53 protein-coding genes and 12 pseudogenes (2 of these 65 running past the window's edge) are annotated in these 55,902 nt (G+C 58.7%); 48 read left to right on the top strand and 17 right to left on the bottom strand.

What is annotated here, in order from left to right:
- The 5 genes and pseudogenes from L1889_RS12350 to L1889_RS12330 form a co-directional block, all read left to right on the top strand.
- Positions 1-186, top strand: the 3' end of a protein-coding gene (locus L1889_RS12350) for a DUF2857 domain-containing protein (protein WP_238665367.1). Its footprint begins 375 nt before the window's first position; the window shows 186 of its 561 coding nt (coding positions 376-561); its start codon lies beyond the left edge, outside the window; its stop codon occupies positions 184-186.
- A 3-nt stretch (positions 187-189) separates the two neighbouring features.
- Positions 190-1,364 (top strand): annotated as a pseudogene (locus tag L1889_RS12345) (STY4528 family pathogenicity island replication protein).
- Between the two features lie 229 nt (positions 1,365-1,593).
- Positions 1,594-2,394, top strand: coding sequence for a PFL_4669 family integrating conjugative element protein (locus L1889_RS12340; RefSeq protein WP_238665366.1), 801 nt, complete (start codon positions 1,594-1,596; stop codon positions 2,392-2,394).
- Positions 2,391-2,923 (top strand): annotated as a pseudogene (locus tag L1889_RS12335) (DUF3158 family protein). The gene L1889_RS12340 and the pseudogene L1889_RS12335 overlap by 4 nt, the downstream one beginning before the upstream one ends.
- A 51-nt stretch (positions 2,924-2,974) precedes the next feature.
- On the top strand, positions 2,975-3,376 hold the full coding sequence (locus L1889_RS12330) for a single-stranded DNA-binding protein (RefSeq protein ID WP_238665365.1): 402 nt from the start codon (positions 2,975-2,977) through the stop codon (positions 3,374-3,376).
- 65 nt (positions 3,377-3,441) lie between these two features.
- Here L1889_RS12330 and L1889_RS12325 read toward each other — a convergent pair whose 3' ends face one another.
- Positions 3,442-3,621 (bottom strand): hypothetical protein, encoded by a 180-nt coding sequence (locus tag L1889_RS12325; protein ID WP_238665364.1) that lies wholly within the window; start codon positions 3,619-3,621, stop codon positions 3,442-3,444.
- Between the two features lie 43 nt (positions 3,622-3,664).
- Between L1889_RS12325 and L1889_RS12320 the strand changes: the two are divergent.
- The 21 genes and pseudogenes from L1889_RS12320 (at position 3,665) to L1889_RS12225 (ending at position 25,362) form a co-directional block, all read left to right on the top strand.
- Positions 3,665-5,679, top strand: a pseudogene (locus L1889_RS12320) (DNA topoisomerase III).
- A 548-nt stretch (positions 5,680-6,227) separates the two neighbouring features.
- Positions 6,228-7,700, top strand: coding sequence for a DNA cytosine methyltransferase (locus L1889_RS12315; RefSeq protein ID WP_238665363.1), 1,473 nt, complete (start codon positions 6,228-6,230; stop codon positions 7,698-7,700).
- 268 nt (positions 7,701-7,968) lie between these two features.
- Positions 7,969-8,532 (top strand): hypothetical protein, encoded by a 564-nt coding sequence (locus tag L1889_RS12310; protein ID WP_238665362.1) that lies wholly within the window; start codon positions 7,969-7,971, stop codon positions 8,530-8,532.
- 201 nt (positions 8,533-8,733) lie between these two features.
- Positions 8,734-9,449, top strand: a pseudogene (locus L1889_RS12305) (DUF5983 family protein).
- Positions 9,450-9,734: 285 nt separating this feature from the next.
- Positions 9,735-10,547 carry a GTPase gene (locus L1889_RS12300; RefSeq protein WP_238665361.1) on the top strand — a complete coding sequence of 271 codons (813 nt, stop codon included), beginning with the start codon at positions 9,735-9,737 and terminating at the stop codon, positions 10,545-10,547.
- A 363-nt stretch (positions 10,548-10,910) separates the two neighbouring features.
- Positions 10,911-11,279 carry a DUF3577 domain-containing protein gene (locus L1889_RS19385; RefSeq protein WP_444329667.1) on the top strand — a complete coding sequence of 123 codons (369 nt, stop codon included), beginning with the start codon at positions 10,911-10,913 and terminating at the stop codon, positions 11,277-11,279.
- 127 nt (positions 11,280-11,406) lie between these two features.
- A complete protein-coding gene (locus L1889_RS19380) occupies positions 11,407-11,823 on the top strand; it encodes a DUF3577 domain-containing protein (RefSeq protein ID WP_444329666.1) in 417 nt (138 codons plus the stop codon).
- Between the two features lie 109 nt (positions 11,824-11,932).
- Positions 11,933-12,604 carry a DUF3275 family protein gene (locus tag L1889_RS12290; protein WP_238665931.1) on the top strand — a complete coding sequence of 224 codons (672 nt, stop codon included), beginning with the start codon at positions 11,933-11,935 and terminating at the stop codon, positions 12,602-12,604.
- Positions 12,605-12,700: 96 nt separating this feature from the next.
- On the top strand, positions 12,701-13,048 hold the full coding sequence (locus tag L1889_RS12285) for a hypothetical protein (RefSeq protein ID WP_238665360.1): 348 nt from the start codon (positions 12,701-12,703) through the stop codon (positions 13,046-13,048).
- Between the two features lie 109 nt (positions 13,049-13,157).
- Positions 13,158-13,499, top strand: coding sequence for a hypothetical protein (locus L1889_RS12280; RefSeq protein ID WP_238665359.1), 342 nt, complete (start codon positions 13,158-13,160; stop codon positions 13,497-13,499).
- 166 nt (positions 13,500-13,665) lie between these two features.
- Positions 13,666-14,324 (top strand): annotated as a pseudogene (locus tag L1889_RS12275) (hypothetical protein).
- Between the two features lie 73 nt (positions 14,325-14,397).
- Positions 14,398-15,507: a DUF6094 domain-containing protein gene (locus L1889_RS12270; RefSeq protein WP_238665358.1), complete on the top strand. Its 1,110-nt coding sequence runs from the start codon at positions 14,398-14,400 to the stop codon at positions 15,505-15,507.
- A 144-nt stretch (positions 15,508-15,651) separates the two neighbouring features.
- Positions 15,652-15,963, top strand: a complete 312-nt coding sequence (locus L1889_RS12265) for a hypothetical protein (protein ID WP_238665357.1) — start codon at positions 15,652-15,654, stop codon at positions 15,961-15,963.
- 103 nt (positions 15,964-16,066) lie between these two features.
- A pseudogene (locus L1889_RS12260) lies at positions 16,067-18,341 on the top strand (DEAD/DEAH box helicase family protein).
- A gap of 999 nt (positions 18,342-19,340) precedes the next feature.
- Positions 19,341-19,919 carry a PFGI-1 class ICE element type IV pilus protein PilL2 gene (gene pilL2 / locus L1889_RS12255; protein WP_238665356.1) on the top strand — a complete coding sequence of 193 codons (579 nt, stop codon included), beginning with the start codon at positions 19,341-19,343 and terminating at the stop codon, positions 19,917-19,919.
- On the top strand, positions 19,916-20,566 hold the full coding sequence (locus tag L1889_RS12250) for a hypothetical protein (RefSeq protein WP_238665355.1): 651 nt from the start codon (positions 19,916-19,918) through the stop codon (positions 20,564-20,566). Before pilL2 ends, L1889_RS12250 begins: the two co-directional genes overlap by 4 nt.
- A 14-nt stretch (positions 20,567-20,580) precedes the next feature.
- Positions 20,581-21,309 carry a TIGR03759 family integrating conjugative element protein gene (locus tag L1889_RS12245; protein WP_238665354.1) on the top strand — a complete coding sequence of 243 codons (729 nt, stop codon included), beginning with the start codon at positions 20,581-20,583 and terminating at the stop codon, positions 21,307-21,309.
- Positions 21,291-21,880: pseudogene (locus L1889_RS12240) on the top strand (transglycosylase SLT domain-containing protein). The gene L1889_RS12245 and the pseudogene L1889_RS12240 overlap by 19 nt, the downstream one beginning before the upstream one ends.
- Positions 21,877-22,437 (top strand): integrating conjugative element protein, encoded by a 561-nt coding sequence (locus L1889_RS12235; protein WP_238665353.1) that lies wholly within the window; start codon positions 21,877-21,879, stop codon positions 22,435-22,437. The pseudogene L1889_RS12240 and the gene L1889_RS12235 overlap by 4 nt, the downstream one beginning before the upstream one ends.
- Positions 22,438-22,441: 4 nt before the next feature.
- The gene (traD, locus tag L1889_RS12230) at positions 22,442-24,616 is read left to right on the top strand and encodes a type IV conjugative transfer system coupling protein TraD (protein WP_238665352.1); all 2,175 of its coding nucleotides are present in this window, start codon (positions 22,442-22,444) and stop codon (positions 24,614-24,616) included.
- Entirely contained in the window at positions 24,613-25,362 is a 750-nt protein-coding gene (locus tag L1889_RS12225; RefSeq protein ID WP_238665351.1) for a TIGR03747 family integrating conjugative element membrane protein, read from the top strand. Before traD ends, L1889_RS12225 begins: the two co-directional genes overlap by 4 nt.
- A gap of 22 nt (positions 25,363-25,384) precedes the next feature.
- Here the strand turns inward: L1889_RS12225 and L1889_RS12220 are convergent, their stop codons facing one another.
- From L1889_RS12220 to L1889_RS12210, 3 genes are read right to left on the bottom strand one after another with little or no spacing between them, the layout of a single operon-like run.
- On the bottom strand, positions 25,385-26,434 hold the full coding sequence (locus L1889_RS12220) for a DUF3800 domain-containing protein (RefSeq protein WP_238665350.1): 1,050 nt from the start codon (positions 26,432-26,434) through the stop codon (positions 25,385-25,387).
- Positions 26,383-27,120, bottom strand: a complete 738-nt coding sequence (locus tag L1889_RS12215) for an RES family NAD+ phosphorylase (protein ID WP_238665349.1) — start codon at positions 27,118-27,120, stop codon at positions 26,383-26,385. The genes L1889_RS12220 and L1889_RS12215 overlap by 52 nt, the downstream gene beginning before the upstream one ends.
- Positions 27,113-27,505 (bottom strand): hypothetical protein, encoded by a 393-nt coding sequence (locus L1889_RS12210; RefSeq protein WP_238665348.1) that lies wholly within the window; start codon positions 27,503-27,505, stop codon positions 27,113-27,115. Before L1889_RS12210 ends, L1889_RS12215 begins: the two co-directional genes overlap by 8 nt.
- A 392-nt stretch (positions 27,506-27,897) precedes the next feature.
- Between L1889_RS12210 and L1889_RS12205 the strand changes: the two genes are divergently transcribed.
- The 10 genes and pseudogenes from L1889_RS12205 to L1889_RS12160 all read left to right on the top strand — a co-directional run bounded on the left by L1889_RS12205 (position 27,898) and on the right by L1889_RS12160 (position 36,586).
- Positions 27,898-28,800 carry a bacteriophage abortive infection AbiH family protein gene (locus L1889_RS12205; RefSeq protein WP_238665347.1) on the top strand — a complete coding sequence of 301 codons (903 nt, stop codon included), beginning with the start codon at positions 27,898-27,900 and terminating at the stop codon, positions 28,798-28,800.
- Positions 28,801-28,938: 138 nt separating this feature from the next.
- Entirely contained in the window at positions 28,939-29,310 is a 372-nt protein-coding gene (locus L1889_RS12200) for an integrative conjugative element protein, RAQPRD family (RefSeq protein WP_238665346.1), read from the top strand.
- A pseudogene (locus tag L1889_RS12195) lies at positions 29,307-29,525 on the top strand (TIGR03758 family integrating conjugative element protein); the annotation flags it as partial. The gene L1889_RS12200 and the pseudogene L1889_RS12195, both read left to right, overlap by 4 nt.
- 31 nt (positions 29,526-29,556) lie before the next feature.
- Positions 29,557-29,913, top strand: coding sequence for a TIGR03745 family integrating conjugative element membrane protein (locus L1889_RS12190; protein WP_238665345.1), 357 nt, complete (start codon positions 29,557-29,559; stop codon positions 29,911-29,913).
- An 11-nt stretch (positions 29,914-29,924) separates the two neighbouring features.
- On the top strand, positions 29,925-30,323 hold the full coding sequence (locus L1889_RS12185) for a TIGR03750 family conjugal transfer protein (RefSeq protein WP_238665930.1): 399 nt from the start codon (positions 29,925-29,927) through the stop codon (positions 30,321-30,323).
- A complete protein-coding gene (locus L1889_RS12180) occupies positions 30,320-31,000 on the top strand; it encodes a PFL_4703 family integrating conjugative element protein (RefSeq protein WP_372871761.1) in 681 nt (226 codons plus the stop codon). The genes L1889_RS12185 and L1889_RS12180 overlap by 4 nt, the downstream gene beginning before the upstream one ends.
- On the top strand, positions 30,997-31,905 hold the full coding sequence (locus tag L1889_RS12175) for a TIGR03749 family integrating conjugative element protein (RefSeq protein WP_372871540.1): 909 nt from the start codon (positions 30,997-30,999) through the stop codon (positions 31,903-31,905). The genes L1889_RS12180 and L1889_RS12175 overlap by 4 nt, the downstream gene beginning before the upstream one ends.
- Positions 31,895-33,280 (top strand): TIGR03752 family integrating conjugative element protein, encoded by a 1,386-nt coding sequence (locus L1889_RS12170; protein WP_238665344.1) that lies wholly within the window; start codon positions 31,895-31,897, stop codon positions 33,278-33,280. Before L1889_RS12175 ends, L1889_RS12170 begins: the two co-directional genes overlap by 11 nt.
- The gene (locus tag L1889_RS12165; RefSeq protein ID WP_238665343.1) at positions 33,261-33,695 is read left to right on the top strand and encodes a TIGR03751 family conjugal transfer lipoprotein; all 435 of its coding nucleotides are present in this window, start codon (positions 33,261-33,263) and stop codon (positions 33,693-33,695) included. The genes L1889_RS12170 and L1889_RS12165 overlap by 20 nt, the downstream gene beginning before the upstream one ends.
- The gene (locus L1889_RS12160; protein ID WP_238665342.1) at positions 33,695-36,586 is read left to right on the top strand and encodes a conjugative transfer ATPase; all 2,892 of its coding nucleotides are present in this window, start codon (positions 33,695-33,697) and stop codon (positions 36,584-36,586) included. Before L1889_RS12165 ends, L1889_RS12160 begins: the two co-directional genes overlap by 1 nt.
- 197 nt (positions 36,587-36,783) lie before the next feature.
- Here the strand turns inward: L1889_RS12160 and L1889_RS12155 are convergent, their stop codons facing one another.
- Both L1889_RS12155 and L1889_RS12150 read right to left on the bottom strand, forming a co-directional pair.
- Positions 36,784-36,960 carry a hypothetical protein gene (locus tag L1889_RS12155; RefSeq protein ID WP_238665341.1) on the bottom strand — a complete coding sequence of 59 codons (177 nt, stop codon included), beginning with the start codon at positions 36,958-36,960 and terminating at the stop codon, positions 36,784-36,786.
- A 132-nt stretch (positions 36,961-37,092) separates the two neighbouring features.
- The gene (locus tag L1889_RS12150; protein WP_238665340.1) at positions 37,093-39,672 is read right to left on the bottom strand and encodes an AAA family ATPase; all 2,580 of its coding nucleotides are present in this window, start codon (positions 39,670-39,672) and stop codon (positions 37,093-37,095) included.
- Positions 39,673-40,524: 852 nt separating this feature from the next.
- Here L1889_RS12150 and L1889_RS12145 point away from each other — a divergent pair.
- The 3 genes from L1889_RS12145 (at position 40,525) to L1889_RS12135 (ending at position 42,674) form a co-directional block, all read left to right on the top strand.
- Positions 40,525-41,277 carry a DsbA family protein gene (locus tag L1889_RS12145; protein WP_238665339.1) on the top strand — a complete coding sequence of 251 codons (753 nt, stop codon included), beginning with the start codon at positions 40,525-40,527 and terminating at the stop codon, positions 41,275-41,277.
- A 196-nt stretch (positions 41,278-41,473) separates the two neighbouring features.
- A complete protein-coding gene (gene radC, locus L1889_RS12140) occupies positions 41,474-41,977 on the top strand; it encodes a RadC family protein (protein ID WP_238665338.1) in 504 nt (167 codons plus the stop codon).
- A 127-nt stretch (positions 41,978-42,104) separates the two neighbouring features.
- A complete protein-coding gene (locus L1889_RS12135; RefSeq protein ID WP_238665337.1) occupies positions 42,105-42,674 on the top strand; it encodes a hypothetical protein in 570 nt (189 codons plus the stop codon).
- 271 nt (positions 42,675-42,945) lie between these two features.
- On the opposite strand, the pseudogene L1889_RS12125 reads toward L1889_RS12135, so the two are convergent.
- From L1889_RS12125 to merT, 4 genes and pseudogenes are all read right to left on the bottom strand, one after another.
- Positions 42,946-43,089, bottom strand: a pseudogene (locus L1889_RS12125) (transcriptional regulator MerD); the annotation flags it as partial.
- A 17-nt stretch (positions 43,090-43,106) separates the two neighbouring features.
- Positions 43,107-44,791 (bottom strand): annotated as a pseudogene (gene merA, locus L1889_RS12120) (mercury(II) reductase).
- Positions 44,792-44,947: 156 nt separating this feature from the next.
- Complete coding sequence (gene merP, locus L1889_RS12115) at positions 44,948-45,223, bottom strand: mercury resistance system periplasmic binding protein MerP (protein ID WP_238665336.1); 276 nt, start codon at positions 45,221-45,223, stop codon at positions 44,948-44,950.
- A gap of 13 nt (positions 45,224-45,236) precedes the next feature.
- The gene (gene merT, locus L1889_RS12110; protein ID WP_238665335.1) at positions 45,237-45,587 is read right to left on the bottom strand and encodes a mercuric ion transporter MerT; all 351 of its coding nucleotides are present in this window, start codon (positions 45,585-45,587) and stop codon (positions 45,237-45,239) included.
- 71 nt (positions 45,588-45,658) lie between these two features.
- Here merT and merR point away from each other — a divergent pair, with 71 nt between their 5' ends.
- The 7 genes from merR to L1889_RS12075 all read left to right on the top strand — a co-directional run bounded on the left by merR (position 45,659) and on the right by L1889_RS12075 (position 51,613).
- Entirely contained in the window at positions 45,659-46,093 is a 435-nt protein-coding gene (gene merR, locus L1889_RS12105; protein WP_238665334.1) for a mercury resistance transcriptional regulator MerR, read from the top strand.
- 376 nt (positions 46,094-46,469) lie between these two features.
- A complete protein-coding gene (locus tag L1889_RS12100) occupies positions 46,470-47,135 on the top strand; it encodes a MerR family transcriptional regulator (protein ID WP_238665333.1) in 666 nt (221 codons plus the stop codon).
- Complete coding sequence (locus tag L1889_RS12095) at positions 47,023-47,388, top strand: TIGR03757 family integrating conjugative element protein (RefSeq protein WP_238665927.1); 366 nt, start codon at positions 47,023-47,025, stop codon at positions 47,386-47,388. The genes L1889_RS12100 and L1889_RS12095 overlap by 113 nt, the downstream gene beginning before the upstream one ends.
- Complete coding sequence (locus tag L1889_RS12090) at positions 47,385-48,317, top strand: TIGR03756 family integrating conjugative element protein (protein WP_238665332.1); 933 nt, start codon at positions 47,385-47,387, stop codon at positions 48,315-48,317. The genes L1889_RS12095 and L1889_RS12090 overlap by 4 nt, the downstream gene beginning before the upstream one ends.
- 33 nt (positions 48,318-48,350) lie before the next feature.
- Positions 48,351-49,733: an integrating conjugative element protein gene (locus tag L1889_RS12085; protein ID WP_238665926.1), complete on the top strand. Its 1,383-nt coding sequence runs from the start codon at positions 48,351-48,353 to the stop codon at positions 49,731-49,733.
- Positions 49,730-50,080, top strand: a complete 351-nt coding sequence (locus L1889_RS12080) for a hypothetical protein (RefSeq protein WP_238665331.1) — start codon at positions 49,730-49,732, stop codon at positions 50,078-50,080. The genes L1889_RS12085 and L1889_RS12080 overlap by 4 nt, the downstream gene beginning before the upstream one ends.
- A 15-nt stretch (positions 50,081-50,095) precedes the next feature.
- Entirely contained in the window at positions 50,096-51,613 is a 1,518-nt protein-coding gene (locus tag L1889_RS12075) for a conjugal transfer protein TraG N-terminal domain-containing protein (protein WP_238665330.1), read from the top strand.
- Positions 51,614-51,630: 17 nt separating this feature from the next.
- Here the strand turns inward: L1889_RS12075 and L1889_RS12070 are convergent, their stop codons facing one another.
- The 6 genes from L1889_RS12070 to L1889_RS18840 all read right to left on the bottom strand — a co-directional run bounded on the left by L1889_RS12070 (position 51,631) and on the right by L1889_RS18840 (position 53,911).
- Positions 51,631-52,002 carry a DUF3742 family protein gene (locus L1889_RS12070; protein ID WP_238665329.1) on the bottom strand — a complete coding sequence of 124 codons (372 nt, stop codon included), beginning with the start codon at positions 52,000-52,002 and terminating at the stop codon, positions 51,631-51,633.
- 44 nt (positions 52,003-52,046) lie between these two features.
- Positions 52,047-52,457 carry a type II toxin-antitoxin system VapC family toxin gene (locus L1889_RS12065; protein ID WP_238665328.1) on the bottom strand — a complete coding sequence of 137 codons (411 nt, stop codon included), beginning with the start codon at positions 52,455-52,457 and terminating at the stop codon, positions 52,047-52,049.
- A complete protein-coding gene (locus tag L1889_RS12060) occupies positions 52,454-52,723 on the bottom strand; it encodes a type II toxin-antitoxin system Phd/YefM family antitoxin (protein ID WP_238665327.1) in 270 nt (89 codons plus the stop codon). The genes L1889_RS12065 and L1889_RS12060 overlap by 4 nt, the downstream gene beginning before the upstream one ends.
- 162 nt (positions 52,724-52,885) lie before the next feature.
- Positions 52,886-53,302 (bottom strand): PIN domain-containing protein, encoded by a 417-nt coding sequence (locus L1889_RS12055; RefSeq protein WP_238665326.1) that lies wholly within the window; start codon positions 53,300-53,302, stop codon positions 52,886-52,888.
- Entirely contained in the window at positions 53,289-53,522 is a 234-nt protein-coding gene (locus L1889_RS12050) for an AbrB/MazE/SpoVT family DNA-binding domain-containing protein (RefSeq protein WP_238665325.1), read from the bottom strand. Before L1889_RS12050 ends, L1889_RS12055 begins: the two co-directional genes overlap by 14 nt.
- 254 nt (positions 53,523-53,776) lie before the next feature.
- Positions 53,777-53,911, bottom strand: a complete 135-nt coding sequence (locus L1889_RS18840; RefSeq protein WP_308217690.1) for a hypothetical protein — start codon at positions 53,909-53,911, stop codon at positions 53,777-53,779.
- Here L1889_RS18840 and mobH point away from each other — a divergent pair.
- Positions 53,847-54,938: pseudogene (mobH, locus tag L1889_RS19435) on the top strand (MobH family relaxase); the annotation flags it as partial. The gene L1889_RS18840 and the pseudogene mobH sit on opposite strands and share 65 nt — an antisense overlap.
- Before the next feature lie 326 nt (positions 54,939-55,264).
- Positions 55,265-55,651: pseudogene (locus tag L1889_RS19430) on the top strand (conjugal transfer nickase/helicase domain-containing protein); the annotation flags it as partial.
- Positions 55,652-55,697: 46 nt separating this feature from the next.
- Here L1889_RS19430 and cueR read toward each other — a convergent pair.
- On the bottom strand, positions 55,698-55,902 hold the 3' portion of the coding sequence (gene cueR / locus L1889_RS12040) for a Cu(I)-responsive transcriptional regulator (protein ID WP_238665324.1). It continues 203 nt past the right edge of the window; the window shows 205 of its 408 coding nt (coding positions 204-408); its start codon lies off the right edge, out of view; it ends in the stop codon at positions 55,698-55,700.

Below are 55,902 nucleotides of genomic sequence, written 5' to 3'. Positions count from 1 at the left end.
CTGGATGAAGAGCAGGATACGGCGCTCTGGAAGCAGTGGAGGGCGCTGGCGGAAGCCAGAAGCATTGCGCGTGATGATGACGCCGCCATGTTGGAGGCCGCCATGGACTTGGCCGAAGACATGGCGCTGCCACTATCCGTGGTCTGGTCAGCAATCAAGGGCTGGGTTGACCAAGGGTTGGGTTAGATCGTGGCGGCCCATGACGCGAGTCGGCACGATGGCCCCGTCTTGCTTTCCAACCTGTTGGACGGTGCGCTGACGGATCTTTCATCCGAGCAGGAACAGAACCCGACGAGTGACGGGTTTCTCTATAGCGGTAACCGGCACGAGAGCGTTCCGCGCCGGCTTTTTCTCGATAGACGATTGACACCGCTGGAGCGCAACGCCTGGCAAGTCTTCCGGATGCTGCTCAATGATGACGGCGTCACGGCGTTTCCCACCTATGAGCAATTGCGACCCTGGCTCGCCTCGATGCCGTGCGGGGCTCAGGCCTCGCATGAGACCGTGGCGCGCGCACTGACCTTGTTGCGTCTGACGCGCTGGCTCAGTCTGGTGCGCCGTCGGCGCGACCCCAAAACGGGTCGTATTCTGGGCAATCTCTATGTGCTGCACGACGAACCGTTGACGCCGTTTGAAGCCATGCAGCTTGATCCGGACTATTTGGAGCTGGTCAGTCAGTCTCTGAGCCACTCGGCCAAGGCCGTTCAGATCGTCGGCCTGAACACGTTGCAGGAAATTGCCGATGACCCCTTGTTGCAGGGACGCACTTTACCCTCACGTTTGTACGTGCTCGCGCAACGCCTGCAGCAGGACGCTCCAGCCAAGAGTTATCCACAGGAGGGGATCGCCACGAATCCGAAGAAGGCGGCTCGGGCTTACTTCGGAATGTCGAAGCTCCGTCTTCGGAATCCGAACCAGGGGTGAAACCCGCGTCAAACGGCACTCTTCCGAATCCGAAGCGGGGCCGTACAGTACGTGAGGTAAGTATTAAAGAAGTACGTACGGCTGAGCCCGTTCGCGGGGCACAGAACTTACGCTTGCCCCAACGTTTTGGGCAATTAAAGCAAGGGCAGCAGGCGGGCACCTTGGTCGCGCTACGCCAGGTGGATGAGTCCCTACGCCAGGCGGTGCTCGACGAGTGGGCGGCGCGTTGCCATAACCAGGTGGTGCGTAATCCTGCCGGCTATCTGTTTGGCATCATTCAACGCGCGATCAGTGGGGACTTCAAGCCTTGGGCAGGAAAGTCGAAAGGCCCGGCACCCACTACAGCACCTACAACTGAATCAACGCCGCACGAAGTGGTGCCGCCCGAAGTCGCTATGGAACATCTCAATCGATTGCGCGAATTGGTGGGCAAGGACTGATTCCGGCCAGTAGGGTGGGGGAGCAGCCATGGCCTGCGTTCCATGTGAAAAGCCATCGCGTGTTGAGGATCGGAACACCATGGACGTTCTTGGAGCTATCCCCTGGGGATAATTCGCTGGCCAGTGCGACTACGGCGAAACTGGGATAAGCGCGTATCCATTTCTTGACTGACTGCCTTCTGGCTCATGCCGATGATGGTGCCTTACCCATTCACGACGAGTCGTCACTATGTCCAACGAACGAAATTCCTCCGAGTCCTTGCAGTTGAACCTCGGGTCTCTGCGCAGCGCCATGTCGCTCACGCTGCACACGCACCACGCCTCACGCATCTGGCACGGGCGTGCACCTGCCGAAGGTAAGCCGGCGATCGTCGGCCTAAACGGTTTTGTGTCGATTATGAACAAGCTCAAACGTGGCGCGGAGCAAGACGATCCGTATTCCGACTGGTGGATGCTGCGCATTGAAGACAAGCTCGAGCAAACCAAGACCACGCTTCAAACCCTGGGCGAGCAGGTCGATCAGGCCCTGACCAACGTGCCATCGGCGCTGAGCATTGGCGAGAACCTGAACGTACAGCCCGTTAAGCTGCCGCTCTTCGTTAACGCCCAATTGGGGTTTGCCGCCGTCTATCTACTGGCCGATTACGATGAGATCGCGCGCAAACTTATCCTGGCGCATCACACAGCACTGATCGATCGCCGCACACTGGAGCGCTGGCTCAATGAGGGTGCGCACGCACTGCGAAGCCTGTTCAGTCTGGCGCAGCAATACCGCTACTCGGGTACGCAGCGCGACGATTTCGCCGCGAAGAATGCCGCCGCGCGAGCCGCCATCGAGAAGTTCGGCGAATTGCCCGAGGATGTGCTGGAAGGTACGAGGCGCTCACGCTTTGCGCCACCGATCGTGCGCCGGGGCCAGCCGCTGAGTAGCCATGTCGAGCCCGATGCGAGCGATACGCCGTCTGTCGCGTCCGATGCTTCGCCCGACACGTTTGAGCCTGTTGCCACCGACGAGGACGAATCGGCATGAGCGATCACCACGACAGCGCACGCCGCCACTTCCAGGCGTTGCAACAGACGGACTTCCTGCGGCTGGAACACGCGGCCTATCTAAAAGGCCTTTTAAAACCTTTTAAAGGTAAGGGGGCTTTGGAGGATTGGGCCAACCAGTGCTTTGCACTACGCGACGACATGATAGGCCTGGCGCAGCGGCGGGTTCTGCCACAGACGAGCGGCTACCCCTTTCACCTGCTGGATGTGGAACTGGCCCAACAAAACACTGGCGCAGGCACGACCTTTTGCGCTGGCGCAAGCATGACCGTTCGGTCATGGGCGTGGCATTGTGGCAGGCGCTGATGGCCAGCGCCACCACGCCGGTCACGATGCTCGATGACCTGCACGCCATTGAGCAGCAGCGCATTGTGCTGAATATGCAGATCAGTCTTTTGCACACGCTTGGGCGCCAGGCTCGGGAATGCGCCAGCAAGTTGGCTCAGGCCGAAGACGTTTATGTGCGCCGGTTGCGATCTATGTCTGAGACAGACCGCGATCAGCGGTAATCCCAACCGCCTGCGCCAGAGCAGGCACCCCAAGCATCAGGAGATTGATCTATGAGTACGCATTTTTTCGGTGAAGGCAACATCGGTTCAGCCCCGGAGTATCGTGAGTTTCCCAACGGCAACGACGAACCTAGTCGCCTGCTGCGCCTTAACGTTTATTTTGACAATCCGGTGCCAAAGAAGGATGGCACCTTTGAGGACCGCGGTGGTTTCTGGGCTCCTGTCGAGCTGTGGCATCGCGATGCCGAGAGCTGGGCCAGCCTGTACCAGAAGGGCATGCGTGTGTTGGTGGAGGGGCGTACTGTTCGGGACGAATGGGAGGACGCCCAGGAAAACGAGCGCGTGACTTTCAAAATCGAAGCGCGGCGCGTGGGCATTTTGCCGTTTCGGCTGGAGGCGATCAAAGTCAGCGCCAAGCCAGCCAGTACTGAATCGGCTTCTGAGGACGAATAACTTCCGTTGTGTGGAGCAGCGGCATGTCGAGGTTGCTGCTCCTTTTTTAACGTCATGCGATGCAATTATCCCCAGGGGATAGCTCCACTGACGTCCACTGTGTTCCACGCGGCCTCCCAATCTGGACGCAACTGTTCCAGACCCTCCCGATTCGGCCTGATCCTTTCGCGCGTCGGTGAGCGCGCCGTTAAAGCGCTTGCACCATGTCCAACTTGTTTACTGCCCGAATCTGACGCTGCGTCCATGCTGTCTCCATTGGCAGTATCAACGAGATCCGGATGGAACAGCATGAGGCTATTTTTGTGCGAGAAGCCCTCCCAGGGCAAAGATATTGGCAAAGTGCTCGGTGCCACGCAGCGCGACAACGGTTGCCTCAAAGGCCCAGGCGTCATCGTGACCTGGTGCATTGGCCATTTGGTCGAGGCGGCACCGCCCGAAGCCTATGACGAGCAGCTTAAACGCTGGTCGATTGAGCAGTTGCCCATTATTCCCCAGCATTGGCGTGTCGAAGTCAAACCCAAGACCGCCACGCAATTCAAAGTCGTCAAGCAGTTGCTGGCACAAGCTACCGAGTTGGTGATCGCGACTGACGCCGATCGCGAAGGCGAAATGATCGCCCGCGAGATTATTGAACTGTGTGACTATCGCGGTCCGATCCAACGCCTTTGGCTGTCGGCCTTGAACGATGCGTCCATCCGCAAGGCATTGGCTGCGCTGAAGTCCTCGCCCGAAACATTGCCGATGTATCACTCGGCCTTGGCGCGCTCCCGTGCCGACTGGCTGGTGGGTATGAATCTGAGCCGACTTTTCACCCTGTTGGGCCGGAACGCTGGCTACGATGGTGTGCTGTCGGTGGGTCGGGTGCAAACGCCAACGTTAAAGCTGGTTGTCGATCGCGACCGGGAAATTTTCCGGTTTGTTTCCATCCCGTTCTGGGCCATCGATGTGGAGCTCTCTGCTACAGGGCAATCTTTCATCGCGCAGTGGCTGGCCCCGAAGCCTGCACCGACGAGGCGGGCAGATGTTTGCGGGAGTCCGTGGCTCAGCAGGCGGCGCAGCAATTACGTGCAAACGGTGCCGCCCAGGTCGTGTCCGTCGAAACCGAACGGATGCGCGAAGGTCCGCCACTGCCGTTTGATCTGGGCACACTACAGGAAATCTGTTCCAAGCAATTGGGCTTGGATGTGCAGGAAACCCTGGATATCGCTCAGGCGCTATACGAAACACATAAGGCCACTACCTATCCACGCTCGGATTCGGGCTACCTGCCCGAGAGCATGCTGACCGATGTGCCTGCCGTGCTCGACAGTTTGCTCAAAACCGACCCTGCGCTGCAGCCTGTCATGGGGCAGCTTGATCGCACACAGCGCTCGCGTGCCTGGAACGATAGCAAGGTAACGGCCCACCATGGCATCATCCCCACGCTGGAACCCACGAACCTCTCGGCCATGAGCGAGAAGGAGCTGTCTGTTTATCGCCTGATCCGTGCGCACTACCTGGCGCAGTTTCTACCCCATCACGAGTTTGACCGCACCATTGCGCGGTTTTCATGCGCAGGCCAACATCTTCAAGCCGTAGGCAAACAGATCGTCATCCCTGGATGGCGGCTGGTGCTGGCCGAGCAGCAACCGGAGGATGCCGACGATGACACCGCCACGCGCAGTCAAGTGCTGCCCGCACTGAAGCAAGGTTTGTCCTGCCAGGTGACCGGTGTCGATCTCAAAGTGCTCAAGACATTGCCTCCCCGGCCCTTCACCCAAGGTGAATTGGTCAAGGCCATGAAAAGTGTCGCGAAGCTTGTGTCCGATCCACGCCTGAAGCAGAAACTGAAGGACACGGTGGGTATCGGCACCGAGGCGACTCGCGCCAACATTATTAACGGCCTGCTGACACGTGGCTATCTGCTCAAGAAAGGCCGGGCAGTCCGCGCATCGGAGGCGGCCGGCAGACTCATTGATGCCGTGCCTACAGCGATTGTCGATCCCGGCACCACGGCGGTTTGGGAGCAAGCGCTGGATATGATCGAGGCGGGCCAGCTTACCCATGAGGTCTTCATCGACAAGCAGTCGGCCTGGATTGCGCAGATCATCGCCCAATACCAGGGCACCGCCTTATCAATCAAGGTGCCCCAAGGCCCGCCGTGCCCGCTGTGTACGTCGGCCATGCGCCAACGCTCAGGCAAGAATGGCCCTTTCTGGTCATGTTCGCGCTATCCCGATTGCAAAGGCACGTTGCCGGTTGAATCGACCAACGCCAAGCGCAGCGCGCCGCGTAAGCGCCGCAGCGCACCCAAGGCATCCTAAGATGCCCAATACCCCCTGTGCCATGCAGGCCGATCCGGTTGTATGGCATTAACCCCGCAGCTTTGCGGGATTCCCAGTGCGCCACTCCTTCTATGACCGTGTGCGTGCCTCGCCACGCCGAAGACGGCTGCCGAGGCCAGAAGGGTGCTTTTACTTGAAACGCTTCCATGCGCTTTCCCTTGATCGTTGATCGTCCCGTCGGCACCGATGGGTCCCCTGGTACTTTGCCGTCGCGTCACCCTGCGAGGCACCAGGAGACCTTTCAGGGTTAACGGTAATCGGTGCCGGTGCCCGCCGGTGAAACACCGGGCTCCCTTTGTGCGCGGATGTGCGCCAGACAATGCCGGCCCCAACCACGACATGGGCCGGGTGTGATTGCTGTGACAGCGGACGGTTCTAGCGACAACCGTGAGCCTGGATCAGCCCACGGGTGGTGACTTCCTCCCGCGCCGAAGGCTTATGGGTCTTCGGCACCTTTCTCCTGCTTTACCACTACCTTCCGGCCCGGCCGATGTCGGTTATGGCCCCTACGAACAGGAGAGACCCCAATGCACCCTCAGCCTACCCACACAATATTGCAATACGGCAGCGTCTGCAGCGGTATTGAAGCCGTGAGTCTCGCGTGGCAACCCCAAGGTCTGCAAGCCGCGTGGTTTTCAGAGATTGAACCGTTCCCGCGCGCTGTACTCGCTCATCACTACCCCGACGTGCCCAACCTGGGCGATATGACACAGATCGCCACGCAGGTACGGGACGGTCAGGTCGTCGCGCCAGACATTCTCGTGGGCGGTACCCCTTGCCAATCGTTCAGCATCGCCGGTGCACGCCAGGGGATGTCCGACCCACGCGGCGCCTTAACCCTCAAATATGTGGAGCTTGCCAATGTCATCGACCAAACCCGCCAACAAAATCAACGCCCACCCGCCACGATCATCTGGGAAAACGTCCCGGGCGTCCTTAGCGACCGTTCCAACGCCTTTGGCTGCCTGTTGGGCGCACTGGCCGGCGAAAGCCGTGCGCTCGAACCGCCAGGGGAGAAATGGACGCACGCAGGTTACGTGTCTGGCCCCCAACGCCGTCTCGCCTGGCGTGTGCTTGACGCTCAACATTTCGGTCTCGCCCAACGCCGCAAGCGCGTGTTTCTTGTGGCAAGTGGTCGAGATGACGTCGATCCCGCCGAAGTACTATTTGAGCGCGACGGCTTGTACGGGGATTCTTCGCAGGGCTTTGCGCCGTGGCAAGACCTTGCCTGCACTGCTGGAGCAAGCACTGCATCACCAAGCGACTATGCCGGACTGAACCCGGCGCATGGCAAGGTCCAGGTTACGTTTGGCTTTGGCGGTGGCAACACCTCAGGGCCGATTGGTGTTGCCGCCTGCCTGACCGCCGCACCTGGTGCCAAGAACGACTTTGAAGTCGAAACCTTCGTGGTGCAGTCTGTGGCTGGCAATATTAGCCACACGTTGGGTACGTCCACGGGCAACAGCGAGGACGGCACGGGCAGGGGCGTGCCCATTATCACCTCCGGTGCGCCGAAGGCATTGGCTTTCGCACAGAACTCTCGCGGCGAGTTACGCCTGGAGTCCGGTCACGGGCAGATCGCCGGTGCGCTTTCTACGGGTGGTGGTAAACCTGGACAGGGATTGCCCGTGGTGTTCAGCGTGGCGTTACGCGGTCGCGAACACGGTATTGCCGCCGAATTGGGCGGTCCCCTCGCACCGGCGCTGCGTGCCAGCACTGGCGGCGGTGACAAAAGCCACGTACTGACCCCCGACTATGAAGCCTGCTTCCAATACACAGGAAGAAAACCAAGTCTCAGCGACTGGTCTCAGTGGCGGGTGCGACGGCTGATGCCGGTCGAGTGTGAGCGGTTGCAAGGCATGCCGGATGACTACACCCAAGTGCCTTATCGCGGCAAGCTCGCAGCCGACGCCCCGCGTTACAAAGCGATCGGAAATTCCATGGCCGTACCGTGTGTCACGTGGTTGGGGCAGCGCCTGATCCAGCTCCTAAATAAATAAAGAGGAGACGCCTGCCGCGTATTGATGCGCGACTTACTGGCCCGGTAAGGTCACGCTCTAGTCCTGACTTGTTGAAACTTCAGCAACGCCAGCAGCCAGGGTTTGCAGGCTGCCGTGGGACTTCCCCACGCAACCCGCCAGTTCGCACTCGCATCGCACCGGCGAACGTTGCCCACGCGGGCATTGATGCCTCTTTCTCCAACCTACTGAGTAAGTGTCTCTTCTCACCAGGGGCGTGCCATCACTCGACCCCATCATAGGAATCTCCATGGAAACCATCATTAAGCAAGACCGTATTGCATTGAAAAACCTCAAAGTGGCGCAGTTCGCCAGCGAAGAGACGCTGTGCTTCACCGCCACCGTGCTGTTCGACGGTGTCGCCATTGCCCAAGCACGCAACGACGGGCGTGGGGGTTCGACCTTCCTGCATGCCCTGGAAGGCAAGGCCGCGCAATTGACTGAAGCCCGACAATTTGCCAAAGGTCTGCCAGCGGCCCGGTTCGAAGGAGGTATCACCGGTCAGGACGACGCTCCCCTCATCATCGACATGACGCTGGATTTTCTCGTCGACCAGCTGGCCGAGACCCAGCATACCGATCGCAAGCTGCGCACTGCGTTCACCCGCGACATCGGCAACAAGGTGTTGTTCATCAAGAACGATAGGCTGCTCTTTTTGAAGGGCGTCAAGCTCAAGACAATCGTAGACCGACCTGCTTATTTCAAAGCCCTGCGCACACGGCAGTCTCTGCCCATCATCATCCTCGCTGAATTGCCGCCAGCCGAGGCATTCGCTTTATGGAAGCGCTATGCCTTGGGCGATCACCCGTCCTAACCCCCTTGCAGCATGCACTGCGCAACCATCGCGTGCGTAACCGCATGTAGGGTGGTGTAGCGAGGCGAAGGGCGACACCACCGACTTTCGCGATTGATTAATTCACGACGCGACCTGAGCCGTCGCTATTTATGTTTCACCTACCGGGGTTCAATTCCCGGCAGGGGATTGGCCTCGCCTATCCTCTGCTGGAGAAATCCCATGTCCATGATCGAGAACCCTTTCATGCGCGGCTATCAGAACCTGCGCATTATCCGAACGTTGCTCATCACCTACGAGGAAGACTGCCCCCAGTTTGGCGGCCGTTGCATGCCAGTCAGGCGCATCTTCCCGATGATGAGGTCGCCTTGTTTCCTTGCCTGATTGGCCAGGATTTCGCGCTCATCACCGAGGGCCAGGAAGTGCCCGAAGAGCTGGAAGCACCGTGCCAGGCCGAAGGCATCGTACGCACGGTAGTCTACGCCATCGTCGCAGACGATTTCGATGGCCAGCCAGTGCAGGTGGGCGACATCTACTCTGAAGAAGCCGCCCGCGAGGTGGTGCGCCGCCTGAAATTCGAGACCGGCGTCTACAGCCGCGCCTGGGAAATCAGCACAGCCCACATCACAGAAGAGTCGGGACGTTACTTGCGTGATTTGGCCGATATTGCCACGCCGACCGGCTTCATGTTCATCGCTTTTCGGGTGCCGTACAGCCCGGCCATAGGCGTCAAGCTGATCGCCACCCCGTGGACGGATGCGCATCTGCAGAATCTCGACGGCATTACCGCCGAGCAACTGCGCCAGGAGCATCTGTCCAAAGGCATGCCAGAAGATCTGATGCGGGTGCTGCATTTGGCGGCCAGCGCCGACGTACGTATCCTAATTATTGACGCTGACGCGCCGGAACTGGACGGTCTCCCAATCTATGAAATGTAGGTTTTCCCAATCGCCCCTTACCCAGGGGCTTCTTTTTCTTGCATTGCTGGAAAACGGATAAACACCACATCTGTTTCATGGCAGACGGTATGGCGTCACTGCGCCATCCTCGGAGCATGTTCGCTGGCGTAGCCGGCAGCATCCCAGGCAGTCCAGGCCGTCAAGACTGCGGCGAATCCATCGTTCGCTGGCTGACCTCATCTCTGGACGATCATCGTCCATTCCACCCCCACGGGATCTTTCATCCCTATGGGGAGGAGGGGTTCCGTTTTCTCGGAGTCCATCATGGATCATCAAACCATTCGTCAAAAAATGCCTTCCCTGGTTGCCGGCCATGTGCCAAGCAACGCACGATCCTTTCAGTTCAACATCTTCGACGGGACACCGAAGGAGAACATGCTGGGCTTTCGCATTGACCCGTCGCCCTTTGAGGGCAAAGTCATCGCTACCACTGAGAACGCCGTCGTCATCAAGATCGGACGAACGAAGTTTGCCGTTCTGGATCGCACGCTCATCACCGAAGTTCCCGTAGAGGGTGCCAAGGTCGAGGTCATATCGTATGCGCGCCGTCGCTTCGACGGTCAACGTGCCGATACGCCTGAAGAGATCATCGAACAAACCGCAGACGGTACTCCCTACACGGTAAAGCGCATGATTCTCGGCGCAGCGCCGGCCAAACTTCCTGTTGCGCCGCCGCAGTGTCTGGAATTGCAACAACTTATCGAGCAACTAGAGGAAATGCCTGCCCCTGACGGGCATCGGCGCATCGCTCATATGCTGGTGGACGCTCAGGCGCGTGACTTCGAACTCGTTGATCCCACGCCTGCAGACATCATCCGGACACCGCCCACAGTAAGCTTCACGGTCGAAACCGCGAAGTTCTCGGGGCGTGTCAGCGTGATCTATCTGCGTGCCGACGATGCGTATGCGGTGGCGCTGCATCGCGACGATGAGCAGGTCGAGCGCCGAGACGACGTTTATTTCGACATGCTGGGGGAGACCTTGGTCGATCTGATTGATGACGGTACCTGGCGCCGCATTCGTGTTCATACCTTGCAAAATCCAGCCCGCAGCAAGAAAGCGCTTTCCTCTACCTAACTAACCTAGTCCCATCTCAGCCCCCGACCGACCATCGGGGGCTTGTTTTTGGTGATTCCATTTGTTGTGGCTTATACGGTCCGGTGCGATCACCCATTGTTGGTGGCGTATCAGCAGGCATGGTGCAACCCTTGACCCATGATTGCTGACGTTGTCAGCGACATGCCAAGCAACCATTGGCCTTTAAGGTTGCGGCGCGACACCTGTCGCGTGGCCACACCAGTTCGCACCGCATCCTTGCGCGAACGACTGCCCGTTTTTTCTGGCGGTGATGCAACTGCCTTTCTCAACCCATCGCGGGGTTACGCACCTGCCGCTTTGGGCATGGTGTGTCTTCCGCTTCTTATCCAATGGAGATTCACCATGAACCAAGCTTCTTCCAATACGAAGTCCTACTTTGATCTGCATACCTCTGGTATTGGTTATCTACAGCGCGTCCGGATGGTACCGGTGCGAGGCGGGCGTCGTGCCGAGTCTTTCCTTGCATGTACCGTCGCCGCGCTGGTCGGTCCTGCCAAGGACTCGACGCTGCGCTATTTCGACCTCAAAGTCTCTGGCGCTGATGCCAAGACACTGGTGCAGCGTTACGTCGGTGTCGATGATCCGAAACAGCGGCCCCTGATCCGCTTTCGGATCGGCGACCTCTGGGGCGACCCCTATATTCGTCCCAGCGGCGAACGCAAGGGGAGCCTGCCGGAAGCCTTAAAGGCCGACTGCTCAAAGTCGAGCTGATTGATCGTGCCGAACTGGCTCAAATCGAACAGCATGAACTGATCACCCGTGGTATCGGTTATCTCAACAGGCCCAAGGACGTCTCCCCAAGAATGGCGACCCATTCCTTTCATGCTCCATTGGCGCCTTGGCTGGGCCGGTCGATGAACCCGAATACCGGTACATCGATACCATCGTCACCAACGCCGATGCCCAGCACCTGGTGCGTCGCTGCGTAGAGGCTGTTCAGGCCGAACGCAAAGTACTGGTTGCCTTCCGTCTTAACGACATGAAGACCGATCCGTACCTTCGTACCAAGGGCGATCGCGCAGGCGAAGTCGCCTTGTCCTTGAAGTCCAACCTGATTCACATCAGCCTGATCAAGGTCGATGGTCAGCAGGTTTATCCGGCTGCGGACCAGGTGCCCGTATCCGACGACGCTTCGGCGGCAGAGGACACCGGCCCTGCACGTGGCAGCGACGACTCAACACCCTCTGAACTCGCTCAATTCGATAGGGAGCAGCCGCCTCAGACCGACGAGCCAGCAATGGCAACGTCGTTCTGACCTGACTCACTCGGCCCCACCCCAGGGATTTGTTCATTCTTCCCCTATGGCCCGCAACCGCCCCGTGTGGTTGTGGGCATTTGCACATTCATCACTCAGGAGGTGCCTCATGGCTCCCACGGCAGCACACTCATCCACATCGCCCATCATCGTTTCAGGCCAGCTCACGCTACGCACGATCCGGGGCCGCAACGGCCCATTTACGGTCGGTCGCCTCACTACACACCTTGGTGTGTTTGAGGTCAAAGACGCGGAACTGGAACAGTACCCCGAAGGTAAATACGATGGGGAGTTCGTCATCAGATACATCTACCCGAGGGCCTACCCAACAGGTGGCGGGATGCGTTTTGAGATCCGCGCCAACCTGGACGGAATGACGCTTTCAGGGCTGGACAAACTGAGCCGCGACGATGCCACGGGCTTCGCCGCACAGGAAGTTGATCCGCTCGACGAGGAGCTGGGCACGCCATTGACAGCATCACCAGCCTCTACGTCTAAAGCGGTAGACGCTGCCGTACAGGCATCGGCAGACCCATTGATCGATACCACGCCGTTTGGCGTGGACACGCCATCGGCGGCTATTGCTGCTGCGGGTGGTCCTGACAGCGACGATGCGGCCCTGTTCGGTCTGTTGTGGCCGCTGGAGGATTCCATCAAATTGGATTCGACCATTGACCGGCGCACGCTACGTGCACAGATTGCACGGCTGGGTGCGCTGGGCTATGCGCTGGACTTCAAGGCGCAGGAGTGGAGCCGCGAGGCAGAACTGCAACCTGCGTAATCATAGGCGCCGCAGCCGCGGTGTGAGTTCTTCACCCGCCAGGGTTCTTTCCTCCGCGTGGGCGAGGGCTCCGGTTTTTTTCTGGAGGTTTCCATCATGTCAACAATCGCTTGCGATACCCCTTCACAACCCATCGGGGATACCCGCTCTGCGCTGGATGAGCCAGCGTGGCGGACTATCTGCAAGGCGATCGCTACAGACGCCATGAAGGGTTGCGGACTGTCTCATGAATACTACGTTGAACGCCTCAGTTCGGCGATCGATACACAAGTTCCTCAATTGCCCGAGTCCCACCGCGTGCGGGCTCTGCAAATAGCACAGGAATGGGACTACGCAACACCTGCCCAGAGGCAGGAAACCCAGGACTGGAATGCTGAACACGGCTATTGCACGCATGGGATCGAGTTGGGTTATTGCCCGGCCGGTTGCGATACGGACCACTAATACTAAGAGCTGGCACTTCACTTCATCGCCGCTCACACGGCTTTTTAACTACCCGCCGGGGCGATCCCGATGGGGAGGCTCCCGGCCATTTCAATCGAGGAGCTTCATCATGAGTCGGCACTACTTCGACACATTTCACAAGGGATTTCCCATCACCGTCCTACTCGGCTGGGACCGGCCAATGGATTACTTCTTCTTGGTCGTCGAGAAGCCAGCTGAGTTGATCGATAACACCATGAAGGTCGAGAGCGACGACTTCTTGTATAGCAATCTGCACGAAAGCGACCCGTTCAACCATGGCCTGGACTACTACCGTGGAGTTCTGCGTCATTTTCAGATTCTCGTGCCCGAGAGCATGTTCATTCAGGTCCAACGTGACCGCGAAAGCTATACCGGTAACCGCGTCGCCAAGCATCAGGCTGACGGTTCGTTTACCGAACGAGAGCTCTGAATTTGTATGTGGATCGATCATTTATACCGGTTCGTCTTCCCGGCGATGCGCTGTAATTCGACTAGCGGCTAGGAAGCTCAATCCGAGTAAACCGCGTTTATTCATCCCTTATGGGGCAGTTACTGCCCTTGGGGGCGGTGCTGTCTCCTTTCTTGAGGACACCACTATGCTCCCATCCTCTCATCAAACTCCCGTGCTGTACCGCATCGACGAATGCAGCGACCTGATGGCCGATGCGTGCGTTTGCAACGAGCAAGGCGAGTTTATTTTTCTTTCCGTCTGGGCACGCGATACCGCGATCCAGCAATTCATCGCTCGCCTGACCCTGGGCCGCGCCGAAGATGGGCTGGATCAATTCCATCTTATCACCGACCAAGGGGCTCTGTCCCGGTCTCGGTCGGCGCCGTTGATCGTCTGGAAAAGCGTCTCACCCGGGCTTATCGTCGCACGTTGTTCGGTTCAATGACCAACCTTTGGTTGTTCGACCGACGATGCACCCAACCTGAGAAGAGTACGGCCAGCGCTCTCGCGTTGCTACCACGCTCAGCCAACGATCCCACCGCTCGACTGTGGCGCTTGGTCAAAGACACGTGCCCGCTGCCCCTTCTGGAGCACTGGCAAGCACCCGTGCTGGCGCTGCTACGCGATCGGGAAATGCTCAAGGCATTGCCAATGGCGCTCGGACCGTTGCAGGGCTTTCGTTTGGGGTTGGACGTACCACTTCTCACCGACGCACTGGGCGAACTCATACGCCAGGACGTGCTCACCGCCTATTCGGCGCCGCTATCGGCAGCGACCGATCTGCCACTGGAAGCGGTGGCCTGACGCTTTTACCCGCGGATGCGCGCTGTTCGCGCGTATCCGCATTCACTCATCCCCGCCACACAGGAGCTTTCTTATGGCCCTCATGTTCCCCCGGCTCGCTCGGAATTTTGCCAAAAACGGCTACTACCCGACCGATGAAGCCACGCTTGAACGAACTCTCAACGCCCTCGCGCCCAGTGATGGACCGATGTGCATTCTTGATCCTTGCGCTGGCGAAGGCGTCGCCATCGCCGAAGCGGCGCATGCCCTCGGGCGTGAGCACGTCACCGCCTACGCGGTCGAGTACGACCAGGAACGGGCAGACCATGCTCGCCGACTGGTTGATCGCTGCATTCATGGCGATCTGCTGGACACTCTGATCGCACGCCAGAGCTTCGGTTTGCTGTGGCTCAATCCTCCGTACGGTGATCTCGCCCGGGACGCCAATGGCAACATGGGCTATGAAGGCCGAGGCCGCACACGGCTCGAGAAGTTGTTCTATCAAAAAACACTGCCGCAGTTGCAATACGGCGGTGTTCTGGTTTTCATCATCCCGTTCTACGTCCTCGATCAGGAAATGGTTGGATGGCTGACACGACACTTTACCGATCTGAGCGTCTACCGTGCGGTGGACACACAGTTCAAACAGGTCGTCGTGTTCGGGCGTCGCGTTCGTCAGCGTCAGCTGGCGGGTGATGACGTCAAGTCCATCCGTGCCCGGCTGCTACAGGTCGGCCAAGCTGAAATCGAAGCGCAGGAGCTGCCTGCTGTGTGGACTGCGCTGCCCTACAGCATCCCAGCCGCACAGGCCGAGCCGGCGCATTTTTACCGGATCAGCATGGAACCGGCGCAGTTTGCCGAGGAAGTGCAGCGGTTGCAGGGGCTATGGCCATCGAGCGAGACCCATTTGGGCACCGCCCAACAATCCATGCGGCCTCCGGCACGCGGTTTATCTCACTGGCATTTGGCACTGGCCCTGGCGGCCGGCGCCATCTCAGGTGTTGTGCAGTCCAAAAGTGGTCGCACCCTGGCCGTCAAGGGCGACACCTACAAGCAGAAGGCTACGGCCACCGAGTATCGCGAACGCGATGATGGTTCCGTGGCCGAGACGCGCATCCTCACCGACAAGTTTGTGCCAGTCATTCGTGCATGGGACTTGACACCCGACTCAGCCACGTTGGGTCAGATTCTCACGATTCATTGATGTTCCTAGCAAGACCGTTGCTCAACAACCCGAGGAACAGTCTCTGATCTGACGGCACCGTATCACCGCTTTTATCCACCCACCGGGGTCATGTTGCCCCAATGGGCGTCATGGCGTCGGCTTTCTTTTTAAGGAGCTATCTCCATGACAACCGAAGCACTATTCATTAGCGTGGTTCCCAACATGCGCTTCTCGCCAGGCCAGTTGATTTGTACGGCCGGCGTTGACGAACTGGTCCAACAGGGCCAGCTCAACCCCAGTATGTACTTGCGCCGCCACCTTGGCGGCGATTGGGGTGATCTCAGTGAAGGGGATCGCGAACTAAACGATGCCGCGCTGGCATCGGGTGAGGATCGCCTGTTCTCGTCCTACCAGGTCGCACCCGACCTGAAACTTTGGATCATTACTGAATGGGATCGCAGCGTGACCACGCTGCTCCTGCCCAGCGAGTACTGATCCCACCTACGGCGGCCTACGGCCGCCATCTACCTTTTATCCCCTGGGGCATGTCACCGCCCCTTTGGGGGAGGTGCGTGCCCCATTTTTATGGAGTACCACCATGACTACTCAACTTGAAGCGACGGCTGTCGCAGAAACCATCCACGCCGACGAGCGGGCAGATGCCGCAGAGTCGGAATTGTCCCTCAGCTTGCAGGATTTCGTCGAGGAGTTCGGCGACGAACTGCTGGACAGCCTGAACCGGGCCAACCCGCCTGTCTATAACGGTACGCCCCGGCCCGAGCGTCAATTGGTGCTTGCAGGCCTCAAACGCCAGCTCTTTCCAGCTCAGGCCGAAGTTGTGCATGCGGCAGCGGAGTTATTGGTGAACCAAGGCGAACGCGCCGCGATCATCAATGGAGAGATGGGCACCGGCAAGACCATTGTCGGTATCGCGCTGGCGACAGTTCTTAATGCGGAAGGTTATCGCCGTACTTTGGTCCTGAGCCCGCCCCACCTGGTCTACAAGTGGCGCAGGGAAATTCTGGAAACCGTCGCAGGCGCCAAAGTATGGGTGCTCAATGGCCCCGATACCTTGCTCAAGCTCATCAAGCTGCGCGAGCAGATGAGTGAGGAGCCGACGGGCCAGGAGTTTTTCATTATCGGTCGCGTGCGTATGCGCATGGGTTTTTACTGGAAACCGGCATTTATGCGCAAACGAACCCTTCACGGCGAGGTTGGCGCCTGCCCGCATTGTGGGACAACAGTCACCGATCTGGATGGTGAGCCTATCTATGCCTTGGAACTGGAGGCCGAAGAAACGCGTCGCAAGTGCAGTGGCTGCAGCGCCGCACTCTGGACGTTGATGCGTCCTAGAACATTGTCCGGTAGTGACCAATCCTCAGCGGTGCTTCGCGCTTTAAAGCGTATCCCAACCATCGGTGAAGCCACTGCACAGAAACTGATGAAGATGTTCGGTGACAGCTTCCTGGCCTCAATGCTGGGAGACAATTTGCACAACTTCATCAACTTGATGGACGACCGGGGGAGTTGGTTTTTTCCGACCGGCAAGCGCAACGGATGGAACGCGCCATGTCCAGCATGGAGTTCGGTTTCGGTGAAGGCGGCTACCAGGCCTCCGAGTTCGTCAAACGCTACTTACCACAGGGCACGTTCGACTTGCTTATCGCTGACGAGGCGCATGAGTACAAGACGGGCGGCTCGGCCCAAGGCCAGGCGATGGGGGTCATCGCAGCTAAGGTCCGTAAGACGGTGCTGTTGACCGGCACGCTCATGGGCGGCTACGCGGACGACCTTTTTCATCTTCTATTTCGGGCATTGCCTGGGCGAATGATCGAAGACGGCTACCGTCCGAGCAGCAGCGGCAGCATGAGTTCGGCCGCGATGGCCTTCATGCGAGACCATGGCGTTCTCAAGGACATTCTCTCCGAGTCCGATGGGCCTGCCCACAAGACCGCCAAGGGCACCAAGGTAACAGTCCGAACGGTCAAAGCCCCAGGTTTTGGTCCGAAGGGCGTACTGCGTTGCATCCTGCCGTACACGATATTCCTAAAGCTTCGCGACATGGGGGGCATCCTGCCGCCGTATGACGAGGAGTTTCGGGAAGTCGAGATGGATGCCGAACAAGGCGATACCTACGGCAGTCTGGCTGCTAATCTGACTTCGGCCCTCAAAGAAGCCCTGCGCAAGCGGGATACCACGTTGCTGGGCGTTGTACTTAACGTGCTGCTGGCTTGGTCCGACTGCTGCTTTAGAGCGGAAACCGTTCGTCATCCGCGCACCCGTCAGGTGCTGGCTTTCACACCTGTTCAGTTTAACGAACTGGAAATCATGCCCAAAGAGCGGGAGTTGATCAACATCTGCCGCGAGGAAAATGCCGCAGGTCGCAAGACCCTGGTCTATTCCGTTTACACCGGCACGCGCGATACCACATCGCGTCTGAAGATGTTGCTGGAGCAGGAAGGTTTCAGGGTGGCGGTATTGCGCGCAAGCGTGGAAGCTAGCCGCCGAGAAGACTGGATTGCCGAGCAGCTGGATCGGGGCATCGATGTTCTCATCACCAACCCTGAGCTGGTCAAGACGGGGCTGGACCTTTGGAGTTCCCCACGATTGTGTTCATGCAATCGGGCTACAACGTGTACACCCTGCAGCAGGCCGCGCGCCGTTCATGGCGTATCGGTCAACAGCAAGCGGTACGCGTGATCTATCTGGGCTATGCAGCGACATCGCAGATGACATGCCTGTCCCTCATGGCCAAGAAGATCCTGGTCTCACAAAGCACGTCGGGAGACGTGCCAGAGTCTGGGCTCGATGTGCTGAATCCGGACGGTGATTCCGTCGAAGTAGCATTGGCCAGGCAGCTTGTTGCGGCCTGATTTTTCTTTATCGGCGGCCCACTCGGGCCGCCACTATTTTTAGTACAGCTTTTTTTCCGCATTTCTTCTTCCTCACGTAATTGACGATCCAACGGTGGGAAGTAAATCTCATCCGGCTTATAGGGAGGGAACCAAGCCCATTTGAGCATGAACAAACCGGAAAGCAGTACGACAGTTAGAACTAATAGCGCATAGTCTCCCAAGAATGGCCATAGGCCGCTGATTACGCCAATGCTGCCTTGCCACTGATGAGCTATCACCCAGTCTGCCAATGCTGCCAGGAGCGCCGTTGCTGTCAATTCCCCATCTCGTATCCTTGAACGCCTAATAGCTTCTTTTCGCTGTCTCTCTGCTTTATATAACTGATATAGAAACTCGTCTCGTTCTGACAGAGCTAAGTCACGGAACTTGTATATGGGCACATTTCCTAGGCCGCGCCGATAGGATGCCTCTGACGGCGTTAATATGTGAAAGCTGGGAACAAGGTCCCATAATGCAAAAACGAGTTGCTGCAAGAACGTCAGGATCACGGGCATCACGATTGCGACAATTGTGCTGAAGCTGACGACGGTAAGTGCGATCCAGCCTACGTCGCTTAGAAGAGCCTTATCTTCGGGCAACCACTGCCACAGCCCTCTTTCAGTGCGCATTATCATGGCCATGTCCAGAAACAGGACAAGGCAGATCAGTCGTAATGCCCATTGAGCGTCCCATGATCGGTCCAGTACACCAAGTCCTTTTTCCAACGTGGTTGAGGAGCTGTTCGTTCGATCTGGTTCGTTTTTCCCCATTTTAAATATCCCTTAGATTGATTGAAGGTAATGACCGCGAGTTGGTAGCTAGTTGAGCCGTGCGCGGTGAACGTTTAGCTATTGCTTATCAGAGCATGGATTGGGAGAGATTCAAAAGTAAAGCGGTCTAGTCGCAGTTCGCTTTCTTTGGTGATTTAACGACGTGTCTGACTGAAGGTATCGGTTCATCACAACAAAGAGCCGATCTATGCCAGCCATCGTTTCCATCCGGCACCTATCTGGTGGCGGCCTGTTGGTCGCCGCCGCACTGTTAAGCGGTTGTGCGACTACCACTGCACCGTCAGTAGCCCCTACTTCTGAAGAGTTTTCTTCCGTGCCCGAGCCCGCACAGCCGGAGTACCTTCCGGTGGTTCGCTCCGGTCGTTACACCTTGGTTGAGCTTGCGCCAACGGCGGCACAGCGTGATCTGTTGCTGCAGATCGTTGATGTATCTATGCCTGAGGATGCACATGCCTCGGTGGGCGATGGTCTGCACCATGTCCTGAAGCGCAGCGGTTATCAGCTTTGTGAAAGTGACTCGGTAACCACCGCACTCTATGCGCTGCCTCTACCGTTGGCCCATTTGCAGCTAGGGCCAATGACCTTGCGTGATGCGCTGGTGATGTTGGCGGGTTCCGCCTGGGACCTGCAAATCGACGATGTGGCACGCCAAATTTGCTTTGTTCGATCCAACTCCAGTGAGATCAAGCTGGAGCCGGCCAGTGACATACCTGCCAGTGAGCCGGTAGTGACCTTTCCCGTCACGGTGACAGGAGTCCGGTCATGAACGGCGCGCAAGCAACCTCACGCGGCACGGTCACCGTAGGCTTGCAGATTCTACTTTGGGTCTGGTTGATCGTGCTCAGCGTACTGGTCGGAACTGGGTATCGTGCCATGGCAGACCTTGCGCAACAGTCGCGTGTCGATTCAGGCCTGCGCCAAATTCAGGTGCTTCAGGTGCGTATCGCTGAATTGGCTGAAAGCGTGCAAATGCTCCAAGCCCAGCCAGAATCCGCCACAGTCGCCGTACTGCATGAGACACGCAAACGCCTGGAGACACGTCTTACCCGAATGGAGCAGACGCTGGCTGACCGTTCGGACGCCCAAGCGCTACAGGCACTGCGTACCGAAGTCGAGCAGATGAAAACACACTCGCAATCTACTCCGACAGTGCCGCCACCACAAACCAAACCCGTCACGCCTGTGGCTGCGACTGTGAAGCAATCCCCGTTTCCATTTCGTGTCGTGGGCTCAGAAATGCGCGCCGGGCAGCGTAGCGTGTCTGTCGCGCCTGTAAAGGACGAACTGACGGCGGACAAGATTCAGGTGGTGCTAGCCGGCGAGACGGTGGGGCAGTGGCGACTGCAAGCCATTGAGGCGACCACCGCCGTGTTCCAAAACGGTAAACAGACACGTCGTCTGATCATCCCTTGATCCGGAGCAGAGCCATGAAATTACAGACTGCTTTAGCGCTTGCCCTGTTTGTCGGATTGGCCCCGTGGGTGTCCGCGCAACCAGCCTCCCAGCAAGACTCCATCATGCAGCCATCGCGCGTCGATCAAAGTCAGATCGGACAAAGCCGCGATGAACGCCTGGCACGGGACTGGGGATTGGGCACAGAAGAGTGGACACGCTACGAGGAACTGATGGACGGCCCATTGGGCATCTATTCGCCTAATCTCGATCCGTTGTCCGCGCTGGGTGTTGAAGCCCGCTCGGATGAAGAGCGCCGCCGCTATGCCGAACTGCAGGTTCACGCTGAATCGCGCCGCGTCGAGAAGTTGCTGGCCTACCAGCGCGCCTACGATGACGCCTGGCAGCGGCTGCACCCCGGCTTGCAGCGGGTGAGTCTGCCTGATGCCACGCTGGGCGGCATGTCGATCGCAGGCAGTGGTCGCACTGCCGTTTTCGTGAAAGACGATTGCACACTCTGCGCGTCGTTTGTTCAACGTTTGCAGGCGGCAGGCACCGAGTTTGATCTTTACATGGTCGGTAGCCGTCAGGACGATGCTCGGATCCGTGATTTGGCCAAACGCATGCAGATCGACCCGACCAGGGTACGCAGCGGCACCATTACGCTCAATCACGATGGTGGGCGTTGGCTGTCGCTCGGTCTGGCTGGCGAGCTGCCTGCTGTGGTGCGTCAGGTGAACGGGCAATGGCAGCGACAACCGTAAGCCAACAGCAGCCCCTGTGGGTACTGCTGTTGGCGGCTGGCCTGTTCACCAGTCACGGGCATGCTCAGGAAATTCCCCTCCCGCCTATCAGTTGGCGGCGCAACGAGCGGGTATTCCTTCGACGGTGCTCTTTGCCGTGGCCCTGCAAGAAAGCGGCATCCGCCGCAATAACCGCACCATCCCTTGGCCCTGGTCGATGAATGTGGCAGGGCAGTCGCACCGCTATGCCACGCGTGCCGAAGCCTGTGCTGGACTGCACCAGGCCCTGCGTGACGCATCGCCTAAGCGTATCGATGCGGGCCTCGCGCAAATCAACCTGGGCTATCAGAAACATCGCTACAGCCGTCCTTGTGATCTGCTCGACCCCTACGCCAACTTGGCCATCGCCGCCGCCATTCTGCTTGAACAGTACAAGCCGGGTGAAGACTGGTTGTTGGCGATGGGCCGCTACCACCGTCCGGCGGGCGGGGAGCCGGCGGCACGTTATCGGCGCAGCGTTTCCCGGCATCTGAACCGTGTTCAGGGTTCGTCCGCCGCGTCAGGCGCCAACCATCAGGAGACTTCACGATGAAATTCTATTCTCTGACCATACTCGGCCTGTCCACCTTGTCCACCTTGTCCACCTTGTTCACCGCCGCACCGTTGTCTGCCCAGCACGTGGCAGAGCCGCTGATTGTCGTGGACGATCGCGGCGGTGTATCGGCGCTACCGTATTACGACGCGCTCAACCTGCAGCCGCGCACCGGCAGCGTACCGCGTCCACCCGTGCCCATTCCCCAACTGCCTTCCACCATCGACGGTGAAGCACAGATGTTGCCCGTGCGTAGTGCGAAACTCACGCCGGGCGTGGTCGCGCGTCGGGTTATTGAGGCTGCGGGTCTACAACCGTTCTTTCTGATTGGTGACGATGAGGTATCTCATGCATGGTTGCGCCGCCATGTCGTAAGTTTGCGTGAGCGCAACGCGGCTGGCCTGGTGGTCAATGTCGAGACGGCGCAGGGACTGGAACGCTTGCGGGCGCTGTCTCCGGGCTTGCAGCTTTGGCCCGTTTCGGCGGACGATCTGGCCGAGCGGCTGGGGCTGCGCCACTACCCCGCCTTGATTACGGCCACTGGCATCGAGCAATGACGATATGGCGCAGACCCAGCCGGTTGAGGTATTGCTGCGCCCCGCCGTGGAGCTTTACACCGTGGCGGTGTGTGCCGGCGCCGCGATTTTGTGCGTGGTGGCCCCGTGGTCGCTCGCGTTGAACCCCAGCTTAGGCGTTGGTAGTGCCTTAGCGTTTTGTGTCTTCGGTGCGATCCGTTTTCGACAGGCCCAGGCCATCCTGCGCTACCGCCGCAACATCCGCCGCCTGCCGCGTTATGTGATGACTAGCCGCGAGGTGCCTGTTAGCCAGCAGCGGCTGTTCATCGGCAAGGGCTTTTTGTGGGAACAGAAGCATACGCATCGGCTGACGCAAACCTATCGGCCGGATTTCCGGCGCTATGTCGAGCCGACTTCGGCGTATCGACTGGTGCGGCGCTTGGAAGAACGTTTGGAGTTCGCGCCATTTCCCTTATCTCATTTGGCGCAGCTTACGGCATGGGATGTGCCGTTCAATCCGGTGCGTCCGTTGCCTCCCGTCGGCGGCCTTCCGCGTCTGCATGGTATCGAACCGAATGAAGTGGACGTCAGCCTTCCGTTAGGGGAACGCGTCGGCCATTCGTTGGTGCTGGGCACCACACGGGTGGGTAAAACGCGGCTGGCTGAGCTTTTCATCACCCAGGACATTCGACGCAAGAACCACGTGGGTGAACACGAGGTCGTCATTGTCTTCGATCCCAAGGGGGATGCGGATCTACTCAAACGCATGTACGTGGAGGCCAAACGCGCCGGACGCGAAGGCGAGTTCTATGTGTTTCACCTGGGTTGGCCGGACATTTCCGCCCGCTACAACGCCGTGGGCCGGTTTGGACGGATTTCCGAAGTCGCCACCCGCATTGCTGGCCAGCTCTCGGGCGAGGGCAACTCGGCGGCGTTTCGGGAGTTTGCCTGGCGCTTCGTCAATATCGTCGCGCGTGCGCTGATCGAGCTGGGACAGCGCCCGGACTATTTGCTGATTCAGCGCCACGTGGTCAATATTGATGCGTTGTTCATCGAGTACGCCCAGCATTATTTCGCCAAGACCGAGCCCAAAGCTTGGGAGGTCATCGTTCAACTTGAAGCGCGCCTGAACGACCGGAACATTCCCAGGAGCATGATCGGGCGCGAGAAGCGTGTGGTCGCGCTCGAGCAGTACCTGAGCCAGGCGCGTAACTACGACCCGGTACTGGACGGTCTGCGTAGTGCCGTGCGTTACGACAAGACGTATTTTGACAAGATCGTTGCCAGCCTGCTTCCGTTGCTGGAGAAGCTCACCAGCGGCAAAATCGCCCAACTGCTCGCACCGAACTACTCGGACCTGAACGATCCCAGGCCCATCTTCGACTGGATGCAGATTATCAGGAAGCGCGCTGTGGTCTACGTCGGTTTGGATGCGCTCTCGGACGCCGAGGTTGCTGCCGCAGTCGGTAATTCCATGTTCTCCGATTTGGTATCGGTGGCGGGCCACATCTACAAGTTCGGCATCGACGATGGCTTGCCTGGGGCCAATGCGAGTCAGAAGGTGCCAATCAACCTGCACGCGGACGAATTTAACGAACTCATGGGCGATGAGTTCATCCCGATGATTAATAAAGGGGGCGGGGCCGGCATTCAGGTCACCGCCTACACGCAAACCCTCTCTGACATCGAAGCGCGTCTTGGCAATCGCGCCAAGGCGGGCCAAGTCATCGGCAACTTCAACAATCTGTTCATGCTGCGCGTGCGAGAGACCGCCACGGCCGAGCTACTGACCAAGCAGTTGCCCAAGGTCGAGGTCTACACCACGACGGTCGTTAGCGGTGCCACCGACAGCTCGGACATTCACGGCAAGACTGATTTCACCAGCAATACCCAGGACCGCATCAGCATGACTAGTGTGCCGATGATCGAACCCGCGCATATCGTCCAACTGCCCAAAGGCCAGTGCTTCGCGTTGATGCAGGGCGGTGCACTGTGGAAGGTTCGTATGCCGTTGCCAGCTCCTGATCTAGACGAGAACATGCCGCAGGATCTGCAGCAGCTTGCCCAGTACATGCGCCAGAGCTACACAGAAACCGGTCAGTGGTGGGAAAATCAGGGCATTCCCGGGCTGCAGGAGCAATTCCTGCCCGACACGCTGTTGGACGATGAGGCCATGGATGCGGCAAACCGCGATGTCGATCCCAACGAGGCGGTGCCATGAGCGATGCCGCTTCCACGACACAACAACAGAAAAATCGTCGTCAGGGTTTGATCGCCGGTATCATCAGCTTGCCGCTTCGGCTGTTCGGTGTATTGATCGGATCGCTGCTGATCTCCATCGTGGTCGAATGCGTGGGCATGCACCTGTTCTGGCAGGAACAAGGTTGGCGACATTCACAATCCATGCTGCAGTATGAGTTGAGCCACCTGTCGAGCCACTTCAGGCGTAGTGTTATCGTGCGCGAGCCTGGGCGTACTGCACACCACTTGGTGGACACCGGCTATGAATGGGTTTTCGTGAAGACCGGCGTGGGTGACCGGGTTAGCCACACTGCGGATCGCGCCCGCGTGCCCAGCCAGGCTGGTACCAAGAACTTTCGCTACTACCTGAGCCAAGCCTACGTCTGGTCGGAGCGTTACCTGATTGCCGCAGCCTTCACCATGCTGACCTTCTTGGTGCGACTACTGATCCTGGTGCTGACCTTGCCCTTGATCCTGCTGGCGGCCTTCGTCGGGCTGGTCGATGGGCTGGTGCGCCGTGACGTGCGCAAGTTCGGTGCGGGTCGTGAATCCGGGTTCTTTTACCACCGCGCCAAAGCATCGCTGATGCCGCTGGCTGTACTGCCCTGGGTGATCTATCTGGCGTTGCCTATTTCCTTGCACCCACTATTGATCCTGCTACCAAGCGCAATATTGTTGGGTCTGGCGGTGAACTTGACGGCGGGGAGCTTCAAAAAATACTTGTGATTCGTAACTAGTTGAAAAGGACTCATTTGTGGAAATGGGCGGCGAAATAGTTGATCACCTCTGCCGCCTGCGTACCTTTCCGGAATCTTTGTTGCTCCGCGAAATCGATCGATGGGAGCATGTGGATCAACTGATGATCGGCGTAGAGGGACATCACGGCTTTGGCGTCCAGCCCTGCCGTACGCTGCCCCGTCAATATATTGCCCGCTTCAATGGCAGCACCAATCATTACGTCAGCTAGTTGCACCGCCGGGCTGTCCTTGGAATCAACCTGCGTCACCGAAGTGAGCTTCAGGGGAAACTTGATGCTGGCGATCTCGGACTGGTGAAATTCGATCTGTTGGTCATGATCGATGTAGCGCTGCAGCAGGGTGTTGTAGGTGAGCAGGTTCTTGGATTGATCGTGCTCGACACGGTAGGGGCCGTCCACCATGACCTCCATGCGGCTCACTAGAGATTGCAGCACCACGAGAGCTGCGTCGGTGCTCACCCCCGGCGTGGCGATTGCCGAGAGGCATTCAGGACAGGCATCGACGGCCAGGGGTCCAAGCGCTTCCGGAAGCTCGCGCCACCGTGTCTTTCGCGCCGCGCTTACGAGCGCTTCTAGTGCTGCCAACGATTTGTCTTTGACGGCATGTTGAAACGCCGCCAGCAGTTTATCGAACGCTTCCCTTCCTAGCTGGGTCGGGCCGGCATAGTACAGCAGGGATGCCAGGGCGTAGTTCTGGCCGTCCTCATAGAAGTTCATGCCGCGTTTGTAGTAGAACGGTTCGACGGCGTAATCCATGAACATCAGCAACAGCAGGTAGCGCTTGTCGCAGACATAGGTTACGCACTTGTAGTTGGTCAGCAAATCCCGCAGCAGAGCCAGCAGGCGGGGATGGTTGCCGGGCCGGCGCGCTAGTGAGCGGTACTTGAGCTCGGCGGCTTGCAACTTGGGGAAATGCTCACGAATCAAACGCCGGGCGTCTTCATTGCTGATGGCGATGGCTGACGCACCCTGAAAGCGCTGCGCAGGGTTCAGCAGGTCGAACCCGGTGTAGCCACTCTCATCAATCCGGAAGCATTCCATTCAAGTTTTCCCCGGCACAATATTGACACCGATCCGATCCGCCAAGTCCAGCACTTCATCGTAAACGTCCGCATCGTCCAGCAGACTACGTGAGCCCCCTCATGTTGGAGTGAATCACTGGTGATGCGATCACCAAATAAGATCATGGCACGTGCCGAATCGTCTTGTCTGGAGACCCACGATAGCCCCTGGGCTTGGGGAAATTGAGAGTGGATTGCTGCAGCCCACTTGCGTGTGGCAGGGTACTGGTTCTTCTCGGTGTCGATCAGTTGCTTGCGCGTCACGCCCAGCTTGCGTAGCGGTACGCTTGCAAGGTCAACCAGCTGTAATTCCTCCTCAACTTGAATAGTGGAATGCACCTGGCCAGCTAGTTTGCCTTTATCGACGCTCTTGAAACCGGCCGTGTGCGGGATGTCATGGAACACGGTTTCCATCAATGCACACGCCATTGTTGTTCCAGCGTACAGCGTGGGGATCGGGGTTCCTTGCTCATCGTGGATCGGGCTGAATCGCGCATTGCCTTGCATGCCGGGATTGAACTGATCCGCTTGGTACATGCTCTGATGCACCCGATGTAGCACCTTTCCCGGTTTCAGCCGGGTGAGCGTGACATGCAGTGTGCCCGGAGGTTCCGGCGTTGTGTTAGATGCCTCTTCAGCAGGCGATGATGGCTTAGGTCTAGCCATGCGAGATCTCCTGGACCTCGTCCATAGCCGCCTCGATAACACGCTCGGGCTCGGACGCCAACAAATCCTGAGGCTTCTTGCCGCCCAGAAAGCTATTGTCCGAACGGAACCAGTACGCCATGCCCCAGCTGTCTTTGTTCCTGGCCAAGATCTCAATGACTTTAGCCATGGCTTTTGACGGTCGGAAACCCGCGTTTCGATCTAAGCCGTAACCTGGAAAGTAGTCGACGCCGCCGTGGTTGATCGCGAAGATTTGCCCCTGCTTTTTCCATTTATTCGGTTGAGCGCTGGGATTTCGGGTGCTCAACTCTGCCAGTTGTGCAACCTCGGCGGCCGTCAGCCAGTCACCGCTCTCCAACACGGCTTTGCGCGCCTGCACCAGCATGACCGCTTCCTTGAGCAAGCGGGGGAAGGCGGTGTCCGAGGCATCAGGACGTCGACTAAACGTTCAATGGACTCTCGGTCATGGCGCTCCAACATCAGTTCAAACATGGAGGATGTCACGTTAGCGACATTTGCCGCGAGGGCCTCTAAGACCCGGGGCCTGATATGGTCGAACGTTACGAGCAGCACTTGATCAGCATGTGATTTGCCAAGTCGTGCCTGTACTTCCTTTGGGGTGCCAACCAACGTCGAGACGCCCGGATGGTCTATTACGACATTCATGGATGTGCTCCCTATGGGTTATGATGGTTATCAAATAATATCATATGCTAGATAATCGTTAAAGTGCGTGTTTTCTGACAACTTACCTTGGATTGATAGGAAACTTTATCCATGAAGCCCCGCAAGCTCTACGTAATCGGCAACGGCTTTGACCTACAGCATGACATCCCATCGAAGCTGGATCAGTTCAAACAATACCTTCGAGACAACGACAATAGCGTCTTCAGCGAAGTCGAGGAGCATCTCCCCGTCCGAGAGGACTGGTGCGACCTTGAGGAGGCGTTGGCAGGCATGGATGTGGATGCAATTATCGATAACCTGGGTCATTTCATGGCATCGTACGGAGCCGAGGACTGGAGTGATTCTGGACATCACGACTTCCAGTTTGAAGTGGAGAACCTCGTAAAACGGTTGTCATCAGAGCTTCGGCAGCTATTTGGGGAATGGATACGCCTGCTTCCAATCCCCACCCCGACAACCGCGCTAAAGCGGCTTATCGAACTGGACCGCACCGCGGCATTCCTGAACTTCAACTACACCAGTACCCTGAGTACGCTCTACGGTATTGCACCGGAGCGGATACTGTTCATTCACGGCTGCGCGGCGCAGTCTGATGAGGAATTAGTGCTGGGACATGCCTGGCACCCGCAGAACCGTCGCTCGCTGAATGACCGATCAGACATCGCCGATATCGATACTCGGCTGGTCGAGGCTCATGACATCCTTGATGGATACTTCTCTACCACCTTCAAGCCTTCTGAAGCGCTGATAGCCAAGAACCAACCCTTCTTTCAAGGTCTGACAAGCATCGAGCAGGTGTTTGTGCTGGGGCATTCCTTGTCGGACATCGATGCTTCCTACTTCCAGGCGTTACTCGGCCAGCCCAACGTTTATGCTGCCCAGTGGCACATCGCCTGTCGCTCGCTCGACGAATGGCTAGAGAAGCAAGCCCAGCTTATTCGATGGGGGCTCAATCCTTCCAGCGCGCGATCCATTTCCTGGGAAAGCCTTTGACTCTACATTAACCTTCTCCTGTCAGGACAAGACTTGATTAGCCAAATCCGGACGGATGCAAGTTCCTATTGTTTGCAGCCTGATTGCGCCTGCACCGTCACGATCATTCCATTGTTGATCTAACGAAGGGATGGAGCGATGATGCTCTCGATTCGGTGTCGCGCCGCGCACGGCGGCGTGTCTCTCCTGCTCACTGCGGTCTTGGCCGTGTCGCCCACAGTTCATGCTGATGTGCCGGCTCAGCGCCAAGACCTGGCTGCGGCCCTGCGCCAACTGGATGCGCTGGAGCAATTCGTAGCGCACAGTGCAGCGGCCGCGCCCATCGTGCCGGGCGATCGTTACCATTTTGACTATCCGCGCTTGCTCGCCGACCTGGCCCGCGTGCGTACCGGCATCCGGTCTCATCTGACCCCTTCGCGTGCCCAACCACGGGATCTTGCCGAGCTGGCAGGGGAATACCGCAGTGAGCGTGCGCCCCAGCACAGCCCATTGCCGCAGGCCCAGCCATGACCTCCGCCCAGATCAGCGCCTTTCAGGCCAACAGCAGCATCACGCCAGCCATCATGGCGACCGTCCTGGTCGGCTTCGTGTTCGCGGTGTTGCTGCTGTGGGGCGCCTGGGCGATTCGCACGGCCTACGTCGGCTGGGCTGAAAACCGAATCAACCAGCGTCAGTTCTTGGGCGTCATCGTGCGGTTTCTGGCGATGTACTTAGTACTGACTTTTTCCTCCTATCCTGACCCGCAAGGAACTGACCATGAATATCCGATTGCTTCACAGGCCTATTACGCACGCTTCACTCACCTGGGGCTTAGCCCTGCTGCCTACCCTGTCGTTCGCCCAGGGCTTGCCTACCTTGGAGAATCCCTCGCGCGGCACGGGCGGGGGCATTATGGAGACGATCCGCAACTACGGCTACGACATTGTGCTGCTCGTGGCGCTGCTGGTGGTGGCGTCCATGTTTATCGGTGTCTGCTACCACGCCTACGGCACCTATGCCGAGATTCACACGGGCAAAAAGACCTGGGGCCAGTTTGGCCTGAGTGTTGCGGTTGGTGCCGTGCTGCTCGTGGTCGGCATCTGGCTGCTCACCGAAGCGACGACAGTTCTGTAAGGAAACGGCCCATGTCCGAGCACCAGCATATTCGGGCCGATGGCACCGTGTCGTTTCTGCCGCATCGTCTTAATCGCCACCCGGTTGTGGTGCGTGGTTTGACGGCGGATGAACTGTGGATTTGCTGCGGTCTGTCGGGCGCAGTGGGGTTGCTGATTGGGACGCCGTTGTCCTGGGTTTTCTCGACCATTGCCCTGGCGCCGACCTGCATTGTCGTGGGCATTGCCTTGGGCGTGTTCGTCGGTGGCGGCATTTTGCGCCGCAAGAAGCGCGGCAGGCCCGACACTTGGCTGTATCGGCAATTGCAATGGCGCATCACGATCTCATACCCGTTGCTGGCAGGCTGGGTGCGCGGCCAGGTACTGATCACGCGCACCGGCTATTGGACAATCCGAAGGGCCGTGCAATGAGCCGCTTCAAAAACGAAGTTGCGCACCTGCAGGCGCATATCAAAACCCTGCGCATTGGCGCAGTCGCGCTGTTACTGGTGGCGCTGGTTATGGGCGGTGGTTGGTGGAGCGCCCCGCGCGATCTGACCATTCACGTCCCGCCCGACCTGCGCTCGGGCAGTACCCGTAAGTGGTGGGAAGTGCCGCCCGAGTCGGTTTATGCCTTCACCTTTTATGTGTTCCAGCAGCTTAACCGTTGGCCGACCAATGGCGAAGAGGACTACGCCCGCAACCTGCATGTCCTATCGCCGTATCTGACGCCGTCCTGCCGGGCCTTTTTGCAGGCCGACTTTGAGTACCGCCGCAGCACGGGCGAACTGCGTCAGCGCGTGCGCGGCGTCTATGAAATCCCCGGTCGTGGTTATGGCGAGAACCCGAGCGCTCGCGTGCGGATGATTTCTGACGATGACTGGGTCGTAACGCTGGACCTGAGCGCGGACGAGTACCACGGTTCCGAGCAAGTCAAGCGGGCGCTGGTGCGTTACCCCATCAAGGTGGCGCGGGCAGACGTTGACCCGGCCCGTAATCCGTTTGGCTTGGTGCTGGACTGCTTTGACGGTGCGCCGCAGCGAATTACCGTGCCAGCGTCAGAAACCCCCGCGCGTAGCGGCCTGGGACTGCAAGGAGATTCCCAATGAGCTTTAAACACCGAGTTCTTGCTGGGTTAGGCGTGCTGGTCTGGATGATGGCGATTCCTGCCCAGGCGGTGGAAATCTTGCACTGGGAGCGCCTGCCGCTGGTCGTGCCACTGGTCGTTGGCCAGGAGCGCATTGTGTTTATCGACCGCAACGTGCGTGTTGGCGTGCCCGCCAGCGTAGGCGAGCGCCTGCGGGTGCAAAGCGCCGGCGGCGCGGTTTACCTGCGCGCCAATGAGTCCATTGAGCCCTCTCGTTTGCAGTTGCAAGACGCGGATACCGGGGAACTGATTTTGCTGGACATTGCCGCGCAACCGGCCAATGACGGCGAACCTGCTCTGGAGCCGGTGCGGATTGTTAAGGGAAGTTCTACACCCCAGCGCTACGGCCAGCAGGCGGCGGGTGACGACACGGGCGAACAGACTGCCCCGGCCACGGCCACGGCAGTGAGGCGCGAAACCCCGGTACCTGTGGTGCTCACGCGCCATGCCGCACAAAACCTGTATGCACCGCTGCGTACCATGGAGGCCGTACCCGGCATCATGCGCGTGAACCTGCGCGGCGACCTGAACCTGGACACGCTGCTGCCGACCGTACCGGTACGCGCGGTCGCGTTGGCGTCCTGGCGGCTGGAGGATCAGTGGGTGACAGCGGTCCGTCTGACCAACACTAGCAGCGGCTGGCTGAACCTAGACCCGCGTGCGCTGCAAGGCGATTTTCTTACCGCCGCTTTCCAGCACCCGACCTTGGGCCCACACGGTACGCCCGAGGACACGACGGTCGTGTATTTGGTAACCCGTGGACATGGACTGGCGCAATCGCTGCTGCCCGCCATTCAGCGTTTCGACCCAGCGGTGCATCTGCCTCATCTCACGCAAGAAGCGCAAGGAGACGGCCATGCGCAGTAACGGACTTCTGAAGTGGCTGATGATTCCGGTGGCTCTACTGGTACTTTTTGCAGGTATCCGTCTGCTATCCGGTGGCGACACGATCGGTTCAGGCGCTGCGGGTTCTGGCAGCCAACTCACGCCCGAGGAAATGCAGGCGCTGGGCATTGAAGGCGATACCCCGCACGACACCGTGGCAACGCTCGTGGCGCAGGTCAAGCAGATGCGCACCGAGCTGCAAACGGCGCAGGCCGATAACAAGACGCAACGCAGCGAGAACGCGCGCCTGCGCCAGCGCGAGACCGCCATCGACCAGCGCATCAGTTCCGCACTGGAGTCCGAGCGCACCAGTCTGCGGCGCGACCAGGCTCAGCTTGCCAACGAACGTCAACAGAGCGAAGGTTTGCTGCAGGATCTGCAGCGTCGTCTGGAGAACCTGGGTAATGCCGATCTGCCCGTAGGGCTGGGTCTGCGCGAGGGCGATGCCGATGGCCTTGGGGCAGGCGCTGATATCCGCTGGGTTGAACCGGATGATGCCCAACAAGACGATGGGCGCAACCGCAGCAGTAGCTTGAGTTTTCCAACGAGTTTCGGTCCCGCGCAAAAGACACTGGATACTACTGTCGGCCGCGTGGCCAATGCCGCAGGGGTTAGCACCGCCAAGGCGGTCTATACGGTGCCGACCAATTCCACCCTGATGGGTTCGGTGGCGATGACGGCACTCATTGGCCGTGTGCCCATTGACGGTACGGTCAACGATCCGTATCCCTTCAAAGTCATCGTCGGCCCGGATAACCTCACGGCCAACGGCATCGACATTCCGGATGTGGCGGGGGCTGTTTTTAGCGGAACCGCCTCGGGCGACTGGACGCTGTCATGTGTACGCGGCCAGGTGCGCAGCATCACGTTTGTATTTCATGACGGCACGATCCGCACTATCCCTGAGGACAGTGAGCGCAGCAATCAGCGCAACAACCAAGAGGATGGCCTGGGGTGGATCAGCGATCCCTACGGCATTCCTTGCGTGTCGGGCGATCGGCGCAGCAACGCCCAGCAATACTTGAGCACCCAAGCGCTCATCACCGCCGCTGGCGCGGGCGCCGCGTCGCTTATTGATTCGGGCAGCGGTCGGACGTCATACGTGGGGGCGGACGGATCGATGGGCACGACAGGCATCAGCGGCAACGAGGCCATGGGCCAGATTCTGGCCGGTGGCGTGCGGGACATGTCGCAGTGGGTGAATAAACTCTACGGCCAGGCCTTCGCCGCTGTGTATGTACAGCCTGGGGCCAAGGTGGCCGTCCATCTGGAGAAGCCACTCGCTATCGACTACGAACCTGAAGGCCGCCGGGTCGATCACCGTATAGGAGAAGCCCATGCGCTTGAACTTGATTAAGCCTCTGCTGCTGATCGTTACAGCAGCTACGCTCGCCGGATGCGCCACTCACAAGGACGAGTTGCTGCCACATGGCGATCGCACCATGCAGGATATCTGGCATACCGAAGCGGGTGAGGGCGGTAGCGGCCAGGTAGCCCGCCGCCAGTTGCTCGACGTGCGTCAAAGCCTGCGCAGACCACTGACTGAGGCTGATGTGCACGCTGCTCCGATGGAACAGGCCAGCTACACCCGCACCGCCGCCAATGAAATACAACGTCAGTTTCATCGCCTGCCCAATCCGGACCTTGTGATGTACGTGTTCCCGCACCTGGCGGGCACCGACCCGGTTCCGGTACCAGGCTACAGCACCGTCTTCCCGCTGTATCAGCGGGTGCAGTACGCCATGCCGGGCGAGCGCGTGGAGGCCTATTAATGGCATGGCGTTTTCCCTGGCTTAAGCGTGCCAGCCCTGATGACGAGGTTGCCAACACCGATCAGTCCGATGGCTGGCAGCGCCATATTCAGACTCTGAGCGAGGCAGGGATTTCCGAGCCGGGTGGGGCGGTCCAAGGCAACCGGCCCGCGACACAGGCGGACGAAGAGGCGTTGTACAGCGTGGCGCCGTCCTTTGTCGAACTGCTGCCGTGGGCGGAGTATCTGCCCGACAGTCGCTGCATGTTGTTGGAGGATGGCCAATCGGTGGCCGCCTTCTTTGAGTTGATTCCGCTGGGCACTGAAGGCCGGGAGGCCGCCTGGCTGGCACAGGCGCGCGATGCGTTGGAGAACGCCTTGCAGGACAGCTTTGACGAACTGGACGAGAACCCGTGGGTGCTGCAGCTCTACGCCCAGGATGAAACCAGCTTTGATGAGTACCTCAAGACCTTGCAGGGTTACGTGCAGCCGCGTGCGCAAGGCACTCCGTTTACCGCGTTTTATTTGCGTTTTTTCGCTCACCACCTGCGGGCGGTGGCCAAGCCTGGTGGGTTGTTCGAGGACACGGTCGTCACTCGTTTGCCCTGGCGCGGCCAAAGCCGCCGTGTGCGCATGGTGGTCTATCGCCGCGTCACGGGGCAAACCGCACGGCGCGGCCAGACGCCCGCACAGGCGCTGAACATCGTGTGCGACCGGCTAGCCGGTGGCTTGAGCAATGCGGGTATTCAGGCCCACCGCCTGGATGCGCCGCAGATCCACGACTGGCTGCTGCGCTGGTTCAACCCCCAGCCTCGGCTACTGGGGCCCACGGTCGAGGACCGCGCGCGCTTTTACCAACTGACCGCCTATCCGCCAACGCAAGAGCCCGACGAAATCGAGTTGGCCAGCGGTCGGGACTTCAGCCAACGATTGTTCTTCGGCCAGCCGCGCTCGGATGTGGCGCACGGGCTGTGGCACTTTGACGGTATGCCGCACCGGGTCATGGTCACCGATCGTTTGCGCACGCCGCCGACAACGGGACACCTGACGGGCGAGACCCGCAAGGGCGATGCGATCAACACCTTGTTTGACCAGATGCCCGAAGACACTGTGATGTGTTTAACCGTGATCGCCACCCCACAGGATGTGCTGGAGACGCACCTGAACCACCTGGCCAAGAAGGCAGTGGGCGAGACCCTGGCCTCGGAGCAGACTCTGCGGGATGTGCAGGAAGCCCGGTCTCTGATTGGTAGCGCCCACAAACTCTACCGAGGCAGTCTGGCCTTTTACCTGCGTGGCCGTGATGAGGCAGAACTTGATCACCGTGGCCTGCAACTGGCGAACGTGATGCTTAACGCGGGATTGCAGCCGGTACGCGAAGAAGATGAGGTGGCACCGCTGAGCACCTATTTGCGATGGTTGCCGTGCGCTTACAACCCCTCGCAAGACCGTAAGCAATGGTACACGCAACTGATGTTCGCCCAGCATGCGGCCAATCTTGCGCCAGTGTGGGGTCGCAGCCAAGGCACGGGACATCCCGGCATTACCTTCTTTAACCGAGGCGGCGGACCCATTACCTTCGATCCCTTGAACCGCTGGGATCGGCAGATGAATGCCCACCTGTTCCTGTTCGGCCCGACAGGGTCAGGCAAATCGGCTACTTTGAACAACCTGCTTAATCAGGTCACGGCCATCTACCGGCCAAGGCTGTTTATTGTGGAGGCTGGCAATTCCTTCGGCTTGTTCAGCGACTTCGCCAAGAGGCTGGGTCTCACGGTCCACCGCGTCAAACTCTCGCCCGGTGCTGGCATTAGTCTGGCACCGTTCTCAGATGCCCGGCGCCTGATCGAGACGCCCAGCGACGTACAGACGCTGGATGCGGACGCCCTTGATGGTGAGCCGACCGCTGATGGCATTGAGGAGGCCGGTGCGGATGAACAGCGCGACGTACTGGGCGAACTGGAAATCACCGCTCGATTGATGATTACGGGCGGTGAGGACAAGGAAGAAGCCCGTATGACGCGGGCGGATCGCTCGTTGATACGTCAGTGCATCCTGGACGCCGCTCGGCTTTGCCACAGCGAAGATGGCGAGCAGCGCACCGTATTGACACGCGACGTGCGCGATGCGCTACGTGAACGCGGCCAGGACAGCACATTGCCCGAAATGCGACGCGCCAGGCTGCTGGAGATGGCTGACGCCATGGACATGTTCTGCCAGGGCTCCGATGGTGAAATGTTCGATCGGCCCGGCACGCCCTGGCCCGAAGCCGACATTACCCTGGTTGATCTGGCGACCTACGCCCGCGAGGGCTACAACGCGCAGCTTTCCATTGCCTACATTTCGCTGATCAGTACGGTCAACAATATCGCCGAGCGGGATCAATTTCTGGGACGCCCGATCATCAACGTTACCGATGAGGGCCATATCATTACCAAGAACCCGCTGTTGGCACCCTACGTGGTTAAGATTACGAAGATGTGGCGGAAATTGGGGGCCTGGTTCTGGCTGGCCACGCAAAACGTGGATGACCTGCCCAAAGCCGCCGAGCCCATGCTCAATATGATCGAGTGGTGGATCTGCCTGTCGATGCCGCCTGATGAAGTGGAGAAGATCGCGCGCTTTCGCGAACTATCGCCAGCGCAGAAGGCGTTGATGCTGTCGGCACGCAAGGAGGCCGGTAAATTCACCGAAGGCGTGATTCTGTCTAAGAACATGGAGGTGCTGTTTCGAGCCGTACCACCGAGTCTCTATCTGGCCCTGGCCCAGACGGAGCCGGAGGAGAAGGCAGAGCGCTACCAGCTGATGCAGCAGTTCGGTATCAGCGAACTGGACGCAGCGTTTAAGATGTCTGAAAAGATTGATCGGGCTCGGGGAATTGATTCTCTGGCATGGGGACCCATACAGGACTGATTGTTATGTCGGTTAAGGAAACTCTAGCAATAACACAGCGAAATAGCCTAATTCATACTTATATTGGCTCCGATTTGATCTGGCGGGCACTGACTGGAGAATCAGGCAGAAACGACCCTAAGCAGACGTCGCACAAACCTGATCGCATGGAGCTAATTGATCATGTAATCCCAATTGCCCACGTGAAGGAGATTTCTCTAACGAACTTCTTCCCAAGTCGACTTGGACTCGGTGATCAACTCTAAAATGCACCGCACTATTCTTCGAATAGCAACCTTGGCCCGTACGTCTACTGGGAGCTCGCGTACGCAATTCACGATCTGCTTGTTGTACTGGGCCTCGAAGGACTGTTCTCGCTGCAAGATTGCCGACATATCTGCCCGGCTGTCTGAACAACCTTACCTGCGATGCGTACCCCGCGCCGAGCATGATTAGGTTCTTGTATCACCCAACGATGCCGAACGCGTGAACTCAGCGAGCATGGCACGGTGATTATGCCTCGAGAACTATGCCAGAACTACTTTGCGCCGTTCCCCAAAGTCTTTTCGCCATTGCTTCAATTCCTCCAAATCGGCTCGTAATTCTGCCTCTTCCGGTATTGGCACAGGGACCTCATCAGACTGACTGTGTTCATAGTAGGAATACTTCGTCATGAGGCGATCGATCAAATCGCAATCTCCCGTCTCGATAATAGGCAGCGCGGCCAGCTTATTGTCCGTCGTCACGCTTCGTCTATGTCGTTTCACTATGGCATAAATGAGGTCATCTTCTACTGTGCGCTCAAGCAACTTTCGGAAATCGCTGCATATACCTTGCGCCCTATCTCGATACTCGTCGCCTCCACCTTCTTTGCCGGCACGCGCTGCCGCGTTCAGCCGTTCGATCAGCAGATTGTTCGCAGCCGTGGTATTGGCGTTCCAAGTTGCCTGATGCACGGGCTGTCCAGCCTTGCCAGCATAGGTCTCAATACATGTCTGGAAGAAGTTCTTTCCCTTGACGGGTTCGCCGATCTTCTTCGCGATGTCCTCCATCGCACCATAAAGGGACAGGCGGTGCGTGAAGACGATGACTTGTCGAGTCTTCGCCAACTCTCCCAGTCGCGTTGCCACTGCCCATTCGTAGTCATGATCCAGCGAAGAAATCGGGTCATCGAACACAAATGGAGCAGGAAACGGCTTTTCACACACATCTGCCAAGAATGCCGCCAGCGCAATGATGCGGCGCTCACCCTCGCTTAGAACTAGCTCGAGCGGCTGTTTTCCCTTGGCCGACTTCAACTGAAGGCGGTGCTTTGCACTACCTTTCTCCATCTTGGACTTCACGAGTTCTACCTGAATGCGGCCTGCACCGAGCTTCTTAAGCTCTGCGTTGAATCTGGCAACGTACGCCTGGGTGATGGCCTGCTCCGCCACGACGCCAGCCTGCGTGGTCACCGGGCGCGAATGTGCCAACGCTTTGAGTTTTTCAAGAGCTTGCACGCGCTTTAAACGAGCTACTTCATTGCGCACCGCTTCTGCTTGTTGGCAGACCCAATGCTTGCCTTCCAACGCAGTTTTCTGCCGCTTCGCCAAGTCTCGATCGAAGTCTTTTGCGTCTTTGTCCAACTGCAACGCTTCTGCCTCAAGAGCCTTTGCAAAGATTGTGAGCTTCGTGCACGCATCTTCGCTATCTTGTGCCGGCTGCACGGCCTCAGTTAGCTCGTGTGTTATTAATGCCTGGCGCGCTACCGCTATGGCCTTCCAGTAAGCTTCTAAGTATGCTGCCCACCCTGGGTCGGTAAGACCGGCGGTCTGGAGTTGCGCACAGTAGACTTCTGCTGGAACAGGTTCTGGCAACGCCTTCAGGGCGTCGTGGTACGACTTTTGTGCCCGTGCGGCCGTCGCTTCAACTTCACCTTGGACAAAAGTTTCAAACTCTTGAAGGCGGTGTGCTGCCTCTTCATCCAAGGGTTGGTGGCAGAGCACACACCGTGCTTCTTCCGTAACGGGGAAGTCCCGATTAGGATATGACAATTGGGAGTAGGCGCGCGCAGCAGCCCACATCGCGCGCCATGAGTCTTCACCAACCCCGTCCAGTTTGGCAGAATTAACCTGGGCGGCATCGATAGCAGCTTTCCTGGCGATATTTGCAGTCTGCCGCAGGCCTCGAATTGCCACTAGCGCGTCCGTGCTGTAGGCCGCCGCAGCTTGGAGTATCTTCTCGACGATGCGACGGGTTGCGAGCTCGGCGTTTCGCTTAGTCTGGGCCAAACCTGCAGGATCTGTGGCATTTAACCTTTCCCCCAGACTGTGCAGTTGCGCAGCATCTTCATCCGACCAACGTACAAGGGCCTCCATGGCTTTGGCGTCGATCGTAGCCTTTAGGCTGTTGTAGCTCTGTACTGCCTCCGAAGCAACGTGCTCTGCCGGCGATACGGGCAGGGCCGAAATGTCTCGGTCCTGATCCTCCTCAAGAAGCCGCTTCACATCATCACACGCCGCAGCTAGTGCGACGAACATCGCGACAAGCGGTGGCGTATAAGACGCACTACTTTCACTGCGAAGGTAGAACCCGGCTTCTTCACTGTCGAAGACATCCAGTGCAATCAGCGCATCGATTGGTGCTCCGCCAGCATGCCATTCCGACGACTTCACCGCTCCTTGGCTGGCGTACTCGATCTGGCACTTTTGTTCTGCTGGCGCCGCTTCGAAAACATTCGCGTATAGCAACTGCGCTCGGGGCTTGCCGGACGCTTTCTTAAGCAGCCGGGTATAGCCGGACTTTCCTGACCCGTTATTTCCGTAGACGACGGTTAAATTGCCGTCACCAAACACCAGCGGATGCGCGGGAGAAAGGTTCTCAATACCAATCACCTGACTGACGCTGCGTAGACGCACATCTGACCCAGCGGCGACACCGTTGAGTAACTCATGAAATGGGCGCGTCTTCGTAACTGCTCGGCCCGCGTCTGTTTTGATAAGTGCGTATAAATCGGCAAGATCGTCGCGACCTAACTGCCCTTTCTTTAACAGTCGGTCCGCAGCCTCCTGTATCCAGTCGGCTTGTCGGTGCAACCACGCACGTATGTCATCATGAATAGCACCCATCGTAATTCCTCAAGAGATAACTACGGTAAAAAGTGCCTTACTGTAACAGAGACAAACAATTTGCTAGATTGGCTTAGGCGCACCACTCGTATCACTGAGCACTTTTAGGGCCATGGGACAGAGGGGTCGACTGATGACAGGACAAGAAGCGTCGGGTCTCGAAGGTTCGGTAATATTTTTTATGGTGGCCAGGTGTGGTGAACGGTCTCGCTGAGTTCCGGAACTGAGCGAGTAATCAGCTATCCAGCGCGTGTTTCTTTTGATTGGTCATCCAGTTGTGGGAAGCATTGGTGCTGTGAACTGGTCCTGGTCGCTGTCCCAGGTATGCTTGACGATACAGTGCGCAGTAAGTAGCTACGACTGCGACATGGTCTACGTTGGCTCGGGTGGCCAACAAGCCTCCCGCGCGGCAATACCGGGCATTCACCTTCCTGTCCAAGCGTTCGATCGGTCAAGGTCCCCTAATGGCCGATAGCAGTAGGTGCGAATTCAACGCTAACGCATCTGGCTGTACATGTATGCGTACCACTTTGCTCGTATGCATCAGCTTTCTTCATGCTGAGAATATGGCGGGTCCGCTACGCCAGGCCTTGCTCCCGATGTGCTAATCATTCCACAGTCCCAACGGCCAAAGATCCCCAGGTAGGCAATCACTGCATCAGATCGAAATAGGAATGCCGCCCGCTTAGCGTTGCCGGTCATCTCTGTGGCAATGGTCAGTACCCGAAGCAGGTCTTATTTTTCTATGCGAGAAGGGGGCAGACAGTATGCCGCATTGTTAAGCCACGTAGGTAGTCCAGTATGTTCGACTAACGCATCTGCACCCGATTTACATCTTGTCTGGGAACTACGATGCGACCACGGACGCCTTCCTTTCGCGATACGTTGCGCCGCCTGATCTGGCCTGTCACCGTTATGGTGCTAATACTTCTCGTGTTTTGGCGTCCTGCCGTTCCCATTGCCTCGATGGAGCAGGGTGCCCAACTGTCTGCAGACGATGGGGCGGCGATGTCTCAAGCATCTGGACCGCCTTGGCATTATGGTTCCACCTTGGCTCGCTATACCTTGATCTTATATGCCGATCTGGAATGCCCCTACTGCAGGACTTACGTACCGCCGTTGATGGCCTGGATCGAGCAGCATCCTGATATTCGCCTGCAGTGGCAACACCTGCCGCTATCCATGCATGAGCCTGCGGCTTCCCAACTGGCTGTGTTGGCCGAGTGTGCTGGCGAGGCCGGCGGCCCCGAGGCTTATTGGCGGACGATATCCTGGATTTATCAGCACACACAGGGCGAAGGGCTGGGGTTGCCTGATGGCATCTACCCGCCTGATTACGACGCCTTACGTGCTTGCCTGGAAAGCGAGCGCCCGTTAGCGATTGTGAGGGCGCAAGCCGATGGCGCAGCCGACCACGGTATAGCGGCCACGCCGACGCTGCAGTTGCGCGACGAGCGTACCGGCCAATCCTTGTGGTTCCAGGGACCGATTCCAGGTGACGCGCTGTTGTCAGCGATGGACCTGCTTGTGACCGATGATCCGACCTCCGAACTCGCAGAAACGACTGAATTGTCCGCCGTCCCAGACGGTAACAAGCCCAGGTAGCCCGCAATCTTAAAGGCTACGGCGTGGTGTAGACCGCGTTGATTGCACACCCCGTTCCGCACCGCATCCCCTGCGCGGATACCCACCTGATACGAAGGTGGTGGATGCTGATTGTTCGCTCATTGTTCTTTATAGTCCCCGGAGGGTTTGCCCTCTCGGGTACGCGTCCTCCGATGTTATTTATTGGAGGTTTGTTATGTTCCCCACCCCTAATGTCGCCGATTCCGGCACGCAATTAAGCATTGATCTCACCGATCAGCAGGACGATCGGATCATCCAGCAAGCCATTGCACTCTTAGAGCATCGCGTGTTCAAGGCGGGTCCGACGCTCGATGGCCCGAAGGCGGTTCGCGATTATCTGCGCTTGAAGTTGATGGCCGAGCCCAACGAGGTCTTCGTTGTGGTGTTCCTCAACAGCCAGCACCAAGTGTTGGCGTGTGAGCCTCTGTTCAAAGGCACGGTCAGCGAGGCGTCGGTCTACCCGCGCGTGGTGGTGCAGCGTGCGTTGGAACTTAATGCGTCCGCTCTGATTATGAGCCATCAGCACCCGTCGGGCACGACCGAGCCCAGTATGGCAGATCGCGCGATCACTAACCGATTGAAATTCATCTTGGGGATGGTGGATATCCGGGTCGTGGATCATTTCATCATTGGTAAAGGTGAACCGTTTTCCTTTGCCGAGTCTGGTTTGCTGGAGTAGTTCCCCCAGCCGCGCCTACGCCAGCGTGGCACTTTACTCGTTTCAGTGTTCAACCCCCATGCGGGCTCTCCCGGCCCGTGTGGGTCGGCATAGAGCTCGCACGCCTTCTCAAATATGGGAGTACATCATGCAGCTCAAAACTCATCACTTCGAGGGTGTTGCTTTCATCGCCACCCCGTATCGATCTGGCACCTACCTGCGCAAGGATGTGTTCTGGCGTCAGTTCACCATCACTTGCCAGGGCCATGTGGAATATCCAGAAGACGATCCCGTCTATGGCAGTTGGTGGACGCCGCAAACCCTCGTCCTGGGCAAGTGCGGCTTGATTGTGGATGCCATGTCGCTGGCCAACACTCGAGTATTGCACCACGACTTTGATCTCACCGATGTTAGCGACGCATTGAGCTTCGCACCCGAGTTGATCATCGTCCGGGACAGGGGTCAACGCTTGGTGCTCGCCGGACAGTTTCGGGGAGATACCGTGAGATGGTGCATTCCGGTCGCTTCTGATGACGAAACCGAGCAGATCGTCAACGAGGTCGCCGAACTGCGTAGCGAAGCATCCTACGAAGCGGGTTGGGATAATTTCTCCACCGCGCAAGGCCTGCGCTTTCGCGCCCGTGTCCTGGAGGGTCGGCTGGTGGACCGCTTCTGGCGCCACCATACGCGTAAGGTCATCCTGGCGGCCACCTTATGATTCAAGCGGGAGCCTTATGCTCCCGTTTTTCTGGGGACACTTGGTCGTTGTGAAACGGCAGGCTCATGGGGGAACGAGAGGTTCGTTCTGATAAGCGCGATGCAGGAGTGTCGGCAGCGACGGCGCTTCGGACAGGACCACTGAGCCGAGCCGCTGCATGGCAATGCCCCAATGCTCGCCAAGTAGGGCACTGGCGGTCGTGCCGGCCAGCACGGCTAATACGCCCCATTGGTAGCCGGTGACGGGTCTGCGCGTCCAGGTCGGCCAGCGCCAGACGTCGCAAGGCGCTATCGTAGAGCAAGCCATAGCCGCCCGTGGCTACTGTCCGCAACAAGCCTCGCACCAGGTAGTCGCGCACAACGTTCACGCTTACCACAGCGTCGTGAGCCAGCCGCGATACTGTGAAGGCGCTCATCACACACCTCCTTTTCCTCACCCGGCGCAGCAGGAGAGCTGCGTCACGTCCTTGTTGAAGGTCTGCGCCGCGAGCTTCAATCCTTCGACCATCGTTAGGTAGGGGAACAACTGGTCGGCCAGTTCCTGCACCGTCATGCGGTTGCGAATTGCCAGCGCTGCTGTCTGGATCAGCTCGCCCGCTTCCGGGGCCACGGCCTGCACGCCAATCAAGCGCCCGCTGCCGGCATCGGCCACCAGCTTGATGAAGCCGCGTGTGTCGAAATTAGCCAGCGCACGCGGCACGTTGTCGAGCGTGAGCGTGCGACTATCAGTCTCGATGCCGCTGTGGTGCGCTTCCGCTTCGCTGTAGCCCACAGTTGCCACTTGCGGGTCGGTGAATACCACCGCCGGCATTGTTGTCAGGTTCAGGGCCGCGTCACCCCCGTCATGTTGATTGCGGCGCGGGTGCCGGCCGCCGCCGCTACATAGACGAATTGCGGCTGGTCGGTGCAGTCGCCGGCGGCGTAAATGTCCGGCGTACTGCTCCGCATGCCGGCGTCAATAACGATAGCGCCTTGTGGGTTGAGCGCGACGCCCGCCGCGTCGAGCGCCAGACTGCGCGTGTTGGGCGAGCGACCGGTGGCGACCAGTAGCTTGTCAGCGCGCAGCTTGCCGTACGCCGTGGTGAGCACGAATTCGCCATCTGCATGGTCAACCTGGCTGGCCTGCATGTGTTCCATCACCTCGATGCCCTCCGCCCGGAATGCGGCCGTGACCGTCTCGCCGATGACCGGATCTTCCCGGAAGAACAGCGTCCTGCGCGCCAGGATCGTCACCTTGCTGCCGAGTCGGGCGAACGCCTGTGCCAGCTCCAGCGCCACCACTGACGAGCCGATTACGGCCAGCCGCGCAGGGATCGTATCGCTCACCAGTGCTTCGGTGGAAGTCCAGTAAGGAATGTCTTTCAGGCCAGGAATCGGCGGCACGGCCGGACTCGCACCGGTGGCGATCAGGCAACGGTCGAACGCCACCTCACGCTCACCGCCTTCAGCCAGGCGCACGGTTAGGGCGTGTGCGTTCTTGAATAGCGCCTCGCCGCACAGTACGGTAATGGCGGAGTTTCCGTCCAGGATGCCTTCGTATTTGGCATGACGCAGTGCATCGACGCGGGCCTGCTGCTGTGCCAGCAGTTTGTCGCGCTGGATGACCGGCACAACCGCCTGGATGCCAGCGTCAAACGGGCTTTCGCGGCGCAAATGGGCAATGTGGGCGGCTCGAATCATGATCTTAGACGGTACGCAGCCGATATTGACGCAAGTGCCGCCAATGGTGTCGCGCTCGATCAGCGTGACGCGTGCGCCTTGCTCGACCGCTTTCAATGCTGCCGCCATCGCCGCTCCGCCGCTGCCGATGATGGCGATATGGAGCTTTTCTCCGTCGCCGTTAGTCTTGTCGCCACTGCCCAGCCATTCGCGCATCTTGCCGGACAATCCGTCACCCACCGGAACCACGGGCGCATCGGTGAGCGTGGCTCGATAGCCTAGTACGGCCAAAGCAGCAGTCAGCGCATCCGGCGACGTGCCGACCTCGACATTGAGTTTGGCGCTGCCCTTTGCGTAGGAAACATCCGCCGATTGCACGCCGGGGACTGTCTCCAGAACTTCCTTGACGTGCGTCGCGCACGAGTCGCAGGTCATGCCGGTGATTTTGAGGGTGGTCATACTGTCGCTCCTTTTCTGTGTTGGCCGCCGACTCGTGCTATCAGCCATGTTTTACGGGAACTTTGCAGCCCATCGCGGAAATGACGCAGCAGAGCGCGCCGGTCTTATCGGCAATGCGTGCTATCAGTCCCATGATGTCGCTCCCGGTTCAGTGACTCACTGGTTGACGTTGGACGGATAGCCGGCGTTTTCGGTGGCTTTGGTCAGCTTCTGCACGCTGGTTTTGGAGTCGTCAAAAGTGACGACGGCCTCGCGCTTCTCGAAGCCCACATCGACCTTGCTCACGCCATCGACCTTGGAGAGTGCTTTCTTGACCGTGATCGGGCACGTGGAGCAGGTCATACCCGGCACCGCCAGAGTGACGGTTTGGGTGGCGGCCCACACGGGGGCGACGACGACGGCGAGTACGAGAGAGGCAAACAGCGTGTTCATGGTGAACTCCTGGTTAATAGAAAAAGGGAACGACATAGGGAAATCCAAGCGCGACCAGAGCTAGCGCGGCCACGATCCAGAAAATCAGCTTGTAGGTGGCGCGCACCTGCGGAAGCGCGCAGACCTCGCCAGGCTTGCAGGCATTGGCCGGCCGGAAAATGCCCCGCCAGGCGAAAAACAACGCCGCCAGCGCCGCGCCGATGAACAGCGGGCGGTAGGGTTCCAGCACTGTCAGGTTGCCGATCCAGGCGCCGGAAAAGCCCAGGGCGATCAGTACCAGCGGCCCCAGACAACAGGTCGAAGCGAGGATGGCGGCCAGCCCACCAGCGAAGAGTGCACCGCGCCCGTTTTGCGATTCAGACATAGGTTGGCCCTTCTAAATTTGGATTGGATAGCGTAACCTTACTTCCGTACTCATGTACGGAGTCAAGTGATATGGAAAATAAGTTGGAGAACCTGACCATTGGAATTTTTGCCAAGACGGCCGGTGTCAATGTGGAGACGATCCGCTTCTATCAACGCAAGGGTTTGCTGCCGGAACCGGACAAGCCTTACGGCAGCATTCGCCGCTATGGCGGCGCGGATGTGGTTCGAGTGAAATTCGTGAAGTCGGCCCAGCGGCTGGGCTTCAGCCTCGACGAGATTGCCGAGCTGTTGCTGCTCGAAGATGGCACTCACTGCGAGGAAGCCAGCAGCTTGGCCGAACACAAGCTCAAGGACGTGCGTGAAAAGATGGCCGACTTGGCGCGCATGGAAGCCGTGCTGTCTGAACTGGTGTGCGCTTGCCACTCGCGGCAGGGGAATGTTTCGTGCCCGCTGATCGCGTCGCTCCAGGGGCGGGCAAGCCTGGCAGGGTCGACTATGCCTTAGCGTGCTTTATTTTCCGCTTTCTGAGACGACCTCTTGATGCCCGGAAGAACCCGTTCGTACTCGAATGCTGCCAGGCGCAACGCCCCGGCGACCCAACCGCTCCAAATGAAGATCCAACCCCCAGACCTGCCCACCACGCACCTGTTTGGCGGTGAAATGGGCATAGCTGCGGAGCCAGCGCCTCGGCGCTCACATCGATTCTATTTTGATGCTCGATAAAAGCAAGTAATCGCGCCGACGTGGCCTCTTGCCCCATAGCAACCTGTTGGTAGGACGCCTTTGCATCCGCGGTTTTTGCGTATTGCATGGATATTGAACCTTTCTGAACGTAGTGGAGAGTTCAAGGCTAAGCTTTGACAGGGTCAAGGGGCTTTTCATGCGAATCGGAGAACTGGCACGCCACACTGGCGTGAGCGAAAGCATGTTGCGCTCTTACGAACTCGAGGGCTTGCCGCGGCCTGCGCGCACTGAGTCAGGCTATCGTGACTATGGCGAGGCGAAAGTGCGAGCGGCGCAACGCATCCAACTACTCAGTGCGTCGGGCCTGGAGATCGAGACCATCCGGGTGCTGCTGTGCATGGTCGACGATCAACCCGCTTTTGAACCCTGCCAAGAGGGTCGGATCGCCTTACGTAAGGAGGTCAAGAAGCTGCGCGATTTGAGTGAAAGTCGCCAAATCGTGGTGAGCTACCTGAGTGGGTGGATGTTCGCGAGCGCCAATAGGCAAGAGCAGGGCGATCCTGCGAAAGAGTTAGCTTATATGTACCGAAGGGAAACCGGACACCCCTCATTTCCGATTGTTTGTCGCTGTTTTGCACACGATGCGTTGCACTACCAAGGTCATGAACTACGGGTGCCGCTCCATGCTTCGTTCTCTATCTCTTGCCCCGGCGATGTGCCTGCCGCTGGCAATAGCCTTGACTGCAGCGCTGTTCGCCTGCACCGCTACCGCAGCGGATGTCTGGATCATTACCGACCGTCAATACCCCGTCCAGGGTACGCCAGACCGGCTGATCGAGTTGGATGCGCCCATGCGCATTGAAGCCGAACTGTCGGCCGATCTTCCGAGCGATAGTCGCCAAGCCGCTGAACTGGTCCAGCACCGTTTGAAGGAAGGAGGCACCTTGTTGCAGCAACGGCTGGCTGAGGCCTACCAAGGTGTAGCCGACGCCTGGAGCCTGGGTATTACGACCATTCCGGCCATCGTGGTCGACCAGCGCTATGTGATCTACGGCGATACCAATCTCGATCAGGCGCTGACCCGAGTCGAGCAATACCGCAAGGAGCGGCCATGAGCTTACCCCACCTGCGATTCGGTGTCGCCGTTGCGCTCTTGCTTGCGGCGACATCCAGCTTCGCGCTCAATACCGCCACCATTGTGGCCTCCACCCTGTCGCCATCCTGTTTGGAGTACCGCGTGGTCGGCATCTGCTACTGGCTGTCCTGCGGAGTGGGTGGTTGCCGGATACGCACCTCCATCAAGGTGCGCCACTACGTCCCGGATGCGGTGGTGTCGAGCTATTCAAACACTGGCGCGAACCCCTGGGTGGAAGTACGGCCCATGAGTCTGCCCAATCCCACCGCGCAGGCCGGCGGCGACGGCACGACTAACGAAGGCCATGAGAATAATCTCGCCAAATTTAAGAACATCGATGTGATCGGTCATCCCGGTGGGGAAGTGTTCAACGAGTTCGTCGCGGGTTCTGGATACTTCTGCCAGGGAGCAGGCACAGCCTTCGTGCCGTACCTGCTCAGCACCTTGGATACGCTGGCCTGGCGCTACAACGTGCCGGAGGCCGTGTACCCGGAAGCGCTGATTCCCGGCCAGCGCGAAGTCGGATCGCGCAGTGGCATGAACCTTTGGGGCAATGTGTACCCGCGTGGTGGTTTCCTGCACCAGACCGACGACTACAAAGCGGGAGCCGTGGTGGCCCAGCGTGCGGGCGACGTCGTGACCCGCCGGGGGCAATTGCATGTGTATCAGCCGCTGCTGGCCAGTTCTCGGGCGGGCTACTGGCCTGCGGGTGCATTAATCGAGGACGACGCCTCGACCGGTAAGTGGCAGGAACTCACTCCACGTCTGTCTAATACCTGCACGGTATTCCCTCATAAAGAATCGATGACGCAGGCTCAGCAAGGCGACTACGCCTGGGCGCTGTGGCGTCCGTATAGCTGCTGCCAGCGCCGGGGCCAGACCTTCCTGGGCAGTGTGGATTTCAACTGAGCACTCGAGAGCACAACCATGAACCGTCCTGATATGACAAAACCCGCGAGCCTGATCCCGGGCTCGTGCCGCTCAGCGGTGCTGGCCTGCGCACTGGCTCTGGCCAGCGGTTTAGCCTCGGCGCAAAACGGTGGATTCCAGAATAGTGGCAGCGTCATCGGCGACGAAGTCATGTACTCCATTGGTGGCGGGAACGCTGTCTCGATGAGTGGTGCGGCCGGTATGCGCTCCATTGGTGTGGGCGCCGGTTGGAACAGCAATCTGATCTGCGGTGACATGAGCATCAGCACGACGATCCAGAACCAGCTGAACGGAATCACCAACGGCTTTCAGAACATCATGAGCAGTGTGATTCAAAGCGCTACCAGCGCGGTGGCCTCGCTTCCCGCGCTAATCATCCAGCGGGCCGATCCAGGGCTATACAACTTGCTGACCAATGGCGTGCTGCAGGCACGGCTGGACTTTGACCGATCCAAGCTCCAGTGCCGTGCGATGGCCGAAAAAATGGCCGACATGGCCGGTGGGCAGATGGGCTGGAACCAGCTTGCCGAGAGCATGGCGTTGCGCGAGGCGGTGGCCAGTAGCGATGCGGTCTCGGCGATCGAACAGGCTGAAACCAGCCGGGGTAATGATGGCGTGCCGTGGGTGGGCGGCGGCAATGCCGGTGGCGCGGGCCAATCTCCGATCAAGGTGGTGGGCGATGTGACTCGCGCTGGGTACAACCTGGTTAATGGCCGTAGCGTGTCCGACACGTCGGCCATCGCCCAAGCCAGTTGCGGCAGTCTTTCCTGCCAGACCTGGTCGTCGCCCGATGCGGCAGTTCAGTGGGCGACCCGAGTGCTAGGTGAGCAAGAGCAACGTACCTGCGAAGCCTGCACCAAGACCCAGACCGTGCCGGGCGTGGGTCTGACGCCGCTGATCCAGGAGGAGTACGACACCAAGCTGCAAGTCCTGCAAGAACTGGTCACGGGGGTTCGCAACACCACGTTTGAAAACCTGGGCGAAGCCGGCAGTGCCTCGCTGCCGATCACTCGGGGCGTCATTGAGGCCCTGCGTGACGAACCCGATCAGGACATTTTGGCCCGTCGTCTGGCCTCGGAAGTCGCGCTGGCGAGCGTGCTGGAAAAAGCACTACTGCTGCAACGCACGCTGCTCACCGGCAAAAAGGAGCCCAACGTCGCAGCCAACGACATGGCCGTGGACGCGGTGAACCAGGAAAGCGATACGCTGGACCGGGAGATTCAGAACCTCAAAACCGAGCTGGAGTTGCGCCGTGAACTGGCGAATAACTCGCCCATGGCAATTATTCAACGCCACAGCACACGGGCGGCTGGGTCACGTGGCATCTACCAAGGCGACCCGGTGCCCGACCGCTTGCAGCAATTGCAGCGGGTCGCACCGAGCGGCACACCATGAACGCCGCGTGGTTCAAAGCGCGTTGGCTATTGAATCGGCGTACCGCCAGGACGCTGTTGTGGACGGTTCTGTTGCTGGCCCTGGCGGTGGCGGCCAATGTCGCGGGCATCTACGTCATAGGAAGCATTGCTGGCTGGGAGCAGTGGCTGGCAGAGGCATCGGGCTTTTTCTTGCTGTGGCGTTTGTGTCTGTACGGCGCGACCGCCTATGGCTGGGTATGGATGCGCCGGCGGCTGCTAGCAAGACAGACCGAACCCCAGACGCGACGCCGATTGCATCGCACGGAGATTGCGGCTGTACTGGCCCTGGTCGCACTGGAGTGCAGTCTGCTGATGCAGAGCACATAGCGGGAGCGCTGAATCATGACCCTGTTCACGACTGATTACCTGGAGTACTACCTGACGCTGGTCGGTTGGATCGTGCACAACGGCATCTGGTCGGTGCTGGTGGCCAGCGGCGTGTTTGCCATCCCCTTTATTGCCATCATCCTGCAGGAATGGCTCAAGGCCCGTGGCGAAGGCGCCGACGAAGGCAACAAGGGTCTACTGTCGGCCGCGCGCATTGAAACCCGCGTGTGGGTGGCCATCGTTGTGGTGCTGTTTGCTGGCATCCCGTTCATCGACGTGGACCTGAGCCGCGTGCGTTTTGATGATGCCCGTTCCCGTCAATGCGGGGTGAGCGTCCCGCAGCCATCCGATACGGGCTGGAGCCAGTCGTTTACTACCCTGAACGATCAAAGCGCCAAGGTGCCCGTGTGGTGGGGGTTCATGCACGCGCTCTCGCGCGGCCTCACCAGCGCGTCGGTCGCCGCGATTCCCTGCGGCACCGAACTGCGGCAAATACGCATGGAGATTGATGCTACACGAATCGATGATCCGGTGTTGGCACAGGAGGTATCGGATTTCTCGCACGACTGCTACGGCCCGGCCCGCGCCAAGCTGTTCATGAGTCGTCCAGAGCTGGATGAAGCACAGATGAATGACGTTACCTGGATTGGCTCACGATATTTCGTGAGCTCGGCGGGTTACTACGACACCTACCGTTCCGGCACCCCGCGCGACGCGTGGCCGTATGACAGTAACCGTGATGCCGGTCTGGCTCAGGTACCCAGCGGGGGCGGCTATCCGACGTGTCGGCAGTGGTGGACCGACGCCGGCAACGGCTTGCGGGCGCGCCTGCTGGCCGAAGTTAATCCTAGCTTGCTCAATCGCGTCGCGGGGTGGGCCGGTTTCCTGAGCCGCAATGAGGTGGACGACTCGGTGATCCGTGCGGTCGCTGCGCCGCGCCAGCAAAAACTGAACCAGGGGGCGGTCTATATCGATTACGGCGGGCAGATCGATAAGACGCTGCCCAATGTCGTGACCCGCGCCGCCAGCGACCTCGGCGTCACGATCGGTTCGATCGGTTTTTTCCCCGCGATGGACGTGGTGCGCCAGGCGCTGCCCATGGTGTTGTCGTTCCTGAAGATGGCTCTCGTGATCTGCATCCCGCTGGTGCTCATCATCAGCACCTACGAGCTCAAGGCCGTGGTGACGGTCAGCGTGGTGCAGTTCGCCTTGTTCTTTGTGGACTTCTGGTTCCAGCTGGCACGCTGGATCGACAGCACGATCCTGGATGCGCTCTATGGCAGCGGTTGGGGATGGAATCGGCCAGTTACGAACTTCGATCCGCTGATGGGATTGAACAACAGTTTTGGTGACATGCTGCTGAACTTCGTGATGGCGACGATGTTTACCATCCTGCCTACGTTCTGGATCAGCGCCTTGACCTGGGCGGGCATTCGTGCAGGAGCGATTGCGAACAACCTTGCAGCGGGAACGAGGGATGCCGGCAGTGCGGGCGGCAAAGGGCCTGGAACGGTTTCAAGCAAACTGCGATAGCTCAGTCTGCTCATCCATCAATCGTCACGGTACATCTCGTGGGAGGTGTCTTCGTGTAAGCTGGGATCGTATCCCGGAGTGTTACGAAGCTCTTCGATCGTTGCGGGGTACTGCAGTGCGAACTCACCGTCCGAACGATTTTTGTCCGCTGTCCACGTTGCAACAACGGCGAAGACCAAAAGCAGCGCCAGCCAGAACGCGGTATAGAGTAGCCCTACCACCACGGCCAACGTGACGATCCACAACAACGTGCTGACAATAGGAGCAGGTAGACCTTGAGCCACTAGCCAGCCCGATACTTCACGTTCACTGTGCAGATAGCCACGCCATCCGCGCGCAAGCCAGCGGCCAACGCGTTCTGCTTTACTAATGCGGGTTGTCAGGTTCATGATCATCACCTATCCAGGAGACACAGTTTCGAAATCCGGTTCGGCTAACTTAGCAGCGCGACATTCAGGCCCTGAACACGCTGAAACATGACGTCGCCCGTCAAGAACAGGTGGTTCGGGCCCAGTTGCAGGCAGCTGGCCGCCTGCAAGGCATCTGGAGTACGCAGCCCATGGCGTACGCGGATCGCCGCGGCTAACTCGACGACCTCCCGGTTCATCTCCACCCACACGAGATCGGGGCGAGCGAAGAACGCATCGAATAGCGCCAATGTGCCCATGTCGTTGGCCTTCATCGGGCCTACGCGACACTCAAGCCAGGAGAGACGGCTGACAGCCGATTCGATTCCTGGGTACGTCTGCGTCGCTTCGGCAAGCTGGTTGCGCACCCGGCTGGCGAAGGGCTCATTGCCTTCGATCAGATAGATGAGGGCGCAGGCATCGAAGAATGCAATCACCAGTTGCGCTCTTCCGCTAACGTAGCGTCAATATCATCCTTCTCTCGCGTGCCCGCAGATGGCTGCGTCAGCAGCCACTGCAACGCGGTCATCCCTGGAGCGACTGAGGGCCCCTTGCCGGTGAGACGCAGGTATTCCGCTTCAGATAACACAACGGCAGCCGATTTATTGCGCTTGATGATATGCACCGGTCCTCGGCGCAGACCTTCTTCAATGGCGGCCATACCTCGGCGCTTAATTTCCGCTACGGTCACGCTATTGTTCATGAAAGCCTCCAGAAAAGTACTGAAACTGTTTTAATGGTATCAATTTCAGTATCAAACGGCAAGAGGGATGAAGCTGTGCACCATTAGCTTATCAATCCGTGGTGTATCTTGAGCGCACCATTGATGCTGGGGCTGTCATTGTCATCGATTCCTTCGGCCTGATTAATCAGCAGAAAATGGATTCCTGAGTGTCAAGCTGTCCTCCAGAATCTGACCATGGTTCATATCTTCACTATAGAGCGTCTGGCAACCAGCCCCCGTAGCCGCCGCGACGATGCATGCATCATAAAACGACAGTTTATGACGTTCAGCGATCAATATGGCTTGGTCGTGGATGGTTTCTGTGAGCGGAACAACCTTGCAAAATCCCCGTACTAGCTCCAAGAACTGCGCGAGCTCTTCCCAGCCCATCTTGAGCTTGCGTACGCAGACATTCGTCACTTCATTGAGCACTTGTACACTGATGACTGGTCCAGTCTTCAATAGGCTTTCAGCCTTGTCCGCTTTGGCTGAGTCTTCCGACAGCAGGTACAACACCACATTGCTGTCCATAAAATACTTGAACTTAGTCGCGCGCATTGGCCTCGTCCCGGCTGAAGCGGAAATCCGCCGGCAGTTTGCCCCGGAAGGTACGCAGACGCTTCAGCAAGGCTTCAGAACCCGGCTTCTTGCGAACAGCGAACGCGCGCGGGCCATCCACGACGATCTCAATATCGTCACCTTCTTGCAACTCCAGGGCTTCTACCAGGCTGGCCGGAAGGCGCACGGCCAAGCTGTTACCCCATTTGGCGACTTGCATGCTAATAACTCCTACATTTGATATACATTTTAATTGTATATCTATAAACGCACATTGCAAGATATGTGCTGATGGGCACAACAGGTTTGGTTGCCAATCCGAGCCTGCCAGTCCCGCATTGATACTGGCGTAGCAAGACCGGATTGCCCTATACCCAAAGGGTTCAAGGGCCAAAGGGTCAGAAAGGAAGAAGGGAATGGAGCTAAGGGGAAAGGCCCTACCTGAAAAGGCCAAAAGGCTCTCTTGCCAGCCAATCACCAGAGGTTTTCCATGCTCTCGCTGTTCCAGCGCAAACGGTTACTGCCAGCTATCGATGCGACCGCCATATCCCTGACCGCACCACCCAAAGGGCTGACGCGGCCAGAGTCGGCCGCTTCGCTGTTGTCCACCCCTCGACGCCAGCGCCTGCTGGAACACATCTGGCAACGCACGTCGCTCTCGCGTAAGCAATTTGCATCGCTGTACCGCGCACCGCTGGAACGCTATGCCGAGCTGGTGCAGCTATTTCCCGCCTCCGAAAGCCATCACCACGCCTATCCAGGCGGCATGCTCGATCATGGGTTGGAGATCGTCGCCTATGCCCTGAAACTGCGCCAGTCTCATCTGCTGCCTGGGGGCACAACGCCCGAAGACCAGGCCGCTCAGGCAGAAGCCTGGACTGCGGCGACTGCCTATGCCGCGCTGCTGCACGACATCGGCAAGATCGCGGTGGATCTGCATGTTGAGCATGAAGACGGCAGCATCTGGCATCCCTGGCACGGCCCGCTAACTCGGCCCTACCGCTTTCGCTATCGGGAAGACCGTGAGTTCCGGCTGCACAGCGCCGCCACCGGACTGCTCTACACACGGGTGCTCGATGGCGACATTCTGGACTGGCTTAGCGGTTTTCCGTCGCTCTGGTCTGCATTGCTCTATGTGCTGGCCGGACAGTATGAACACGCTGGGGTGCTGGGCGAACTGGTCATTCAGGCTGATCGCGCCTCGGTGGCCCAGGCATTGGGCGGTGATCCCGCACGCGCCATGGCCGCGCCCAAGCACGCACTGCAGCGCAAGCTGCTGGAAGGCCTTCGCTACCTACTAAAGGAAGAGCTGAAGCTGAACCAGCCCCAGGCCTCCGATGGCTGGCTTACCCAGGACGCACTCTGGCTGGTCAGTAAGACGGTTTCCGATAAGCTACGTGCGCACCTGCTCTCGCAGGGTATCGATGGCATTCCGACGAGTAACACCGCCGTCTTTAATGTGCTGCAGGATCATGGCATGCTGCAGCCGACCCCCGAAGGCAAGGCGATCTGGAAGGCTACGGTCGCCAGCGAGAGCGGATGGTCAAACACGTTCACTTTTTTACGCTTGTCGCCCGCGCTAATCTGGGAGTCCGGTGACCGGCCCGAGCCATTCGCGGGCACGGTGACGATCGATATAACGCTCACCAGCGAGGCGGCAGACCTTAGTGTGGACGAATTGCTGCCCATGGCGAGCCCACTGCCATCGGATCGGGAAGCTTCACCATCAGCCGGTGATACTGAAATTGCATCGACTTCGGCAGTGCTCCCGGTGCCACCTCGGGATACGGCTAGTGCGCCGGACGCCATAGACGAACTATTGACGATGATTGGCATGGACGGATCTTCCGCTGCGGTCCACGGTGAGGACTCCTCGTCCAGCGCGACCTCAAATCCAACTGCGCCATCTCCGCTTACTCCAACCACGCGGTTGACGCACGTTGCCAGTTCGCCAGTCCTGGGGGGCAACCGTCTGGCGAGCATTTCATGGTGTGGCTGAGGGAGGGCATCCAGTTGCGCAAACTCATCATCAACGATGCGAAGGCGTTGGTGCATACCGTGAGCGATACCGTTTACCTGGTTAGCCCCGGCGTGTTCCAGCGTTACGCACAAGAGTATCCGCAGGTCGGTGCGCTAGCTAAACAGGAGAAGCAGCAGGACTGGCAGTGGGTGCAGAAGCGTTTTGAGAAGCTACGTCAGCATCGTAAGCAGCCCAACGGACTGAACATTTGGACCTGCGACGTTCTTGGACCACGGAAATCTCGAAGGCTTCACGGCTATTTGTTGGGTGACCCCAGTTTGTTGTTCACTGAGTTACCTCCCAGTAATCCCTATCTCAATCTTGTATGATTTAATTTGACCCCCAACGGACTAACCAGCAATCGCAGCGGGTTTGCTACAACTGTTGCCTATCGGCTGTGTTCTCGAGGTCGTCCAAAATCGGACAGTCGGGACGGTTATCGCCGGAGCAACACTCGATCAGCGTCTGAAGCGTATTGGCAATTTGCTCCAGGCTGTCGATCTTTTCGCGCAGCTCTGTCATGTGAGCCGTAGCGATACGTTTTACCTCAGCGCTCTGGCGCGATTTGTCGCGCCAGAGG

Source organism: Paenalcaligenes niemegkensis (assembly GCF_022230885.1).
GTDB classification, from domain to species: Bacteria; Pseudomonadota; Gammaproteobacteria; order Burkholderiales; family Burkholderiaceae_B; genus Paenalcaligenes; species Paenalcaligenes niemegkensis.
This window is presented reverse-complemented; position numbering and strand designations above follow the sequence as displayed.

Excerpts from the sequence above, each read along its gene's own strand:
- L1889_RS12340 (WP_238665366.1), top strand. The coding sequence starts at position 1,594 with ATGTCCAACGAACGAAATTCCTCCGAGTCCTTGCAGTTGAACCTCGGG.
- L1889_RS12330 (WP_238665365.1), top strand. The coding sequence starts at position 2,975 with ATGAGTACGCATTTTTTCGGTGAAGGCAACATCGGTTCAGCCCCGGAG.
- L1889_RS12325 (WP_238665364.1), bottom strand. The coding sequence starts at position 3,621 with ATGGACGCAGCGTCAGATTCGGGCAGTAAACAAGTTGGACATGGTGCA.
- L1889_RS12315 (WP_238665363.1), top strand. The coding sequence starts at position 6,228 with ATGCACCCTCAGCCTACCCACACAATATTGCAATACGGCAGCGTCTGC.
- L1889_RS12310 (WP_238665362.1), top strand. The coding sequence starts at position 7,969 with ATGGAAACCATCATTAAGCAAGACCGTATTGCATTGAAAAACCTCAAA.
- L1889_RS12300 (WP_238665361.1), top strand. The coding sequence starts at position 9,735 with ATGGATCATCAAACCATTCGTCAAAAAATGCCTTCCCTGGTTGCCGGC.
- L1889_RS19385 (WP_444329667.1), top strand. The coding sequence starts at position 10,911 with ATGAACCAAGCTTCTTCCAATACGAAGTCCTACTTTGATCTGCATACC.
- L1889_RS12290 (WP_238665931.1), top strand. The coding sequence starts at position 11,933 with ATGGCTCCCACGGCAGCACACTCATCCACATCGCCCATCATCGTTTCA.
- L1889_RS12285 (WP_238665360.1), top strand. The coding sequence starts at position 12,701 with ATGTCAACAATCGCTTGCGATACCCCTTCACAACCCATCGGGGATACC.
- L1889_RS12280 (WP_238665359.1), top strand. The coding sequence starts at position 13,158 with ATGAGTCGGCACTACTTCGACACATTTCACAAGGGATTTCCCATCACC.
- L1889_RS12270 (WP_238665358.1), top strand. The coding sequence starts at position 14,398 with ATGGCCCTCATGTTCCCCCGGCTCGCTCGGAATTTTGCCAAAAACGGC.
- L1889_RS12265 (WP_238665357.1), top strand. The coding sequence starts at position 15,652 with ATGACAACCGAAGCACTATTCATTAGCGTGGTTCCCAACATGCGCTTC.
- pilL2 (WP_238665356.1), top strand. The coding sequence starts at position 19,341 with ATGCCAGCCATCGTTTCCATCCGGCACCTATCTGGTGGCGGCCTGTTG.
- L1889_RS12250 (WP_238665355.1), top strand. The coding sequence starts at position 19,916 with ATGAACGGCGCGCAAGCAACCTCACGCGGCACGGTCACCGTAGGCTTG.
- L1889_RS12245 (WP_238665354.1), top strand. The coding sequence starts at position 20,581 with ATGAAATTACAGACTGCTTTAGCGCTTGCCCTGTTTGTCGGATTGGCC.
- L1889_RS12235 (WP_238665353.1), top strand. The coding sequence starts at position 21,877 with ATGAAATTCTATTCTCTGACCATACTCGGCCTGTCCACCTTGTCCACC.
- traD (WP_238665352.1), top strand. The coding sequence starts at position 22,442 with ATGGCGCAGACCCAGCCGGTTGAGGTATTGCTGCGCCCCGCCGTGGAG.
- L1889_RS12225 (WP_238665351.1), top strand. The coding sequence starts at position 24,613 with ATGAGCGATGCCGCTTCCACGACACAACAACAGAAAAATCGTCGTCAG.
- L1889_RS12220 (WP_238665350.1), bottom strand. The coding sequence starts at position 26,434 with ATGGAATGCTTCCGGATTGATGAGAGTGGCTACACCGGGTTCGACCTG.
- L1889_RS12215 (WP_238665349.1), bottom strand. The coding sequence starts at position 27,120 with ATGGCTAGACCTAAGCCATCATCGCCTGCTGAAGAGGCATCTAACACA.
- L1889_RS12210 (WP_238665348.1), bottom strand. The coding sequence starts at position 27,505 with ATGCTGGTGCAGGCGCGCAAAGCCGTGTTGGAGAGCGGTGACTGGCTG.
- L1889_RS12205 (WP_238665347.1), top strand. The coding sequence starts at position 27,898 with ATGAAGCCCCGCAAGCTCTACGTAATCGGCAACGGCTTTGACCTACAG.
- L1889_RS12200 (WP_238665346.1), top strand. The coding sequence starts at position 28,939 with ATGATGCTCTCGATTCGGTGTCGCGCCGCGCACGGCGGCGTGTCTCTC.
- L1889_RS12190 (WP_238665345.1), top strand. The coding sequence starts at position 29,557 with ATGAATATCCGATTGCTTCACAGGCCTATTACGCACGCTTCACTCACC.
- L1889_RS12185 (WP_238665930.1), top strand. The coding sequence starts at position 29,925 with ATGTCCGAGCACCAGCATATTCGGGCCGATGGCACCGTGTCGTTTCTG.
- L1889_RS12180 (WP_372871761.1), top strand. The coding sequence starts at position 30,320 with ATGAGCCGCTTCAAAAACGAAGTTGCGCACCTGCAGGCGCATATCAAA.
- L1889_RS12175 (WP_372871540.1), top strand. The coding sequence starts at position 30,997 with ATGAGCTTTAAACACCGAGTTCTTGCTGGGTTAGGCGTGCTGGTCTGG.
- L1889_RS12170 (WP_238665344.1), top strand. The coding sequence starts at position 31,895 with ATGCGCAGTAACGGACTTCTGAAGTGGCTGATGATTCCGGTGGCTCTA.
- L1889_RS12165 (WP_238665343.1), top strand. The coding sequence starts at position 33,261 with ATGCGCTTGAACTTGATTAAGCCTCTGCTGCTGATCGTTACAGCAGCT.
- L1889_RS12160 (WP_238665342.1), top strand. The coding sequence starts at position 33,695 with ATGGCATGGCGTTTTCCCTGGCTTAAGCGTGCCAGCCCTGATGACGAG.
- L1889_RS12155 (WP_238665341.1), bottom strand. The coding sequence starts at position 36,960 with ATGTCGGCAATCTTGCAGCGAGAACAGTCCTTCGAGGCCCAGTACAAC.
- L1889_RS12150 (WP_238665340.1), bottom strand. The coding sequence starts at position 39,672 with ATGGGTGCTATTCATGATGACATACGTGCGTGGTTGCACCGACAAGCC.
- L1889_RS12145 (WP_238665339.1), top strand. The coding sequence starts at position 40,525 with ATGCGACCACGGACGCCTTCCTTTCGCGATACGTTGCGCCGCCTGATC.
- radC (WP_238665338.1), top strand. The coding sequence starts at position 41,474 with ATGTTCCCCACCCCTAATGTCGCCGATTCCGGCACGCAATTAAGCATT.
- L1889_RS12135 (WP_238665337.1), top strand. The coding sequence starts at position 42,105 with ATGCAGCTCAAAACTCATCACTTCGAGGGTGTTGCTTTCATCGCCACC.
- merP (WP_238665336.1), bottom strand. The coding sequence starts at position 45,223 with ATGAACACGCTGTTTGCCTCTCTCGTACTCGCCGTCGTCGTCGCCCCC.
- merT (WP_238665335.1), bottom strand. The coding sequence starts at position 45,587 with ATGTCTGAATCGCAAAACGGGCGCGGTGCACTCTTCGCTGGTGGGCTG.
- merR (WP_238665334.1), top strand. The coding sequence starts at position 45,659 with ATGGAAAATAAGTTGGAGAACCTGACCATTGGAATTTTTGCCAAGACG.
- L1889_RS12100 (WP_238665333.1), top strand. The coding sequence starts at position 46,470 with ATGCGAATCGGAGAACTGGCACGCCACACTGGCGTGAGCGAAAGCATG.
- L1889_RS12090 (WP_238665332.1), top strand. The coding sequence starts at position 47,385 with ATGAGCTTACCCCACCTGCGATTCGGTGTCGCCGTTGCGCTCTTGCTT.
- L1889_RS12085 (WP_238665926.1), top strand. The coding sequence starts at position 48,351 with ATGACAAAACCCGCGAGCCTGATCCCGGGCTCGTGCCGCTCAGCGGTG.
- L1889_RS12080 (WP_238665331.1), top strand. The coding sequence starts at position 49,730 with ATGAACGCCGCGTGGTTCAAAGCGCGTTGGCTATTGAATCGGCGTACC.
- L1889_RS12075 (WP_238665330.1), top strand. The coding sequence starts at position 50,096 with ATGACCCTGTTCACGACTGATTACCTGGAGTACTACCTGACGCTGGTC.
- L1889_RS12070 (WP_238665329.1), bottom strand. The coding sequence starts at position 52,002 with ATGAACCTGACAACCCGCATTAGTAAAGCAGAACGCGTTGGCCGCTGG.
- L1889_RS12060 (WP_238665327.1), bottom strand. The coding sequence starts at position 52,723 with ATGAACAATAGCGTGACCGTAGCGGAAATTAAGCGCCGAGGTATGGCC.
- L1889_RS12055 (WP_238665326.1), bottom strand. The coding sequence starts at position 53,302 with ATGCGCGCGACTAAGTTCAAGTATTTTATGGACAGCAATGTGGTGTTG.
- L1889_RS12050 (WP_238665325.1), bottom strand. The coding sequence starts at position 53,522 with ATGCAAGTCGCCAAATGGGGTAACAGCTTGGCCGTGCGCCTTCCGGCC.